This window comes from Actinomadura sp. ATCC 39365, assembly GCF_054392275.1.
The window spans coordinates 438584-492820 of sequence record NZ_CP184335.1 but is presented as its reverse complement, the minus strand read 5'-3'; the positions used below and the strand labels follow the sequence as shown (position 1 = coordinate 492820).

General features: G+C 69.9%; 63 protein-coding genes and 1 pseudogene (2 of these 64 only partly in view). 45 read left to right on the top strand and 19 right to left on the bottom strand.

The features are described from left to right. The 4 genes in view from ACNF49_RS02725 to ACNF49_RS02710 are tightly spaced (at most 5 nt apart) and all read right to left on the bottom strand, a layout consistent with a single transcriptional unit that may run on beyond the window. Positions 1–343: the 5' portion of a hypothetical protein gene (locus ACNF49_RS02725; RefSeq protein ID WP_482942694.1), read on the bottom strand. It extends 116 nt beyond the left edge of the window; 343 of the gene's 459 nt are visible here — the first part of the coding sequence; the start codon lies at positions 341–343; the stop codon falls past the left edge of the window. Positions 344–348: 5 nt separating this feature from the next. Then, on the bottom strand, positions 349–1059 hold the full coding sequence (locus ACNF49_RS02720) for an FtsK/SpoIIIE domain-containing protein (RefSeq protein ID WP_482942693.1): 711 nt from the start codon (positions 1057–1059) through the stop codon (positions 349–351). Between the two features lie 2 nt (positions 1060–1061). Next, positions 1062–1817, bottom strand: a complete 756-nt coding sequence (locus ACNF49_RS02715; protein ID WP_482942692.1) for a hypothetical protein — start codon at positions 1815–1817, stop codon at positions 1062–1064. Between the two features lie 5 nt (positions 1818–1822). Next, complete coding sequence (locus ACNF49_RS02710) at positions 1823–2281, bottom strand: hypothetical protein (protein ID WP_482942691.1); 459 nt, start codon at positions 2279–2281, stop codon at positions 1823–1825. Between the two features lie 255 nt (positions 2282–2536). Here ACNF49_RS02710 and ACNF49_RS02705 point away from each other — a divergent pair, with 255 nt between their 5' ends. Further along, positions 2537–2899 (top strand): STAS domain-containing protein, encoded by a 363-nt coding sequence (locus ACNF49_RS02705; protein WP_482942690.1) that lies wholly within the window; start codon positions 2537–2539, stop codon positions 2897–2899. A 676-nt stretch (positions 2900–3575) separates the two neighbouring features. Here ACNF49_RS02705 and ACNF49_RS02700 read toward each other — a convergent pair. The 3 genes from ACNF49_RS02700 to ACNF49_RS02690 all read right to left on the bottom strand — a co-directional run bounded on the left by ACNF49_RS02700 (position 3576) and on the right by ACNF49_RS02690 (position 5006). Continuing rightward, positions 3576–3872, bottom strand: coding sequence for a hypothetical protein (locus ACNF49_RS02700; protein WP_482942689.1), 297 nt, complete (start codon positions 3870–3872; stop codon positions 3576–3578). A 145-nt stretch (positions 3873–4017) separates the two neighbouring features. Beyond that, positions 4018–4515 (bottom strand): hypothetical protein, encoded by a 498-nt coding sequence (locus ACNF49_RS02695; protein WP_482942688.1) that lies wholly within the window; start codon positions 4513–4515, stop codon positions 4018–4020. Further along, positions 4512–5006: an ATP-binding protein gene (locus tag ACNF49_RS02690; RefSeq protein WP_498703782.1), complete on the bottom strand. Its 495-nt coding sequence runs from the start codon at positions 5004–5006 to the stop codon at positions 4512–4514. Before ACNF49_RS02690 ends, ACNF49_RS02695 begins: the two co-directional genes overlap by 4 nt. Before the next feature lie 289 nt (positions 5007–5295). On the opposite strand from ACNF49_RS02690, the gene ACNF49_RS02685 reads away from it, so the two are divergent. After that, entirely contained in the window at positions 5296–6132 is an 837-nt protein-coding gene (locus ACNF49_RS02685; RefSeq protein ID WP_498701919.1) for a helix-turn-helix domain-containing protein, read from the top strand. Next, positions 6114–6344, top strand: a complete 231-nt coding sequence (locus ACNF49_RS02680) for a DUF397 domain-containing protein (protein WP_482942686.1) — start codon at positions 6114–6116, stop codon at positions 6342–6344. The genes ACNF49_RS02685 and ACNF49_RS02680 overlap by 19 nt, the downstream gene beginning before the upstream one ends. 516 nt (positions 6345–6860) lie before the next feature. On the opposite strand, the pseudogene ACNF49_RS02675 reads toward ACNF49_RS02680, so the two are convergent. From ACNF49_RS02675 to ACNF49_RS02665, 3 genes and pseudogenes are all read right to left on the bottom strand, one after another. Further along, positions 6861–6986, bottom strand: a pseudogene (locus ACNF49_RS02675) (ABC transporter ATP-binding protein); the annotation flags it as partial. An 81-nt stretch (positions 6987–7067) separates the two neighbouring features. Then, positions 7068–7727: a response regulator gene (locus ACNF49_RS02670; RefSeq protein WP_482942685.1), complete on the bottom strand. Its 660-nt coding sequence runs from the start codon at positions 7725–7727 to the stop codon at positions 7068–7070. Next, complete coding sequence (locus ACNF49_RS02665; protein WP_498701913.1) at positions 7724–8854, bottom strand: sensor histidine kinase; 1131 nt, start codon at positions 8852–8854, stop codon at positions 7724–7726. The genes ACNF49_RS02670 and ACNF49_RS02665 overlap by 4 nt, the downstream gene beginning before the upstream one ends. A 124-nt stretch (positions 8855–8978) precedes the next feature. Here ACNF49_RS02665 and ACNF49_RS02660 point away from each other — a divergent pair, with 124 nt between their 5' ends. From ACNF49_RS02660 to ACNF49_RS02615, 10 genes are all read left to right on the top strand, one after another. Next, complete coding sequence (locus ACNF49_RS02660; protein WP_482942684.1) at positions 8979–10142, top strand: acetoin utilization protein AcuC; 1164 nt, start codon at positions 8979–8981, stop codon at positions 10140–10142. Positions 10143–10194: 52 nt separating this feature from the next. Beyond that, complete coding sequence (locus tag ACNF49_RS02655; RefSeq protein WP_357966272.1) at positions 10195–10977, top strand: phosphatase; 783 nt, start codon at positions 10195–10197, stop codon at positions 10975–10977. 312 nt (positions 10978–11289) lie between these two features. Then, complete coding sequence (locus ACNF49_RS02650) at positions 11290–11493, top strand: helix-turn-helix domain-containing protein (protein WP_026214222.1); 204 nt, start codon at positions 11290–11292, stop codon at positions 11491–11493. A 174-nt stretch (positions 11494–11667) separates the two neighbouring features. Beyond that, a complete protein-coding gene (locus tag ACNF49_RS02645) occupies positions 11668–11766 on the top strand; it encodes a 30S ribosomal protein bS22 (protein WP_018654693.1) in 99 nt (32 codons plus the stop codon). 22 nt (positions 11767–11788) lie between these two features. Next, complete coding sequence (locus tag ACNF49_RS02640; protein WP_482942683.1) at positions 11789–12784, top strand: NAD-dependent epimerase/dehydratase family protein; 996 nt, start codon at positions 11789–11791, stop codon at positions 12782–12784. Continuing rightward, on the top strand, positions 12781–13680 hold the full coding sequence (locus ACNF49_RS02635; protein ID WP_482942682.1) for a lysophospholipid acyltransferase family protein: 900 nt from the start codon (positions 12781–12783) through the stop codon (positions 13678–13680). The genes ACNF49_RS02640 and ACNF49_RS02635 overlap by 4 nt, the downstream gene beginning before the upstream one ends. A gap of 71 nt (positions 13681–13751) precedes the next feature. Beyond that, complete coding sequence (locus ACNF49_RS02630) at positions 13752–14012, top strand: SDR family NAD(P)-dependent oxidoreductase (RefSeq protein ID WP_482942681.1); 261 nt, start codon at positions 13752–13754, stop codon at positions 14010–14012. Further along, a complete protein-coding gene (locus tag ACNF49_RS02625) occupies positions 14009–14536 on the top strand; it encodes an SDR family NAD(P)-dependent oxidoreductase (RefSeq protein WP_482942680.1) in 528 nt (175 codons plus the stop codon). Before ACNF49_RS02630 ends, ACNF49_RS02625 begins: the two co-directional genes overlap by 4 nt. 58 nt (positions 14537–14594) lie before the next feature. Continuing rightward, a complete protein-coding gene (locus ACNF49_RS02620) occupies positions 14595–15176 on the top strand; it encodes an RNA polymerase sigma factor (protein WP_357966280.1) in 582 nt (193 codons plus the stop codon). A gap of 2 nt (positions 15177–15178) precedes the next feature. Continuing rightward, positions 15179–16192: an LCP family protein gene (locus tag ACNF49_RS02615; protein ID WP_482942679.1), complete on the top strand. Its 1014-nt coding sequence runs from the start codon at positions 15179–15181 to the stop codon at positions 16190–16192. Positions 16193–16275: 83 nt separating this feature from the next. Here the strand turns inward: ACNF49_RS02615 and ACNF49_RS02610 are convergent, their stop codons facing one another. Genes ACNF49_RS02610 through ACNF49_RS02600 form a run of 3 tightly spaced genes read right to left on the bottom strand, consistent with a single transcriptional unit; the run spans position 16276 to position 18442 of the window. Then, positions 16276–17145 (bottom strand): HAD family hydrolase, encoded by an 870-nt coding sequence (locus ACNF49_RS02610; protein WP_357966284.1) that lies wholly within the window; start codon positions 17143–17145, stop codon positions 16276–16278. Positions 17146–17167: 22 nt separating this feature from the next. After that, positions 17168–17818 carry a DUF5667 domain-containing protein gene (locus tag ACNF49_RS02605; protein WP_357966286.1) on the bottom strand — a complete coding sequence of 217 codons (651 nt, stop codon included), beginning with the start codon at positions 17816–17818 and terminating at the stop codon, positions 17168–17170. 60 nt (positions 17819–17878) lie between these two features. Beyond that, on the bottom strand, positions 17879–18442 hold the full coding sequence (locus tag ACNF49_RS02600) for a sigma-70 family RNA polymerase sigma factor (protein ID WP_357966288.1): 564 nt from the start codon (positions 18440–18442) through the stop codon (positions 17879–17881). 288 nt (positions 18443–18730) lie between these two features. On the opposite strand from ACNF49_RS02600, the gene ACNF49_RS02595 reads away from it, so the two are divergent. Further along, on the top strand, positions 18731–20131 hold the full coding sequence (locus ACNF49_RS02595) for a putative quinol monooxygenase (protein ID WP_357966291.1): 1401 nt from the start codon (positions 18731–18733) through the stop codon (positions 20129–20131). On the opposite strand, the gene ACNF49_RS02590 is transcribed toward ACNF49_RS02595, so the two are convergent. After that, positions 20128–20361, bottom strand: coding sequence for a glutaredoxin family protein (locus ACNF49_RS02590; RefSeq protein ID WP_352322537.1), 234 nt, complete (start codon positions 20359–20361; stop codon positions 20128–20130). The genes ACNF49_RS02595 and ACNF49_RS02590 overlap by 4 nt on opposite strands. Before the next feature lie 113 nt (positions 20362–20474). Between ACNF49_RS02590 and ACNF49_RS02585 the strand changes: the two genes are divergently transcribed. The 7 genes from ACNF49_RS02585 to hemL all read left to right on the top strand — a co-directional run bounded on the left by ACNF49_RS02585 (position 20475) and on the right by hemL (position 27924). Next, a complete protein-coding gene (locus tag ACNF49_RS02585) occupies positions 20475–21152 on the top strand; it encodes a redox-sensing transcriptional repressor Rex (protein ID WP_357966294.1) in 678 nt (225 codons plus the stop codon). Continuing rightward, the gene (locus ACNF49_RS02580) at positions 21149–22405 is read left to right on the top strand and encodes a glutamyl-tRNA reductase (RefSeq protein WP_357966297.1); all 1257 of its coding nucleotides are present in this window, start codon (positions 21149–21151) and stop codon (positions 22403–22405) included. The genes ACNF49_RS02585 and ACNF49_RS02580 overlap by 4 nt, the downstream gene beginning before the upstream one ends. Next, positions 22402–23307: a hydroxymethylbilane synthase gene (gene hemC / locus ACNF49_RS02575; RefSeq protein WP_498701900.1), complete on the top strand. Its 906-nt coding sequence runs from the start codon at positions 22402–22404 to the stop codon at positions 23305–23307. The genes ACNF49_RS02580 and hemC overlap by 4 nt, the downstream gene beginning before the upstream one ends. A 35-nt stretch (positions 23308–23342) precedes the next feature. Further along, on the top strand, positions 23343–24848 hold the full coding sequence (locus ACNF49_RS02570; protein ID WP_358007896.1) for a bifunctional uroporphyrinogen-III C-methyltransferase/uroporphyrinogen-III synthase: 1506 nt from the start codon (positions 23343–23345) through the stop codon (positions 24846–24848). Beyond that, positions 24845–25828, top strand: coding sequence for a porphobilinogen synthase (gene hemB / locus ACNF49_RS02565; RefSeq protein WP_482942678.1), 984 nt, complete (start codon positions 24845–24847; stop codon positions 25826–25828). Before ACNF49_RS02570 ends, hemB begins: the two co-directional genes overlap by 4 nt. A gap of 128 nt (positions 25829–25956) precedes the next feature. Continuing rightward, positions 25957–26586 carry a bifunctional DNA primase/polymerase gene (locus ACNF49_RS02560; protein ID WP_357966306.1) on the top strand — a complete coding sequence of 210 codons (630 nt, stop codon included), beginning with the start codon at positions 25957–25959 and terminating at the stop codon, positions 26584–26586. Between the two features lie 48 nt (positions 26587–26634). Continuing rightward, positions 26635–27924: a glutamate-1-semialdehyde 2,1-aminomutase gene (gene hemL, locus ACNF49_RS02555; RefSeq protein WP_482942677.1), complete on the top strand. Its 1290-nt coding sequence runs from the start codon at positions 26635–26637 to the stop codon at positions 27922–27924. On the opposite strand, the gene ACNF49_RS02550 is transcribed toward hemL, so the two are convergent. Then, positions 27866–28765 (bottom strand): EamA family transporter, encoded by a 900-nt coding sequence (locus ACNF49_RS02550; RefSeq protein ID WP_482942676.1) that lies wholly within the window; start codon positions 28763–28765, stop codon positions 27866–27868. The genes hemL and ACNF49_RS02550 overlap by 59 nt on opposite strands. Positions 28766–28948: 183 nt before the next feature. Here ACNF49_RS02550 and ACNF49_RS02545 point away from each other — a divergent pair, with 183 nt between their 5' ends. Next, positions 28949–29869, top strand: a complete 921-nt coding sequence (locus tag ACNF49_RS02545) for a LysR family transcriptional regulator (RefSeq protein ID WP_357966312.1) — start codon at positions 28949–28951, stop codon at positions 29867–29869. Here the strand turns inward: ACNF49_RS02545 and ACNF49_RS02540 are convergent. Beyond that, the gene (locus ACNF49_RS02540) at positions 29862–30722 is read right to left on the bottom strand and encodes an EamA family transporter (RefSeq protein ID WP_482942675.1); all 861 of its coding nucleotides are present in this window, start codon (positions 30720–30722) and stop codon (positions 29862–29864) included. The two genes, ACNF49_RS02545 and ACNF49_RS02540, sit on opposite strands and share 8 nt — an antisense overlap. A 241-nt stretch (positions 30723–30963) precedes the next feature. On the opposite strand from ACNF49_RS02540, the gene ACNF49_RS02535 reads away from it, so the two are divergent. The 5 genes from ACNF49_RS02535 (at position 30964) to ccsA (ending at position 35463) form a co-directional block, all read left to right on the top strand. Next, on the top strand, positions 30964–31602 hold the full coding sequence (locus ACNF49_RS02535) for a histidine phosphatase family protein (protein ID WP_357966317.1): 639 nt from the start codon (positions 30964–30966) through the stop codon (positions 31600–31602). A gap of 71 nt (positions 31603–31673) precedes the next feature. Continuing rightward, on the top strand, positions 31674–32237 hold the full coding sequence (locus ACNF49_RS02530; RefSeq protein ID WP_357966320.1) for a TlpA family protein disulfide reductase: 564 nt from the start codon (positions 31674–31676) through the stop codon (positions 32235–32237). Then, positions 32230–32952, top strand: coding sequence for a cytochrome c biogenesis CcdA family protein (locus tag ACNF49_RS02525; RefSeq protein ID WP_352322524.1), 723 nt, complete (start codon positions 32230–32232; stop codon positions 32950–32952). Before ACNF49_RS02530 ends, ACNF49_RS02525 begins: the two co-directional genes overlap by 8 nt. Beyond that, on the top strand, positions 32952–34514 hold the full coding sequence (gene resB / locus ACNF49_RS02520; RefSeq protein WP_357966323.1) for a cytochrome c biogenesis protein ResB: 1563 nt from the start codon (positions 32952–32954) through the stop codon (positions 34512–34514). Before ACNF49_RS02525 ends, resB begins: the two co-directional genes overlap by 1 nt. Then, entirely contained in the window at positions 34504–35463 is a 960-nt protein-coding gene (gene ccsA / locus ACNF49_RS02515; RefSeq protein WP_357966325.1) for a cytochrome c biogenesis protein CcsA, read from the top strand. The genes resB and ccsA overlap by 11 nt, the downstream gene beginning before the upstream one ends. Here the strand turns inward: ccsA and ACNF49_RS02510 are convergent. Continuing rightward, entirely contained in the window at positions 35460–35747 is a 288-nt protein-coding gene (locus ACNF49_RS02510) for a PLDc N-terminal domain-containing protein (RefSeq protein ID WP_357966328.1), read from the bottom strand. The two genes, ccsA and ACNF49_RS02510, sit on opposite strands and share 4 nt — an antisense overlap. A 123-nt stretch (positions 35748–35870) precedes the next feature. Here ACNF49_RS02510 and ACNF49_RS02505 point away from each other — a divergent pair, with 123 nt between their 5' ends. After that, positions 35871–36848, top strand: a complete 978-nt coding sequence (locus ACNF49_RS02505; protein WP_357966331.1) for a hypothetical protein — start codon at positions 35871–35873, stop codon at positions 36846–36848. A 10-nt stretch (positions 36849–36858) separates the two neighbouring features. Beyond that, complete coding sequence (locus ACNF49_RS02500; RefSeq protein ID WP_357966334.1) at positions 36859–37101, top strand: hypothetical protein; 243 nt, start codon at positions 36859–36861, stop codon at positions 37099–37101. 165 nt (positions 37102–37266) lie between these two features. Here the strand turns inward: ACNF49_RS02500 and ACNF49_RS02495 are convergent, their stop codons facing one another. Next, on the bottom strand, positions 37267–37488 hold the full coding sequence (locus ACNF49_RS02495; RefSeq protein WP_026214226.1) for a BldC family transcriptional regulator: 222 nt from the start codon (positions 37486–37488) through the stop codon (positions 37267–37269). Positions 37489–37745: 257 nt separating this feature from the next. Between ACNF49_RS02495 and ACNF49_RS02490 the strand changes: the two genes are divergently transcribed. Next, entirely contained in the window at positions 37746–37964 is a 219-nt protein-coding gene (locus tag ACNF49_RS02490; protein ID WP_352357263.1) for a DUF4229 domain-containing protein, read from the top strand. Here the strand turns inward: ACNF49_RS02490 and ACNF49_RS02485 are convergent. After that, complete coding sequence (locus ACNF49_RS02485; RefSeq protein WP_357966336.1) at positions 37961–39166, bottom strand: hypothetical protein; 1206 nt, start codon at positions 39164–39166, stop codon at positions 37961–37963. The two genes, ACNF49_RS02490 and ACNF49_RS02485, sit on opposite strands and share 4 nt — an antisense overlap. A 150-nt stretch (positions 39167–39316) precedes the next feature. Between ACNF49_RS02485 and ACNF49_RS02480 the strand changes: the two genes are divergently transcribed. The 15 genes from ACNF49_RS02480 to nuoL all read left to right on the top strand — a co-directional run. Next, a complete protein-coding gene (locus ACNF49_RS02480; protein WP_357966339.1) occupies positions 39317–40033 on the top strand; it encodes a demethylmenaquinone methyltransferase in 717 nt (238 codons plus the stop codon). Positions 40034–40561: 528 nt separating this feature from the next. Further along, positions 40562–40687 carry a DUF397 domain-containing protein gene (locus ACNF49_RS02475; RefSeq protein WP_357966342.1) on the top strand — a complete coding sequence of 42 codons (126 nt, stop codon included), beginning with the start codon at positions 40562–40564 and terminating at the stop codon, positions 40685–40687. A gap of 183 nt (positions 40688–40870) precedes the next feature. Continuing rightward, a complete protein-coding gene (locus ACNF49_RS02470) occupies positions 40871–42130 on the top strand; it encodes a geranylgeranyl reductase family protein (RefSeq protein ID WP_482942674.1) in 1260 nt (419 codons plus the stop codon). A gap of 64 nt (positions 42131–42194) precedes the next feature. Continuing rightward, on the top strand, positions 42195–42590 hold the full coding sequence (locus tag ACNF49_RS02465; RefSeq protein WP_125643844.1) for an NADH-quinone oxidoreductase subunit A: 396 nt from the start codon (positions 42195–42197) through the stop codon (positions 42588–42590). A gap of 2 nt (positions 42591–42592) precedes the next feature. Next, entirely contained in the window at positions 42593–43144 is a 552-nt protein-coding gene (locus ACNF49_RS02460; protein ID WP_352322512.1) for a NuoB/complex I 20 kDa subunit family protein, read from the top strand. Continuing rightward, positions 43141–43848: an NADH-quinone oxidoreductase subunit C gene (locus ACNF49_RS02455; protein WP_482942673.1), complete on the top strand. Its 708-nt coding sequence runs from the start codon at positions 43141–43143 to the stop codon at positions 43846–43848. The genes ACNF49_RS02460 and ACNF49_RS02455 overlap by 4 nt, the downstream gene beginning before the upstream one ends. Beyond that, entirely contained in the window at positions 43845–45170 is a 1326-nt protein-coding gene (locus tag ACNF49_RS02450; protein ID WP_357966348.1) for an NADH-quinone oxidoreductase subunit D, read from the top strand. The genes ACNF49_RS02455 and ACNF49_RS02450 overlap by 4 nt, the downstream gene beginning before the upstream one ends. Next, positions 45167–45823, top strand: coding sequence for an NADH-quinone oxidoreductase subunit NuoE (gene nuoE / locus ACNF49_RS02445; RefSeq protein WP_189646992.1), 657 nt, complete (start codon positions 45167–45169; stop codon positions 45821–45823). Before ACNF49_RS02450 ends, nuoE begins: the two co-directional genes overlap by 4 nt. Then, positions 45820–47112: an NADH-quinone oxidoreductase subunit NuoF gene (gene nuoF, locus ACNF49_RS02440; protein ID WP_352322509.1), complete on the top strand. Its 1293-nt coding sequence runs from the start codon at positions 45820–45822 to the stop codon at positions 47110–47112. The genes nuoE and nuoF overlap by 4 nt, the downstream gene beginning before the upstream one ends. Then, a complete protein-coding gene (locus ACNF49_RS02435; protein WP_482942672.1) occupies positions 47109–49496 on the top strand; it encodes an NADH-quinone oxidoreductase subunit G in 2388 nt (795 codons plus the stop codon). The genes nuoF and ACNF49_RS02435 overlap by 4 nt, the downstream gene beginning before the upstream one ends. Continuing rightward, entirely contained in the window at positions 49493–50797 is a 1305-nt protein-coding gene (gene nuoH, locus ACNF49_RS02430; protein ID WP_352322507.1) for an NADH-quinone oxidoreductase subunit NuoH, read from the top strand. The genes ACNF49_RS02435 and nuoH overlap by 4 nt, the downstream gene beginning before the upstream one ends. Further along, a complete protein-coding gene (gene nuoI / locus ACNF49_RS02425) occupies positions 50784–51299 on the top strand; it encodes an NADH-quinone oxidoreductase subunit NuoI (RefSeq protein WP_352357245.1) in 516 nt (171 codons plus the stop codon). Before nuoH ends, nuoI begins: the two co-directional genes overlap by 14 nt. After that, the gene (locus ACNF49_RS02420; RefSeq protein ID WP_357966355.1) at positions 51292–52074 is read left to right on the top strand and encodes an NADH-quinone oxidoreductase subunit J; all 783 of its coding nucleotides are present in this window, start codon (positions 51292–51294) and stop codon (positions 52072–52074) included. The genes nuoI and ACNF49_RS02420 overlap by 8 nt, the downstream gene beginning before the upstream one ends. Next, positions 52071–52367, top strand: coding sequence for an NADH-quinone oxidoreductase subunit NuoK (gene nuoK / locus ACNF49_RS02415; protein ID WP_352322504.1), 297 nt, complete (start codon positions 52071–52073; stop codon positions 52365–52367). The genes ACNF49_RS02420 and nuoK overlap by 4 nt, the downstream gene beginning before the upstream one ends. A gap of 73 nt (positions 52368–52440) precedes the next feature. Continuing rightward, a protein-coding gene (gene nuoL / locus ACNF49_RS02410; protein ID WP_482945714.1) for an NADH-quinone oxidoreductase subunit L crosses the window boundary here: on the top strand, positions 52441–54237 show its 5' portion. 54 nt of this gene lie beyond the right edge of the window; only the first 1797 of its 1851 coding nucleotides appear in the window; the start codon lies at positions 52441–52443; its stop codon lies beyond the right edge, outside the window.

The following is a 54237-nucleotide window of genomic DNA, read 5'->3' as shown; positions in this document are numbered from 1 at the left end:
CGCTTCCGAGCATGAGGATTTCCACCGTCAGCGCCGTGCGCCGGACCCAGCGGCGACCCGCGCTGAGCTTGGCCGCCAGCACTCCGATCAGGATGTAGAAGGCGAAGGTGACCCCGGCCCAGACGAGCACCGCGCCCGGGATCGGACCGTACGCGCCCGCCATCGGCAGGAGGAACGCCAGGGCCAGGATGCCGATGCAGCACTGCACCCCCATCCAGTTGGCCGCGAGCTGAACCGAGCGCGGCGGGCTCCCCGCAAGGCGCGGCGCGGTGCGCGTGGCAGTGCCGCGCGAGTCGGACGGGTGCGCGTTGGGGGTGTACGTGTCAGTGGTGTGAGTGGTCATCGGACTTACCTCCATGTGTGAGTTGTGGCCCGCAGCTCCGCCGCGTAGGCCGCCAGGTCTGACAGTTGTGTGTCGGTGATGTAGAAGCCCTTCAGCCGGACCGGCCCCGCCGCGTCCGACAGCAGGTAACCGACCCCGGCCGCTCCCAGGTCGATGGTCGAGGCGTCCACGCCCCGCGTCGCCCAGCCCGACCCCAGAACCGTGTCGGAGGCGTCCTTGGTCGTGCAGCGCAGCGCCCACCGGGTGTCGAACAGATCCCGGACGTAGGTCGGCACCACGTCACTGCCGGGCTTTTGGGTTGCGGCCAGCACCCGCACCGCCGCAGCGCGCCCCCGCGCGCCGAGGTCGTGCAGCGCCAGCAGGAACCGTTCTCGCTTCTTCTTATCCGGGTGCAGCGTGAACGCCGCCAGCTCATCGATCACCACGGCAAGCAGCCCGTAGCCCATCGACCGCGTGATCTTCCGCGCCCCGCACGCGCTCAGGAAGGTGTAGCGCTCATCCATGCGCTTGACCGCCCACTCCAGGCCCTCAGTGGCACTGTCGATGTCGGAGCGGATGCCGCCGCGCGCCACCTTCTCCCACGCGGCCAGCTCTACGCCGCCCTTGCCGTCGATCATCACCGCGTCGGTTTCCGGGTCGATCATCAGGCCAGCGATCAGCGCATGCAGCGCCACCGACTTGCCCGACTCAGGCGCGCCGCCCAGCAGCACATGCACGCTCACCGGCCCGGCCCGCCGATCTCAGCCGCAGCCCCCGCCCCGGCCCCGATCGTCTCCGGTGCGCCCTCGCTCAGCAGCGACACCACCACCAGATCTCCCGTCTCCGAGACGCCCACCGGCATCGGGTCCCACGCCGAGGCGACCCACCCCGCGTCGGGGGCGTCCACCCACGGCCAGGCCAGCACCCCGAACCCGTCCAGCGGATCACGCCGGATCACCTCCACCGATGCGTACCGAGCGTTGACCTCATCGCCGAGCACCAGCACGGCCGAGGCTTCCAGCGAGGAGGCCAGCCACGGCGTGCGCTCCTCCACGTCGCACACCGCGCTCCCCTTGGGCAGGCGCACCCGCAGCCGTTCACCGGCCGCCGTCCGCACCGCCTGCATGACGCGCGGAACCCGGTCGTTGTGCGTGGCCAGCCCGGCGAAGCGGGCAGCCCGGTCCCAGCGGCGGATCACTCGCGACCGCCACAGCAGGCCGGTGAGCCAGCCGCGAACCCCGGGCACCCCGCCGACCAGCGAGGCCAGGCACACCCACACGCCCAGCGCGCCCGGCCAGTCCCACGCCAGCCAGCCACCGCCGACCATGCCCCCCGCGCCCAGGCTCAGCCCGATCTCACGCCGGACCAGCCACGCCGGACGCAGCACGTAAACGGTCAGCCGGGACTCGGGAGTGCTCTGCGCCCGGATGGGCACGGCGGGCATCTCGATCGCGGGGGGCAGCCCGGAGGCCCGGCCCGGAACCTGCGGACCCATGACCATCACGCCACGCCCCCGGACTCAGCCGGGGTAGCACCGTGCCGGGACGCCACCGGGTTCCGCCCGCGCGAGGCTCCCGCCCCATCGCCATTACCCCCGGCCGTCGAAGTGGCCACCGATGCGGCCACCGAAGGCGCGGCCACGTGGTGAGCCGTGACCGGACCCGTGACCATCGGGACCACGGCGTCAGCCATCCACCACCGCACCTCGCCGTCCTTGGCCATCCCGTAGGCGAGCCCATCCACCCGGACCGGAAGGCCCGGCGTCAGGTGGTGCTGCTCCCCGGCGAGGTTGAACTTGACCTTGGTCGAGTCGGTCCCGTCCATCGCCAGCAGCGTCACCACCATGACCGGCCGACCATCGTCGGTCACCTTCGCCTTCTTGGTGGCGAAGTCGCGCGCGGGCATCGGGGGCGAGGTGACCGTGAACGCCAGTTGCGTCGTGTCGATCGGGAATCGCATCCCACTACCTCCCATCGGTGCGGATGTCCCTGTGACATCCACCATGGCAAGCAGTACTCGAACACGCGTTCGAACGGTTCGAACCCATGCATTCGCGGCATACCGGCGACCACCCAGCCGCAGCCGTGCTAGAACGCGCCCGCGCGACCCCCGCGCCGCGCGCCGTGGATCATTGGCATGGTCTAGGCAAGTTCGGGCATGATGGGTTACCCGCCGCTTGGCACGGCCCCTTTGGAGTGCTCAAATGAGGTTGCGATGACCCCGCTCACGCTGACCCATCAGCGCCTGCCCGGGGTCACTCTGATCGCAGCAACCGGCGAGCTGGACATCACCAATCGAACATACTTCGAGACGTACCTAGCCGAAGTCGGCAGTCAGCCCCCTGACGTCACGGTGCTTGACCTATCGCAACTAGCGTTCATGGACAGTTCCGGCCTAGGTGCGATCATCACTGCGGCACAGGCGCAGCGCGGACGCGGAGGCGATCTCTGGCTCGCCGCCGCCCGCCCCACTCCCCGACACTTGATTATCCGCACCGGCGTCGCGTCCTACCTGACGGTTCACGCCACGGTGGACGACGCCTTGACCGCCGCCCGGAGTCACCCCGCAGACTCCTGATACCCCGCCGCGCGCATCGGACTGTGTGATGAGTTTCCCTACTAGATCAAGCCCGCCCGGCCTACGGCCGGACGGCACCACTCCCGCGTAGATGATCTTGCTTGGCTCGCGGTCAAGGTTGAACCCCAGACCCTCACCGGTACCGCGCCCGGGTGCCACCGGGGCAACGGCACAGGCAGGCGAGTGCGGACATCGGGACTGCGCGCGGCGCTAGCGCGCCGTGCTCGCCCTCGCCACCCTCGCCGGCCTGGCCTCGCCCCGGCGTCACCGAACCGGACCCGCCCGGCCGTCGCCTGCCCTGACCCCGGCACCCGGCCCCGCACGCCAAGCCATGCGCCCGAGGAAGGACCCTTCCGGAAGGACAGCACCACCCCGCGTCGGACCCCGGGACGTGCTCAACACCAGACATGCCACAGCCCCCGAACATGCCGGAGTCCTTGGCCGCCCGGCACGGGGGCACCAACGCTGGCCAAGGACTCCGACCCCTCCCGAGCGCTCACATCGCGCGGGAGGACCGCCCAGTGAAGGCCCGCAACTCACTCGACGCGGGCTGGCTCCTCAGGCGACCGCACCCCAACACGCAGCCACCCCAGCCCACGGAGGATTTCCCCTCACTGAACGGGACTTGCACCCCTGACCGGCCAGGCGGCAACCAGCCCCACCGGCCAGGGGTTGTCTACAGTGCGCCGCCACCCTCCGGCGACGCCTCCACCGACTTCTCATCAGCCAGCCGGTAGCGCACCCGAGGATGCGGCCCCCGCGCGGGGACGCCCGAAGCAGGATCGGACGCGGGCGGTTCGACCCTCACCGCCACACCCTCGCGGGCCAGCGCGGACAGGCACTTGCGGAAGTAGTCCGGCGTGCGCACGTGATCGAAATGCTCAGCCAGCTCACCGGCACTCACCCCCGCCGGGAACTGCGCCAGACTCGCCAGGACCTCATCCCGCCACGACCCGTAAGACTCGCCGCCCACCTCACTCCTTCCTGACCGCTGTGTCTGCTATGCGAAGGACCGTCCCCGGAGGCTGCACCACGTGTGGCTGCCGACGCCGCTTCCACACCAGCGGGCCGCCTCACGCGATGCCAGGAATGACCTCCGGGGAAGGCCCCTCAAACCCCTACCCGCACCGTCCCTCCGAGGACTTTCCCCCGGGTAGGGGTGGCTCTTCATCAGGCGGCGGAGACACCGCGTCCTTGTCCGCCCCGTCCGCGTTCACGCGCTCCCACACCCCCCAGCCCCCGATGCTGTGCGTGACCCGCCACTCCCGCCCCTTGGCAGCCGGATTCCCCTTCCACATCTCAGCCGTCAGGCCCGAGAACACGTCCGCCCGCACCGCCTCCACGAACCGCGACCAGGTCTCTTCGGGGACCTCCAGCACCTTCGGCCGCCACCCCACCGGCCGATCACGCTTGCTGAACCCCTCGCCGATCTCCGCACGTACCCAGCCCGGCGCATCGGCCACCGGCTCCGGCGAATATCCGCCGTCCCTGACCGCGTCCAGGAAATCCAGCCATGCCCGCTCCCGCGTGACCAGCCGGACCTGCCCCCACCGAAGCCGCACGAACGGCCCGACCTCATCACGGCGAGCCTCCACGTAACCGGGGTCGTCGCTCATGACCGCCGCCCGTCTGACTGGCCGCCCAGCCGGGGCACCAGCGCCCACACCACGCGCTCACCGAGCAAGGTCGCGTTGGTGCCCCACGCCCCGGACGTCAGACCGTGCACCATGCGTAGGCCACGGCCCCACTCGTCCGTCTCCGCAGTGATCCGAGGATGCGGGACCAGACCGTTCCGACCCGGGTCCACCACGGTCAGCCGCCAGAACCCCGATTCCGGAATGAGGTGCACGCGTACCCACTCCGCGTTAGCGTGTATCAGCGCGTTGGTGACCAGTTCGGTGGCGATTGTTTGCAGATCGCCGAGCGCTTCGTGAGTCGATCCCATCCACTCCGCTAGCTCCCTGCGAACCAGCCCAGGCAGGAGCGAGGGGATCTCTATCTCACGGACGAGCCATACCTTGACCCCCGCGAAGGGGGGATCGGCTACAACCGCTGACGCAGTTACGACAGACGGAAGGGGGCACCCTCCGCGTCTTTCCTGGGGCATCTTGCTCCCACCCTCTCCGCTCACTTGATCATCAGCCTTCGTGCTAAGACCTACACCGAAGATCTTGGCTGTCATTTCGTCGCCACTAGATGTGGTCGAAATGTCGGTTTCGATCGTGCCCCAGAGGGATACAGGTTTGCGGGGCTCTCTCAGAGTGCCTAATCGACCAGGCATTTTGCACGCTAGATCGCGAGACAGTCTCGTGACAGAAGCACGCATGCCGTGTAGACATATGTAGTGGCCTGTGAATGCAAGTGAGCGTTATGCCAACGACGCCCGGGAGACCCACATGGCGAACGATCTGGACCCTCGCATCTCACCCGCTGAGCGTTTTGGGCGCGAGCTGGCACGATGCCGGAAGGAGCGGGGGCTATCCCAACGGCGACTAGCCGATCACGTAGGGTGCTCTCCGTCGCTTGTAGGGCACATCGAGACCGGTAGTCGTAACCCGCAACTCGACTTCGCACAAGCCTGTGATCAGCTTTTCGCCCTACCTGATAAGGATTACTTCGTTCGGCTGTGTCGCCGAATACACCAGTCACCTTCCGGGCCAGGATGGTTCCTGCGATGGCTGGAGGAGATAGAGCCCAGCGCAGCGACCTTGCGCACGTGGGACCCGCTCCTGATTCCCGGGTTACTCCAGACGGAGGACTACGCGCGTGCCATCTTCCGTGGGCACCGCGCGATCCTCGAAGCGGAGGTAGAGGAGCAGGTGGCCGCCCGGATGCAGAGGCAACTCATCCTCACCCGCAATAGTCCCCCCACCTTGTGGGTGCTTCTGGACGAGTGGGTTCTGCGCCGCTCTATCGGCGATCCCCGAGTGATGGCCGACCAGCTCACACACCTGGCAGCCGTCGCCACCAACCACAATGTGACGGTGCAGATCGTCCCCGCAGACAGCCCGTGTACGGACGGCCTGATGTCGGGTTTCGTCATCGCTGAACTTGCCGACGCTCCGACCACCGTGTCTGTAGAGTCCGCAGGTAGAGGGGAAGTTTCGGCTGAGCATGAACTGGTTTCCCTCATCTGGGGGCGGTATGACAGACTACGAGCAGAGGCGTACCGCCCAGGCGAATCGCTCGACAAGATCAAGGACGCAGCAGACCAATGGAGTCTAAGGACCTGACCGCTACGCAGCTCACCGGGGCTGTGTGGAGGAAGAGTTCCCGCAGCGGTAACGGCGGTGGGAACTGCGTTGAGGTCGCCACCAATCTTCCCGGGATCGTCGCAGTTCGTGACAGCAAGAACCCCACCGGCTCCGCTCTTGTCTTCACGCCAGCGGAATGGAAAGCATTCCTAGGCGGCGTGAGACTTGGGGAGTTTGACGACCTAAGCTGACCACTCACTCCGGCGATGAGGTCCCCGCCCCTAGCGGAGCATCGCCGTCTCGATACCGCTACAAGCGCCTGATGCCTCGGTAATCAGGCGCTTGTTGCTTATCTGGAGCGGCACTGATCCCGACAAGGGCAAATGCCTTTGGGGAACCCCCACGGGCCAGCGCCGCACTGCGTGCCTACGGCCCGCTGGACCCCCCGTAGGCCACTCGCCGGCTGATCTTGGTCCGCTACGGCGGGGGCTACCGAATCGTTTCGGAGCCAACCACACGGGGACCCCTCCAAGATCACAAAAGGGGGGCGGGGAGGGAATTACCGGAGGCAGGGGCGCTGCCCCTCCCCGATTGGCGAGCCATTGTAATGCCCCCCTTTTGAGATCTTGCCCCGTGAGGTTGGCACCACCGCAACGATTCGTCCACCCCCTCACGAGACGGAGACTTCGGGGCAACTCCGCAGCGCAACGCGCCAATCAGCCGCGCGGATCGTTACCAAATCGCAAGCGCCCCAGACCATTAGCAGGCTTGCCGGCGCCGTTGGGCCCTAGGAACCCGGTCACCTGGCCGGGCTCGACGTCGAACGACAGGTCCGCGACGGCATGGGTGGCGCCGTAGCGTTTGCTCAGGTTGGTTGCGCGAATCGCCGTCATGCCACCCAGCGTGCCGTCGGCGTCTCCCGTTCTCTTCGGCCGTGAGGACGTTCTTGCCGGGCGCGGCCTGGGAGCCTGGTCCTAGTCTCCAGGTTTGATCAGCGCCGCCTCGTACGCGACGATCACCGCCTGCGCCCGGTCCCTGACCCCGAGCTTGGCGAACAGGCTGGTCACGTGGTTCTTCACGGTCGAGGGGGAGACGGCCAGTTCCCCGGCGATCTCGGTGTTCGACCGGCCTCTGGCGATCAGCACGAGGATCTCCCGCTCGCGCTCGGTCAGCGCGTCCAGCACGGGCGGCGCGGGCGCGGCCGGCGGCCTCGACGAGCGGACGAACGTGCCGATCAGCCGGGTCAGCAGCCGCGGCGCGACCGCCGACTCGCCCCGGTGCACCACGCGCACGCCCTCGATCAGCTCCTCGGGGGAGACGTCCTTGGGCAGGAAACCGTCGGCGCCCGCCCGCAGCGCCGCGACCACGTTCTCGTCCAGGTCGAACGTGCTCAGCGCGAGCACCCGCACGCCCGGCAGCTCCGAGGTGATCAGCTCGGTCGCCCGCACGCCGTCGAGCCCCGGCATGTGCAGGTCCATCAGCACCACGTCCGGACGCAGCCGCCGGCTCAGCTCGACGGCCCGCTCGCCGTCGCCGGCCTCGCCCACCACGGACAGGTCGGGCTGCGCGTCGAGCATCAGCCGGAACCCCTTGCGGACCAGCTCGTGGTCGTCGACCAGCAGCACCGTGATCATGTTGCCTCCAAGGGGATGCGGGCGTGCACCCGGAATCCTCCCCCGGGACGCGGGCCGGTCGAAAGCCGGCCGCCGCACAGCGCGACCCGCTCGGCCATGCCGCCCAGCCCGAACCCCGGCGCGCCGCCCTGCTGCGGCACGCCGTCGTCGAGCACCTCGACCTCCACCGCCTCGGACTCGTAGGCCAGGCGCACGCTGGCCCTGGCGCCGGCCGCGTGCTTGCGGGTGTTGGTCAGGGCCTCCTGCACGATCCGGTAGACGGCGTGGTCCACGGCCGAGGGCAGCGCCACCGGCTCGCCCGTGACGGTCAGGCTGGCGGGCAGCCCGGCGCTCCTGGCCTCGCCGATGAGCGCGGGCAGCCGCTCGGCCCCCACGCCGGTCGCGGCGTCCGGGCCGTCGTTGCCGTCGGCCCGCAGCACGTGCAGCAGCCGGCGCATCTCCGACATCGCCTGGCGGGCCGTCTGCTGGGCGCTCTCCAGCGCCTCGCGGGTGACCTCCTGCTCGGGCGCGAGCGTGGCCCGCGCGCCGCCGACCAGGGCGTTGATCACCGTGATGTGGTGCGCGACGACGTCGTGCAGCTCCCTCGCGATGCGCCGCCGCTCGGCCTGTACGGCGGCGTCGGCGGCCTCCAGCCTGCTGCGTTCGTTCAGCTCGGCCCTGGCCTTGACCAGCGCGCCGATTCCCGCCGGGATCGCGACGACGAAGGCGCCGGCCAGGAACTGCCCGAGGCCCGGCCCCTTGATCTCCATCACCGTGCCGTAGGCGACCATCCCCGTGACCGTCATGATCAGCGACGGACGGCCGGAGGAGTGGCGCGCCAGGCTGTAGAAGGCGATCCCCTCGGGGATGGTGGCCGACGTCACCATTCCGGCCGCGATGCCGATCACGTCGAACGCCGTGACGGCCCCGGCCACCAGCACCGGCCTGCTCCGGCGGACGAGCAGCAGCACGCTGGTCAGCAGGAAGTGCACGGACCCCAGCGCCCCGTCGACCCCCGTCTGGAGGGACGAGATGAGCAGCCCGAGGCCCGGGAACAGGACGAGCACCACCACGATCGTGGTGTCGAAAACCCGGGGACGTCGGAAGAAATGAAAGATTCTGAGGAAAGGCCGCGCCCAGCGCACCATAAAACACTAAGTCACGAAATTTCTGATGCGACCGAGGCCGTCCCCGACGATCACCCGGGCTACAACGGGAACAGGGCGCTGCGGTAACGTCGGCGCAAGGTGAGGGACGCGCGGAGGGCGGGGCATGAGCCGAACGGCACGAGTCATCTGGGACGACGCTCTCACCTCCTACAACTTCGGCCCGAGTCACCCGCTGGCGCCCATCAGGGTCGAGCTGACGATCGCGCTCGCCCGCGCGCTCGGCGTCCTCGACAAGGTCGAGATGGCCGGCTGCGCGCCCGCCGGCGACGACGAGCTGGCCCTGGTGCACGACCGCGGCTACATCGAGGCGGTCAAGGGCGTCTCCGTGGCCGGCGTGCCCGACCTGCGGGCGGGGCTCGGCACCACCGACAATCCGGCCTTCAAGGGCGTGCACGAGGCGTCCGCGCTGATCGCGGGGGCGTCCCTGGCGGCGGCGCGCGCGGTCTGGGAGGGCGCGGCCGAGCACGCGGTCAACGTCGCGGGCGGGCTCCACCACGCCATGCCGGCCGCGGCCAGCGGCTTCTGCGTCTACAACGACCCGGCCCTGGCCATCGCCTGGCTGCTGGAGCAGGGGGCCACGCGGGTGGCGTACGTCGACGTCGACGTGCACCACGGCGACGGCGTGCAGGCCGTCTTCTACGACGACCCCAGGGTGCTCACGATCAGCCTGCACGAGAGCCCGCGCACGCTGTTCCCGGGCACCGGCTTCCCGCACGAGACCGGCGCGGAGGGCACGGCCGTCAACGTGGCGCTCCCGGCCGGCTGCGGCGACTCCGGCTGGCTGCGCGCCTTCCACGCGGTCGTGCCGCCGCTGCTGCGCGAGTTCGGCCCGGAGATCCTGGTCACCCAGCACGGCTGCGACAGCCACGCCCTCGACCCCCTCGCCAACCTCATGCTCAGCATCGACGGCCAGCGCGCGGCCTACGCCGCCCTGCACGAGCTGGCGCACGAGACGGCGGGCGGCCGGTGGATCGCGGTGGGCGGCGGCGGTTACGAGCTCGTCCAGGTCGTGCCGCGCATCTGGACGCACCTCATCGCCGAGGCCGCCGGCCATCCCGTCGACCCGGCCACGCCCACCCCCGACGCCTGGCGCCGGTACGTCAGGGAGCGCACCGGCGAGGCACCCCCGCTGACCATGACCGACGGACGCAATCCGGAATTTCACGACATCTCCGGCGGTTATGACCCAGCGGACCCCATCGACCGTGCGGTCATGGCGACCCGGCAGGCGGTGTTCCCTCTGCACGGCCTCGACCCGATGCCCTGACGACCGCCCTGACGACGCTCGACGTCCTCGCTGCCCCTGATGAGGAAGACCTGTGCTGAGCCGCGACGAACTCCGCCGACACCTGATCCACAGCCGCATCGCCGGTGACGTCGCGACGTCGCGCGAGAACAACCTCGACCACTACAGCTCGCTGGCCAACCGCGACCCGTACTACATGCTCGGCCTGACGTTCGAGCAGCCGTGGACCTTCCGGGACGTCCTCGACCTGATGGCCAAGTCGGCCGGCGTGGTCGCCGATCCCGGCCACCGCCGGGGCCAGGACACCATCGACCCCGACCTGACGATCGACGCGATCGACGCCATGGCGGCGCGTGTCGCGTCCGTGTTGTCGCGGCCGTCCCCGCGGGTGTTGTTCGCCACCGGCCACCCGACCGGGCTGCTCGCCGTCCACCTGCCGCTGGCCAGGTTCGCCGTCGAGCGCGGCGCGACCCTGCTCACCCCGGCCGAGGGCTGGACGTACACCGGCTCCGGCTTCGGACGCCCGCGCCGCATCCGCTACCTCCAGGACATCGCCATGCTCGACGACCGCGGCGGCTTCGTGCACACCCACGACTCGGCCCCGATGCGGCACATGCTCGACGAGCTCGAAGGCCGGCTGCCGGACCTGGTGATCGCCGACCACGGCTGGGCGGGGGCGGCGGGCGAGGCGGGCGTGCCGACGGTCGCCTTCGCCGACAGCAACGATCCCGGCCTGTTCCTCGGCGAGGCCGAGGGAAAGATCGACGTCGTCGTGCCACTCGACGACAATGTGCTACCCCGCTATTACGCTCCGCTGACCGAGCGATTGGTCACTCTGGTCTCACGAGCCCTTTGAGTCGAAAACGGCCCTCCCCATACCGTCTTTTCGCGCCTGCATTCCAAGAGGCTCGCTGTCCCTTTGCCAACTTTTGATGGGGCTTGGGCGACTCTTATGTGTGGCAACTTGGACAGTTCCAAGGTCCAGGCGAGGTGCTCGGCCTGGCTGCTAACCAGCGACTTTACTGGTCCGGCTGACAGGTGGCTCCGCGGACTGAGAAAATAGGGGGTTTGCGCACCCGGAGTCCCGACTTACGCTGACGGCAGTACACGTGCGTGAGCAATGGCACCAGTGGGGATAACCCGGAAACACGTGCGGAAGAGGCGTCCGATGGGTGCAGGCGAAAGACCTCTCAGCGAGGTGAAGTTCCTGACCGTGGCTGAAGTCGCGACGGTCATGAGGGTGTCCAAGATGACGGTGTACCGGCTCGTCCACTCAGGTGAGCTGCCGGCCATCCGAGTTGGCCGGTCGTTCAGAGTGCCCGAGCAGGCGGTCCACGACTATCTGCGGGAGGCCTACATCGAGGCAGGTTGAAGTAGCGGCGCGCCCGAACGCGCCGTGAATTCGGTCGCGGGAGAAGCCCGGCCTGCGCACCACGAGGCCGGGCTCTCACCCCCAAGGGGCGATCTACCTCGGATCGCCGGTAGTCTGTGACCCGGTGTGCGCTCGCACATCGATTCAGACTTGCTATCAGTACCTGGGGGTCCCGTGGGCTCTGTGATCAAGAAGCGCCGCAAGCGGATGGCCAAGAAGAAGCACCGCAAGCTGCTCAAGAAGACGCGCATCCAGCGGCGTAACAAGAAGTAACCGACGCAGCTGCGAGGCGCTGATGACCCACACCGTGCTTGTCACCGGGGTCTCGCGCCACATAGGCGCCCGGGTGGCGAGCGTCCTCGCGGCTGACCCGGAGATCCGCCGCGTCATCGGAGTGGACACCGTGCCGCCCCCCTCGCTGACGCGGGACGGCGGCATCACTCTGGGCCGGACGGAGTTCGTCCGGGTCGATCTGCGCAGCCCCGACATCGCTGAGGTGATCGCGGCCGCGGACATCGACACCGTTGTGCACATGAGCCTGGTCAGCGCCCCGTCCAAGGGCGATGGCAGGGCTGCCATGAAGGAGCACAACGTCATAGGCACCATGCAACTGCTCGGTGCCTGCCAGCGGTCGTCGACCGTGCGGCGCGTGGTGGTGCGCTCCACCACCGCCGTCTACGGCTCGTCCCCGCGCGATCCGGCGGTGTTCACCGAGGACCTGGAGCCGCACGTCGGTCCGGTCCACGGCTACGCCAAGGACGCGGCGGAGGTCGAGGGCTACGTGCGCGGTTTCGCGCGCCGCCGCCCCGACGTGACGGTGTCGCTGCTGCGCTTCGCCAACTTCATGGGTCCGGGCGTCGACTCGCCGCTCACCCGTTACTTCAGCCAGCCCTTCGTGCCGACGGTGTTCGGCTTCGACCCGCGGTTGCAGTTCGTCCACGAGGACGACGCGGTCGAGGTGTTGCGCAGGATGGCGAACGAAGACCACCCCGGCACGTTCAACGTGGCCGGGGCAGGCGTGTTGCTGCTGTCGCAGTGCGCGCGCCGGGCCGGGCGGGCGTCGCTGCCGCTGTTCGCGCCCGTCTTCCGCACGCTCGGCAACACCGTGCGCAGGCTCGGCCTCGTCGAGTACTCGCCCGAGCAGCTGCGGCTGATGAGCTACGGCCGGGCGGTCGACACCGCCAGGCTGGAGGCCGAGCTGGGCTGGCGGCCCAAGTACACCACCGCGGCGGCCTTCGACGACTTCGTGCGTTCACGGGGTATGCATCCGTTCGGAGGTGTGCGTCCGTGAGCGTGCCGCACGAGGAGGAGGGCCGGGTGATCCCGATCAGCGCCGCGCCGTCCTTCGAGGAGCCCGACCCGCTGGCCCGGCTGCTGGCGTTCGTCCGCCGGCGCATCACCGGCGAGTACGAGGTCGACGAGTTCGGCTACGACCCCGAGCTGACCGACAAGGTGCTCCTCGAACTGATCAGACCGCTCTACCACCGCTGGTTCAGGGTCGAGACGGCCGAGCTGAAGAACGTGCCCGCCGAGGGCGGTGCGCTGGTGGTGGCCAACCACTCCGGCACGCTGCCGATCGACGCCCTCATGATGCAGGTCGCCCTGCACGACGAGGCGGGCCGGGCCGTCCGCCTGCTCGGGGCCGACCTGGTCTACCAGCTCCCGCTGCTCGGTCACCTGTCCCGCAAGACCGGCCACACGCTGGCCTGCCCCGAGGACGCCGACCGGCTGCTGCGCAAGGGCGAGCTGGTCGGCGTGTTCCCCGAGGGCTTCAAGGGCGTCGGCAAGCCGTTCTCCGAGCGCTACAAGCTGCAGCGGTTCGGCCGGGGCGGGTTCGTGGCCTCGGCGATCCGCGCGGGCGTGCCGATCGTGCCCACGGCCATCGTGGGGGCCGAGGAGATCTATCCGAAGATCGGCGACCTGAAGTTCCTGGCCCGCATCCTCGGCGTCCCCTACCTGCCGATCACGCCGTTCTTCCCACTGCTCGGGCCGCTCGGGCTGGTGCCGCTGCCGTCCAAGTGGATGATCGAGTTCGGCGAGCCTATCCGCACCGACGAGTACGAGCCCGCCGCGGCCGACGACCCGATGCTGGTGTTCAACCTGACCGACCACGTGCGCGAGGTCATCCAGCAGATGCTCAACGAGTTGCGGCTGCGCAGGGGGCCCGCCTTCCCGCCGTTCCTGTGAAGGGTGCAACCGGTCGCGCCCGGCCGGTGTTCTGCGGGTGTAGTCACTGACACCCGAGAGGAACCTCTTCGATGGATCTCCAGCTTTCCGGCCGTGTGGCCGTCGTCACCGGCGCGTCCAAGGGCATCGGCCTGGCCGTCGCGCGCACCCTGGCGGAGGAGGGCGCGCACGTCGTGGCCGCCTCGCGGACCGCGCCCGACGCCAAGGTGACGCACGTCGCGGTGGACCTGATGGACCCGCAGGCGCCCGCCCAGGTGATCGCCCGAGCCGTCGAGGAGTTCGGCGGGGTGGACATCCTGGTCAACAACGCCGGCGGGCCGCCCCCGGCGTGACGCTGCCCCGGATCGGGTTCATGGCGCCGGGCGACGACGACTGGCAGGCCATGTTCGAGTTCAACCTGTTCGCGGCCGTACGCATGATCCGCGCGGCCGTGCCCCTCATGGTGGAGCGCGGCGGCGGCTCGATCGTGAACATCTCCTCCGGCTCGGCCCGCCAGCCCGGGGCCATGAACGTGGACTACGGCGCGGCCAAGGCCGCCATGAACCACGTGAGCAAGGCCGTCTCGGAGGAGTACGGCCCGCAGGGCGTCCGGGTGAACACGATCTCGCCTGGCCCGGTGCTCACCGACTGGTGGACCAAGGACGGCGGCGCCGCCGACGTCATCGCCGGGATGGCCGGGGCGTCGAAGGAGGACGTCATCGCCCAGGTCGCCCCCGGCATGATGAAGCTGGCCACCGGACGTCTGGTGAGCCCGCAGGAGATCGCCGACATGGTCGCCCTGCTGGTCTCGCCGCGCTCGGGCAGCACGACCGGCGCCGACATCGCCGTGGACGGCGGGTTCCTCAAGGAGATCTGAACCCTCCTGGCGGGTTGTGGCAAGACATCCGTGACCGATTCTCCACAGAAAGGCGGAGATGATCACGCAACCCGCCACCAGGGGGGCGGACTCGGAGCTCGTGAGCGCCTCCCTGACCGAGCCGGAGGCGTTCGCCGAGCTGTTCGACCGCTACTCCGCCATGCTCTACCGGTACGTCTCCAAACGCCTCGGCCCTGAGCCCGCCGAGGACCTCGTCGGTGAGACGTTCCTCGTCGCGTTCTCCCGCCGCAAGAGCTACGACCTGTCCTACCCCGACGCCAGGCCGTGGCTCTTCGGCATCCTCACCAAGCTCATCTCCCGCCACCACCGCAAGGAGGGGGCGCGGTACCGGGCGTTCCTGCGGTCCCCCCTCGACCAGGACGTGGAGTCGCCCGCCGACCGCGTCGCCGCGGGGGTAACGGCGCAGGCCGCCCGTCCCCGCCTGGCGGGGGCGCTGGCCGCGCTGCCCGCCAAGGACCGAGACGTCCTGCTGCTGATCGCCTGGGGTGACCTCACCTACGAAGAGGTCGCACAGGCGCTCGGCATCCCGATCGGAACCGTTCGCTCCCGCCTCAACAGGGGCAGGCGGAAGGTGCGGGCCGCGCTCGGCGACACCAACCCCATGCTGGAGGAGGAGTGACCATGGACGACCTGCGGATGCTCCGCGACCTCGGCGGGGAACTGGAGCACGAGCCGCCCCCGACGCTCGTCCGCCAGCGCGACCGCCTGCTGCGGGAGCGCCCGCGGCGCAGGTGGAACGCCTACTGGACGGCCGGCCTGGTCGCCGTGGGCACGGCCGCGGCCGTCGCGGTGCCGACCATGCTGGTCAACGGCAACACCGTGGCCGCCCCGCCGGCGGGCGCGCGGCCGGTCGACATGACCGGCGCCCGCAACATCCTGGTGATCGGCTCCGACACGCGCGGCGGGCCGGGCAACGCCAAGTACGGGCCCCAACTGGCCAGGACGCCCGACAAGGGCGGCAGGCGCTCCGACACCATCCTGCTCGTGCACGTGCCCGCCGACCGCGGCCAGGCCGTCGGGGTCAGCGTGCCGCGCGACTCGATCGTGCAGATCCCGTCGTGCGGGTCCGACCCGGCGCGGAAGGACATGATCAACTCGGCGTACAACACCGGGGGAGCGGGCTGCCTGAGCAAGACGCTGGAGAAGCTGACCGGCGTCCGGGTGGACCACACGGTCGAGGTCGACTTCACCGGCTTCAAGGGCATGGTGGACGCGCTCGGCGGCGTGCAGATCACGCTCAGGTCGCCCGTGGACGACAAGGCGTCGAAGCTGAAACTGCCCGCCGGCAAGGTCACGCTCGACGGCGAGAGCGCCCTCGGCTACGCCCGCCTGCGCCGCTACGGCGACGGCTCGGACGTCCAGCGGATCAAGCGGCAGCAGATCCTGCTGCTGGCGATGCTGAAGAAGGCGAGGAGCGCGGCCGCCGACCCGGCCCGGCTGAGCGGCTTCCTCGGCGAAGTGCGCAAGTCGATCAGGACGGACCTGAGCCTGGAGGCCATGGTCGAGCTGGCCAGAGCCACGTCCGCGACGCGGGTGTCGTTCGTCACCGTGCCGTGGAAACCGGCCCAGAACGACCCCAACCGGATCGAGTGGCGGCAGCCGGAGGCCCGGAAGTTGTTCGAGCGCCTGCGATGACCGGCGCCGGCGTGCGCCCGGCCGTGGACGTCAAGGAGCCGTCCACGTCGCCGGGCCACGCCGTCGTCCTCGTCCGCGGGCGGCTACTGGGAGCGGTAGTGCTTGCGCAGGGCGATGCCCGCCGCGACGCCGCCCGCGATCGCGCCGACCCCGGCCGCGATCGGCAGCGCGGTCATGGTGGCCTTGCGGCCGGTACGGAAGTCTTTGACCGGCCAGTCGTGCTTCCTGGCGTGTTCGCGCAGCTCGCTGTCGGGGTTGATCGCCACCGCGCTGCCGACCAGCGACAACATCGGCAGGTCGTTGGCCGAGTCGCTGTAGGCCGTGCAGCGGGTCAGGTCGAGCCCTTCGCGGCGGGCCAGCGCGCGCACCGCCTCCGCCTTGGCCGGGCCGTGCAGCAGGTCGCCCACCAGATGGCCGGTGTAGACGCCGCCGGCGGTCTCGGCGACCGTGCCGAGCGCGCCGGTGAGGCCGAGCCGCTGGGCGATGACCCGGGCCAGCTCGACGGGCGTGGCCGTGACGAGCCAGACCCGCTGGCCGGCGTCGAGGTGGCTCTGCGCGAGCGCGCGGGTGCCGCCCCAGATGCGGTCGGCCATGACCTCGTCGTAGATCTCCTCGCCGAGCCGGACGACGTCGTCGACCTTGGCGCCCGCGACGAAGGCGAGCGCGGTCTCCCGGGCGACCGCGATGTGCTCGGGGTTCTCGTTGCCGCGCAGCCGGAACACGGCCTGGCCGACGGCGAACTTCAGCAGATCGGATGTGGTGAACATGCCGCGCGTGGCCAGCCCGCGGGCGAAGTGGTAGATGGACGCGCCGCGCATCATGGTGTTGTCGACGTCGAAGAAGGCCGCCGCCTCCAGGTCGGGCTCGACCGGCTCGGCCGGCGCGACGGTGACCGCCGCCCGCGCCGCGGCCTCGCCGGCGGCCTCGGCCCCAACCTCGTGTCGTCGTCGCATTAGCCGCCACATGCGGTTCAGCTTACCTAGCCGGTGCCACGAGCCCTTCGATGTAGTCGAGGTAGCCGGCGGCCTGTCCCTTCTGTGCCTCGGTGAGGTGGTCAAGCATCGGTTCGACCGTTTCCCGCTGCTTCTGGGCGAATTTCTTGATCTTGGACGAACGGGGCTGCGTACGCGTCAGCCGACTGATCCCGGAGCGGGTGGAGTCCTCCATGTCCTTGAGCGTCTGGCCGACCAGGGGGCTGTCGGTGGACGAGCCGAGCAGGCTGGCGACCTCCTTGGCGCGGGTCTCGGCCGAGGCCAGCTCGCGCTCGCCGCGTTGGGCGTCGTCGGTGCTCAGGTGCACCAGGGTGCTCTCCGCGGCCCTCTTGAGCGGGTAGAGCGTGTCGCCAGGGACCGCCTGGTACGTGGCGAAGGACGCCACCATCATGGCCCCCGCCAGACCCAACGTGGCGACCTGGGACAGCAGCGGACGGCGACGGCGGCGTACGGGCGGGACGGCCGGGGCCGGCGCGAGCTCCTCGTCGGGGGCCGACAGCAGCAGGCGGCCGGAGACCAGGTCCGCGCGCAGCCGCTCGCGGAAGGCCGGCTCGGGCCCGCCGCCCAGAGACGGGCCGTGCAGCTCCGTGAGACGCTCGATGACGAGCTCCCGCCGCCTGCGCGCCCTACTCATGACAGCTCCCTGAGGGATCCAGCCGTGACAACTGGCCTAACGAGGTGCGGGTGGGAGAGGTTACGCCAGGTCGTGCTTGAGTGCCCTGGCGAGCGTTCGAATGGCCCGAAACTGCAGCGCTTTGATCGCTCCACTCTTCTTCCCCATGATCAACGCGGTTTCCGCGAGCGAGAGGCCGTGCAGGAAGCGCAGCACCACGCATTCCTGCTGGTCGGGATTGAGATCGCGGACGGCGCGCAGCACCCGGTCGTTCATGATGGCCGTGACCACCGCGTTCTCCGGGATGTGCGCGCCTTCGAGCGGCACGTCGATCAGCTCTCCCGTCGGGATCTCCAGTCGGTAACGGCCGGACTTGAAGTGGTCGGCCACCAGGTTCCTGGCGATGGTGACGAGCCAGGCGCCGAAGTCCCGGCCCTGCCAGGTGAAGTCGCCGATCCTGCGCAGCGCGCGCAGGAAGGTCTCGCTGGTCAGGTCCTCGGCGAGCTGGTGGGAGCCGACCCGGAAGTAGATGTAGCGGTAGACGAGGTCCACGTAGCGGTCGTAGAGCGTGCCAAAGGAGTCCGTGCATCCGTTCTTGGCGTGCAGCACCAGCGTACGGATGTCGTCGGGCACTTCTTCGCGCACGCCAAGCTCGCCCGTCCGGGCAGGTCCAGCGACCGCTGGAGCAAGCAGCCCGGCGAACGGCCACGAATCAGGCATCCGGTATCCCTAGGGGTAAGGGGTGCGGCGTGCTCGAATACTCTAGAAATCAACTGGAAATTCCACAATCCGCGCCTGCTGGGCTGGCTACGAGTAATCGCCCTATACCGTATAGGCGCATACCCCACAGCCTGCGGCGAAGCCCCTCATGGAGCGCCTGTTTCCTCTTCGGCTACCGGCCGGGAGGCATCGTCCGGCAGCATTGGAGTCACCATGGAGATCCTCGTTGCTGTCATAGCCCTTGCCGGTGCGCTCCTCGCCGCCGTCGCGACAGGCGCCCTGATCAGGCGGCTGCGTGACGAGCCCGAGGGGTGGTTGATCGCCTGGACCGTTGCAGCCGGCGCCCTGTGCCTTTCGCTGGCCGCGATCGGCGTCGGTCACGTCCTGGGGTTCGGATCGGTCACCTTCCGCCTCTACCAGGTGACCGGGTCGCTGCTGGCGCCGCTCTGGCTGGCCGTGGGCCTGATCCAGCTGCTGTCCGACAAGGTGCCACCGAGGTTCCTGGCCTGGCTGTTCGGCATCGCGCTCACCGTCGTCTCCGTCGCGATCCTGACCTTCGACCCGCTCAGGTCCACCGACCTGGGCAAGGCGCTGCCGACCGGCGCGGCCACGTGGGGGCTCATCCCCGACTACCTGCTCGCCGGCGTGCACACGATCGACGTGCTCGTCCTGCTGGCGTGCGTGGTGGTGGCCGCGCTCAAGTGGCGCGGCGGCGACGAGTACGACACCGACAACCTCCACGCGGTCCTGGTCATCGCGCCGTCGAGCATCGCCCTGGTGGGCGCCATGCGGTTCGCGGTGCCGCCGCTGTTCACCACCGCGCTGCTCGCGGTGGGCGCGGCGGCGATCTGGTACACCGTGCTGCGCCCGCTGGCGCCGTACGAGGACGACGAGGACGACCTGGAGGCGCCGCACGACGAGGTGGAGCGCCGGCCGGGCCGCAGGGTCGCGCCCGAGCCCGTGCCCATGCCCGTTCCCGTGCCGGCCGCCGAGCCGCCTCCCGTGGCGCCCCCGCGCCGCTCGCCCGGCCTTGGCGACCTGGTGGCCGAGTACCGGGCGGGCGACCAGCAGGTCGACTACGCCGCCCGGATGGGGGCCGCGCCCGAGTCGGGCCCCGCGACCGGCTACATCATGAACGGCTCCCCGCCCCCGCGCATGGACACCTCCCCGCGCATGGACGCCCAGCCCTCCCGGCCCGACTACTCGATGCCCGGCACCGGCGTGGCCTACCCGGGCGCCGAGCTGTTCACCCCGTCACAGCCCCAGCAGGCGGGTGGCAGGCCCTCGCCCAGCATCTACGGCCTGCTCACCGTCTTCACGATCATGGACGGCGCCGGCGACGCGTTCGACCGCCTGGCCGAGGCCACCGTCGAGGCCGTGCGCCGCGGCGAGCCCGACACGCTCGTCTACGCCTGCCACGCCGTCAAGTCGGCCCCCCTGCAGCGCATCGTCTACGAGCTCTACCGCGACGAGGTCGCCTACCGCGACCACCAGCGCCAGCCGCACGTCGAGCGTTTCCTCAACGAGCGTCAGGCGATGGTCCTGGCCACCAACGTCATCGAGCTCAACGTCAACGCCGCGAAGGTGGTGCCGCTGCCCACCGTCATGTTCTAGGCCAGGGCGGCGCGCAGGCGGGCCTCGTCGACCCGCCAGAAGTCGTGCTGCACGCCGTCGATCAGCGTCACCGGGATCATCTCCCAGTACTTCTCCCTGAGCTCCTCGGAGGAGTCGATGCTGACCTCCTCCCACGGCACGCCCAGCTCGCCGGCCACCCTGGCGATGACCGCGCGGGCGTCGTCACAGAGGTGGCAGCCGGGTTTGCCGAGCAAGGTGATGCGATGCATGTCCCCAACCGTAGCGCCCCTACTTTGTGCATCGGTTCACAAAGGGATTAACCTGAAAGACGGTTCTAATCCGTTCAGCGGTCCCCACCGCCCGTTCCCTGGAGCTCCGGCACGTGAAGAGCCCGTCCCAGTCCCGTGACCGCGGCATCCCCGAGGCGACGGTCGCCAGGCTTCCGTTGTACCTCCGGGCGCTGCACGGGATGGCGGAGCGCGGCATCGCGACCGTGAGCTCGGAGGACCTGGCCGTGGCCGCGGGCGTGAACTCGGCCAAGCTCCGCAAGGACCTCTCGCACCTCGGCTCGTACGGCACCCGCGGCGTAGGCTACGAGGTGGAGTACCTCGTCTACCAGATCTCCCGCGAACTCGGCCTCACCCAGGACTGGGCGGTCGCGATCGTCGGGGTCGGCAACCTCGGCCGCGCCCTGGCGAACTACGGCGGCTTCGTCTCCAGAGGCTTCCGCGTGGCCGCGCTCTTCGACGCCGACCCCGAAGTCGTGGGCGACACCATCGCGGGGTTGAATGTGGAGCACATCGACGAACTGGAAGCCGTCATCAAGCGGCGTGGAGTCTCGATCGTGGTACTGGCGACACCGGCGGCAGCGGCGCAGGAAGTGTGCGATCGTGTTGTCGCCGTGGGCGTGACCAGCATCCTGAACTTCGCCCCAGTCGTTCTCACCGTTCCGGACACCGTCGACGTCCGGAAGGTCGACCTATCAATCGAACTGCAGATTCTCGCGTTCCACGAGCAACGCAAGGCTGGGGGGCCACTCATGGCGGTGGACGGTCAATGAGTGTTCTGGCGATCGGACTCAGCCATCGGACCGCTCCGGTGGCTCTTCTGGAACGCGTCTCGGTGACCGGCGACGCGCTGGTCAAGCTGCTGCACGACGTGCAGCAGGACACCAGCGTCGCGGAGGCCATGGTGATCTCGACCTGCAACAGGGTCGAGATCTACGTCACGGTCGACCGCTTCCACGCCGCGGTCACCTCGATCAGCGGGCTGCTGGCCGTTCACTCCGGGGTGCCGGCCGACGAGCTGACCCCGCATCTCTACGTGCACTACGAGGAGCGGGCCGTCGAGCACCTGTTCTCGATGGTGTGCGGCCTCGACTCCATGGCCGTCGGCGAGGGCCAGATCCTGGGCCAGGTCCGCCAGGCGCTCAAGCTCGCCCAGAAGCACGGCACGGTCGGCGCGACCCTCAACGAGCTGACGCAGCAGGCGCTGCGCGTCGGCAAGCGCGCCCACACCGACACCGGCATCGACCAGGCGGGCCCCTCGCTGGTCTCGGCGGGCCTCGCGCTCGCCGGCGACCTGGCCGGGCGGCGGGCGCTGGTGGTGGGCGCGGGCTCGATGAGCTCGCTGGCCGCCGTCACGCTGCAGCGCGCCGGGGTCACCGACATCGTCGTGGCCAACCGCACGTACGAGCGGGGCGCGCGGCTGGCCGAGTCGGTCGGCGGCCGGGCCGTCGCGTTCGCGGCCGTGCGCGAGGAGCTGGCGGGCGCCGACGTCGTCATCACCTGCACCGGCGCCGGGCGGCACGTCATCACCCCCGACATGCTGACCAGGGGCGTGTTCCTGCTCGACCTGGCGCTGCCGCACGACATCGACCCGGCCGTGCGCGAGGTGCCCGGCGTCACGCTGGTCGACCTGGAGACGATCCAGGAGTCCGGCATCGGCTCGCGCGGCGGCGACGCCGTCGAGTCCGTGCGCGCGCTCGTGGCCGAGGAGCTGAACGCCTACCTCGACGCCGCCCGCGCCGCCCGCGTCACCCCGACCGTGGTGGCGCTGCGCAGCAAGGCGGCGGGCGTGGTGGAGTCCGAGCTGGGCCGCCTGATGATGCGCATGCCCGATCTCGACGACAAGGCCAGGGACGAAGTCGCCATGACCGTGCAGAGGGTCGTTGACAAACTGCTTCACGAGCCGACTGTGCGTGTCAAGCAGCTCGCCGCCGGTCCAGGGGGCGATCATTATGCGGAAGCCCTGCGTGAATTGTTCAATCTCGATCCGAAGATGCCCGCGGCCGTGAGGGAGGTGGAGCTGTGAACCTGCGGTTGGGGACCCGCCGCAGCATGCTGGCGACCACGCAGTCCCAGATGGTGGCCGACGCCCTCACCGGGCGCACCGGGCACCGGGTCGAGCTGGTGGGCGTGACGACCTTCGGCGACGTGACCAAGGCGCACCTGGCGCAGCTCGGCGGCACCGGCGTGTTCGTCAGCGCGTTGCGCGACAAGCTGGTCGAGGGCGAGATCGACTTCGCCGTCCACTCGCTGAAGGACCTGCCGACCAAGCAGGACCCGCGCTTCACGCTGGCCGCGCTCCCCGAGCGCCACGACCACCGCGACGCGCTGGTCGGCTCGCACAAGTTCGCCGACCTGCCCGCCGGGGCCAGGGTCGGCACAGGCTCGCCGCGCCGCGTCGCCATGCTGAGCGCGCTCCGTCCCGACCTGGAGTACGTCCCGATCCGCGGCAACGCCGACACGCGCATCGGCAAGATCGCCGCGGGCGAGCTCGACGCCGTCGTGCTGGCCAGCGCCGGGCTCACCAGGCTCGGCCGCGGCGGCGAGATCGCGCAGATCTTCGAGGTCGAGGAGCTGCTGCCCGCGCCCGGTCAGGGCGCGCTCGCCGTGGAGTGCCTGGCCGCGCGCACCGACCTGATCGAGACCCTGTCCGTGCTCGACGACCCGCGCACGCGCAGCGCGGTGACCGCCGAACGCGCCGTGCTGTCCGCCCTGGAAGCAGGCTGCGCCGCCCCCGTGGGTGCTTTCGCGGCCGATGACGGGCACACTCTGAACCTGACCGCCGTGGTCGTCTCCATCGACGGCCGCGAAGCGGTCCGCAAGTCCGCCGCCGGCTCTCCTTCGGAGGCTGCACAGCTGGGCCGCCTCCTGGCGGCCGAGATGATCGCCGAAGGGGCCGACAGATTGATGGGGGAGCAATCCCATTGAGCTCCGATAGTCCAACCTCCGGTTTCGTCGCCTTCGTGGGGGCGGGTCCCGGTGACCCCAACCTGCTGACGCTCCGCGCCGCCGAACTTCTCGGCAAGGCGGACGCCGTCGTGCTCGACGACGAGCAGTTCGGCCCGCTGCTCAAGCACTGCCGCGAGGGCGTCGAGGTCGCCGAGGGCGACTACGTCCAGCGGGCCAAGGCCGGGCAGCTCGTGGTGCGCCTGTGCGCGGGCGACCCCATGTTGTTCTCCTCGATCGACGACGAGGTCGCGGCCTGCGTGGCGGCGGAGGTGGACTTCGAGATCGTGCCCGGCGTGCCGCCCGCGACCGCGGTGCTCACCTACGCCGGCATCCCGGCGGCCACGGCCGTGCCCGAGTTCCGCGTCGTCGACGCCGCTCAGGAGCAGGACTGGTCGTCCCACGCCGCCACCCGCGGCACGCTGGTGATCTACAACGGCATCACCGAGGCCGTCGCCATCGGCAAGGCGCTGATCGCCGGCGGCAAGCCCGACACCACGCCGGTCGCCGTCAGCAGCGGCGGCACCACCACCGAGCAGTACACCGTCGTGTCCTCGCTCGGCCGGCTGCAGGCCGACCTCAAGCACGCCGGCTTCACCGAGCCCGCGCTGATCGTGGTCGGCGAGGCCGTCGGGCAGCGCGAGCGGCTGTCGTGGTTCGAGACCAAGCCGCTGTTCGGGTGGCGGGTGCTGGTGCCGCGTACGAAGGAGCAGTCCCGCAGCCTGTCCGAGCAGCTCGTGGCCTACGGCGCGGTGCCCGAGGAGGTGCCGACCATCTCGGTCGAGCCGCCGCGCACGCCGCAGCAGATGGACCGCGCGATCAAGGGCCTGGTCACCGGCCGCTACGAGTGGGTGGCCTTCACCAGCGCCAACGCCGTCAAGGCGGTGCGCGAGAAGTTCGAGGAGTACGGGCTCGACGCGCGGGCCTTCGCCGGGCTCAAGGTGGCCGCCGTGGGCGAGGCCACCTCGCGGGCCCTGGTCGAGTTCGGCGTCAAGCCCGACCTGCTGCCCTCGGGTGAGCAGTCCTCCGAAGGGCTGGTGGCCGAGTGGCCGCCCTACGACTCGATGCTCGACCCGATCAACCGGGTGCTGCTGCCCCGGGCCGACATCTCGACCGACACGCTGGTGGCCGGGCTCACCGAGCTGGGCTGGGAGTGCGACGACGTGACGGCGTACCGGACGGTGCGCGCCGCGCCGCCGCCCGCGCCCATCCGCGAGGCGATCAAGGGCGGCGGCTTCGACGCCGTGCTGTTCACCTCGTCCTCCACCGTGCGCAACCTGGTCGGCATCGCGGGCAAGCCGCACAACGTCACCGTGATCGCGGTGATCGGGCCGCAGACGGCCAAGACGGCCGAGGAGTTCGGGCTCCGGGTCGACGTCATGTCCGACAAGCCATCCGCATCAGCCCTGGCCGCAGCGCTGGCCGAGTTCGGTGCCAAGCAGCGCCAGGCGGCCGTGGCCGCGGGTGACAGCCCCCGCAGGCCCTCCCAGAACCGCCGTGGCGCCAGGAGGAGAGCCAAGTGAGCGCCCAGTTCCCCGTCGCACGTCCCCGGCGTCTGCGCCGCAGCCAGGCGCTGCGCCGGATGGTGTCGGGCACGCGGCTGCACGCCGCGGACCTGATCCTGCCGATGTTCGTCAAGGAGGGCATCGACGCGCCGCAGCCGGTGTCGTCCATGCCGGGCGTGTTCCAGCACACCCGCGACTCGCTGCGCAAGGCCGCGCACGACGCGGCCGAGGCGGGCGTGGGCGGCCTGATCCTGTTCGGCATCCCCGCGGTCAAGGACGCGACCGGGTCGGCGGCCGACGACCCCGACGGCATCCTCCAGGTCGCGCTGCGCGAGGTGACCGCCGAGGTCGGCGACGCCCTCGTGGTCATGGCCGACACCTGCCTCGACGAGTTCACCGACCACGGCCACTGCGGGATCCTGACCCCGTCCGGCGAGGTGGACAACGACGCCACGCTCGAGCGTTACGCCTCCATCGCGCTGGCCCAGGCCGCCGCCGGCTCCCAGATGATCGCGCCGAGCGGCATGATGGACGGCCAGGTCGGCGCCATCCGCGCCGCGCTCGACGGGGCCGGCCACGCCGACGTCCCGATCCTGTCCTACTCCGTCAAGTACGCCTCCGCCTTCTTCGGCCCGTTCCGTGAGGCCGCCGAGTGCGCGCCGCAGTTCGGCGACCGCAGCACCCACCAGCAGGACCCGGCCGGTCCGCTGGAGGAGGCGCTGCGCGAGGTCAGGCTCGACCTGGCGGAGGGCGCCGACGCCGTCATGGTCAAGCCGGCGCTGGCCTACCTCGATGTCATCACCCGGGTGCGCGACGCGGTCGACGTGCCGGTGGCGGCCTATCAGGTGAGCGGCGAGTACGCGATGGTCGAGGCGGCCGCGGCCAACGGCTGGATCGACCGCGACCGGACGATCATGGAGTCGCTGGTCGCCATCAAGCGCGCCGGCGCCGACATGATCCTCACGTACTGGGCGACGGAAGTGGCGCGACGGCTCTAACCAAGGGGTTTCCCGTCAACTCCTGAGGCGTGTGCGTTAGAGTGCGATGACAAGTGCTGGTGTGTCCCGCGGTGTGCGAACGGCCCGGAGCCGGGACCTCCTCAGGCGCTGACTCGACGGGAGACACCATGGTGGGGGTACCACTGGCTCGGCGTACCAGAAAGCGGTCGCGGCCGACACGCATCGATTCCGTGCTGGAGTACGCGTCCCTGGGCTGGCCCGTCGTGCCGGGTGCCTTTCCGCTGCGGCACGGTCCGCGCGCGTGTTCGTGCGACCGCGTCGGCTGTCCCGATCCCGGCGCCCATCCGCTCTCGCCCGCCTGGCACATGCAGGCCACGACGGACACGACGCTGCTGACCCGCTGGTGGGAGAGCGAGCCGGAGGCCAACGTGATCCTGCCCACAGGGCGCGTGTTCGACGTGTTCGACGTACCGCTCGCCTCCGGCCTGTCGGCCCTCACCAGGATCGACGCCGCCGGAGCCCACCCAGGCCCGGTCGCCGCTCAAGGCGACCGGGTCTTGTTTTATGTGGCCACCCGCGGCAACCCCGAGGACGAGGACGAGTGGTGGTCCTGCCAGCTCGACTGCGACCCGGCCACCATCGACGACACGCCGGGCCTGCGCTGGCACTGCCGCGACAGCTACGTGGTCGCGCCGCCCTCCACGCTGCCCTCGGGCCAGCCGGTCTCCTGGCTCCGGCCCCCGGACGGCCGTCCGCTGCCCGACCCGCTGCGCATCCTGGAATGGCTCGCCGACTGAGCACGCCCCGCGGCGGGGGCACGGGCCTGCGGGACTAACCTGGGTCGGGTGAGCCGTACACAGAACTCCGAAGATCTTTTCACCCGCGCCAGGGAAGTGGTGCCCGGCGGCGTCAACTCGCCCGTGCGCGCGTTCGGCGCGGTGGGCGGCACGCCGCGTTTCATGGCCTCGGGCCAGGGCCCGTACATCACCGACGTCGACGGCAACCGCTACGTCGACCTGGTCTGCTCCTGGGGCCCGATGATCCTCGGCCACCGGCATCCCGCGGTCGTCGAGGCCGTCTCCGGCGCGATCGCCCACGGCTTCTCCTACGGCACCGCCACGCCGGGCGAGGTCGAGCTGGCCGAGGAGATCGTCTCCAGGATGGCGCCGGTCGAGAAGGTGCGCCTGGTCAGCTCCGGCACCGAGGCGACGATGAGCGCGGTGCGCCTGGCGCGCGGCTTCACCGGGCGGTCCAAGGTGATCAAGTTCGCCGGCTGCTACCACGGGCACGTCGACGCCCTGCTGGCCTCGGCCGGGTCGGGGGTGGTGACGTTCGGGCTGCCGGACACGCCCGGGGTGACCGGGGCGTCGGCGGCCGACACGATCGTGCTGCCGTACAACGACGTCCAGGCGGTGGAGGAGGCGTTCGCGGCCGCCGAGGTGGCCTGCGTGATCACCGAGGCGTGCCCGGCGAACATGGGCGTCGTCCCGCCGCGCGACGGGTTCAACGCCCGGCTGCGCGAGCTGTGCACGGCCAACGGCGCGCTGCTCATCGTCGACGAGGTGCTGACCGGCTTCCGCGTCTCGTCCGCCGGCTGGTACGGCCTCGACCCGGTCAACGCCGACCTGATGACGTTCGGCAAGGTCATGGGCGGCGGCCTGCCCGCGGCGGCGTTCGGCGGCCGGGCCGACGTGATGGCCTTCCTGGCTCCGGAGGGCCCGGTCTACCAGGCGGGCACGCTGTCCGGCAATCCGCTGGCGTGCGCCGCCGGCCTGGCGACCCTGCGCGCCCTCGACGCCGACGCCTACGCGCGCATCGACGCCGCCGCGCTCGCGGTGGGCGACGCGGCGGCCGAGGCGCTGGCGAAGGCGGGCGTGCCCCACCGGTTGCAGCGTGCCGGCAGCCTGTTCTCGATCTTCTTCGCCGAGGGCGAGGTGAGCAACTTCGACCAGGCCAGGGCCCAGAACACGGCGGCCTTCACCGCGTTCTTCCACGTGATGCTCGACCAGGGCGTCTACCTGCCGCCGTCGGCGTACGAGGCGTGGTTCCTGTCGGCCTCGCACGATGACGAGGCGCTCAACCGGATCGCCGAGGCCCTGCCGGCAGCGGCGAAGGCGGCCGCGGCGGTTCTGTGACCCGGCGCGGCCTGGTGCCGGCGTACAGCACGCCGGCGACGATGAGGGCCGCGGCCAGGAGTTCGGTCCAGGAGAGTGGCTCGCCGGCCACCAGCGCGGCCGACGACATGCCGAACACCGGCACCAGCAGCGTGTACGGCGCCACGGTCGAGGCGTCGTACCGGCGCAGCAGCCAGCCCCACACGCCGAACCCGCCGAGCGTCGAGACGAAGGCCACGTAGGCCAGCGACAACCAGCCCTCGGCGGGGGCGGTCAGCACGGGCGGCCCCTCGACCAGCAGCGACAGCAGCAGGAGGGGCGGCGCCGAGAAGGCGCTCACCCAGACCATGAACCGCAGCGAGTCCGGCGGCGCGGCCCTGCGCTGCACCACGTTGCCGAGCCCCCAGGCCGCGGCGGCGGCCACGCACAGGGCGAAGGCACCCAGCGGGCCGGACACCCCGAAGTCGAACGCGACCAGGGCCAGGCCGCCGAAGGCGACCGCCAGGCCGAGGACGCGGCGGGCGGTGAGCCGCTCGCCGAGCAGCGTCACCGCGAACAGCACGGTGAACAACGCCTGCATCTGCAGGACGAGAGAGGTCAGCCCGGCCGGCATGCCCGCTCGCATGCCCACCAGCAACAGGCCGAACTGACCCACTCCGAGAGTGGCCGCCACCCCGGCGACCCAGCGCCACGGGACTCCCGGCCGCCCCGCGAGCAGCAGGGCGGGGAACGCCGCCAGGGTGAACCTGATCCCCGCGTACAGCAGGGGAGGGAAGTGCTTCAGGCCGATCTGCATGACGACGAAGTTGAAGCCCCACACGGCCGCGAGGCCGACGGCGAGGGCGAGGTGGCGGGGGCTCACGCAGAGCGGGTCTTCTGGTACCTGTTGCGCTGCTCGCGAGCCTGCTCGGCGAGGACCTTCAGGTACGAGGTGGAACGGGTCTCGGGCTTCCTGCTCTTAATGATTCGCATGCATATATTTTCATCTGCTTCAGATACAAGGACAAGCGAGACTTTCTACGCTAAACCCTTTAGTCTGGCTTACATGTTGGACCTGAACCGGCTCAAGGCACTTCACGCCGTGCACGTGTACGGGTCGGTCGGCGCGGCGGCCGACGCGCTCATGGTCACGCCGTCGGCCGTCAGCCAGCAGATCGCCAAGCTGGAGCGGGAGACGGGCGCCCGGCTCATGGAGCGCAGCGGCCGGGGCGTGCGGCTGACCGACGCCGCCGGCCTGCTCGCCGAGCACGCCGAGCGCATCCTGGCCCTGGTCGAGACCGCGGAGGCGGACTTCGAGGCGCTGCGCGGCGAGGTCGTCGGCCGGCTCGGCATCGCCGCCTTCGCCACCGCGACCCGCGGCCTGATGCCGGGCGCGCTCGTGCAGCTCAAGAGGCACCACCCCGACCTGCACGTGCAGCTCTACGAGCGTGAGCCCGAGCGGGTGCTGCGCGAGGTGGCCAGGGGCGAGCTGGACCTGGGCGTGATGCAGGACTGGCTCAACCGGCCCATCGCCATGCCCGAGGGCCTGTCCAGGGCCACGCTGCTCGACGACGTGGCCGACGTCGCGATCCCCGCCGACCATCCGCTGGCCGAGCGCAGGGAGGTGGGGCTGGCCGAGCTGCACGGCGAGCGGTGGATCAGCTCCTCGCCCGGCACCGTCTGCCACGACTGGCTGGTCTTCACGCTGCGCAACGCCTCGCTGGAGCCGGAGATCGCGTGCATGGCCGACGAGTACCCCACCCAGCTCGCGCTGGTCGCCGCCGGGCTCGGCTGCGCGATCGTGCCGCGCCTGGGCCGCGACTGCGTGCCCGACGGCGTGCGGCTGGTCCCGATCATGCCGCGGCAGACGCGCCGCATCTACGCGGTGTGGCGCACCGACGCGGCCCGCCGGCCCGCGATCAGGGCCACGGTCGAGGCCCTGATCAGCGTCAGCCGCGAGCAGGAGAACGCCTGGGCGGTCAGCTGAGCGCGATCGCCACCACGCCGCCGAGGATCACGCTGGCCGCCAGCAGCCGCCGCCGCAGGTCGCCCTCGGCCAGCAGCCGCCCGCCGAGCAGCACCGCGATCAGCACGCTCACCTCTCGTGCCGGCGCCACCACGCTCACCGGCGCCATCGTGAACGCGATCAGGACCAGCAGGTACGACAGGAAGATCAGGAACGCCGCCCCCACGATCCGCGACCGGTGCTCCCGCCACACCGGCCCGACCATCCGCCGCCTGCCCCCGGCGACGAACGGCGTCAGCGCCAGCGCCCGCCCGACCTCCCCGAGGTAGTTGAGCATGATCGGCGCCACCGCGAACGCGCTGACCACCTGCGAGTCCCACACCGTGTACCCGGCGATGAACAGCCCCACGACCAGCCCCGACACCAGCCCCCGCAGGTCGCCCCGCCCGGCCGCGCCGCCGCTCATCATGAACACCCCGACCCCGACGAGCACGATCCCGGCCACGCCGGCCGGCGCCGGGTGCTCGTCCAGGAACAACACGGCGACCAGGCTGGCCAGCATCGGCCCCGTCCCGCGGGCGACGGGGTAGACCAGCGACAGGTCGCCCGCGCCGTAGCCGCGCTGGAGCAGCACGAAGTACCCCAGGTGCAGGGCCGTGCTGCCGCAGATCACCGCCAGGTCGCCCCACGACAGCCGGGCGCCCGTGACCAGCAGGAACCCGGCGAACAGCGGGCTCCACACCACCGTGGCCACGACCCCGACCAGCCAGAGGAAGACGATGCCGTCGGCCTGGGACGCCTTCTTGCTCAGCAGGTTCCAGGTGGCGTGCGCGACGGCGGCGACGAGAATGAGGACCAGCGCCCAAGGGCTCATCCGGGCGACTCCTTCCAGGGGTGACGGAGAGGAGCCTCCAGGCTTTTGTCCCGTCAGCTGTACGGCCCGGCGGGCCGCGGCGCCGCTCGGACCTGTCTTCCGGCCCTGGTTGTGTGACGGGGGAGGCGGACCGGACGCGGAACCCTAGGCGCAGTCGTCCCGACCATACCCCCGCGCGAAATGCCGGACCAGGCAGCCCCTGACTATGACCGGCATCGAAACGGATAGGCTGTGGCACACCATGGCTGAAACCACCGTCGTCCACCTTTTGCGCCACGGTGAGGTGCACAATCCCGGCGGCATCCTGTACGGCCGGCTGCCCGGCTACCACCTGTCCGACACCGGCAGGCTCATGGCCGAGACGGTCGCCAAGGCCGTCGGCGGCCGCGACATCGTCGCCGTCCACAGCTCGCCGCTCGAACGCGCGCTGGAGACCGCGGCCCCGCTCGCCGACAAGCTCGGCCTCGACGTGACCAAGGACGACCGCCTGCTCGAAGCGGCGAACATGCTGCAGGGCCGTCCGGTCGGCCAGGGGCTGGCCATCCTTCGCAACCCGCGCAACTACCGCTATTTCTGGAACCCGCTGCGCCCGTCGTGGGGCGAGGCGTACCCGGCGATCGTGGCGCGCATGAAGTCGGCCGTCGACGACGCCAGGGCGGCCGCCCGCGGGCACGAGGCCGTGCTGGTCAGCCACCAGCTCCCGATCTGGACGATCAGGATGGCCGCCGAGGGCCGCCGGCTCTGGCACGACCCGCGCCGCCGGCAGTGCGCGCTGGCCAGCCTCACCACGTTCACCTTCGAGGGCGACCGCCTGGTCAGCGTCGGCTACAGCGAGCCGGCCGGGTCGCTCAGTTCGGGGCCGTCGATACCAGGGGCCTGATGTCGGGGCCATGTCTGCCCGCCGGTAGAGTTGCAAGCTCTACCGGTTGTAGTACAAGGAGATCATCCTCCGTGCGCGCGACGTCCATCTCCCTCGTTCTCCTGGCCGCGCTGGCCGCGGGCTGCGCGGCAAACCAGAGCGGGCAGCCCCAGGTGGGCGACACCCGGTTCGTCGCGGGCGACGGCAAGATGCAGGTCTTCGACGCCGCCGACCGCAAGGCGGCCCCGCCGGTCGAGGGCCCCACGCTCGACGGCGGCACTGCCTCGCTGGCCGCCCACAAGGGCAAGGTCGTGGTGATCAACTTCTGGGCCTCGTGGTGCGGCCCGTGCCGGGCCGAGGCGCCGGTGCTCAAGGAGGTCGCCGCCAAGACCAAGGGCGACGTGCAGTTCATCGGCATCGACTTCAAGGACCGCCAGGCCGACGCCCTCGCCTTCGAGCGCACCGAGCAGACCGGCTACTCCCACATCTTCGACCAGCCCGGCAAGGTTGCGCTGTCCTTCCAGGGCACCGTGCCGCCCGCGGCGATCCCGTCCACTCTGGTCATCGACAAGCAGGGCCGCATCGCGGCCAGGGCGCTCGGGGCGGTCAAGTACACCGACCTGATGAACACGGTGACCAAGGTGCGCGATGAGTGACGTCGTCGCCTCGGGCTCGCTGCTGCTCGCGGTGCCGATCGCGCTGCTGGCCGGGGTGGTGTCGTTCCTGTCGCCGTGCGTGCTGCCGCTGGTGCCGGGCTATCTGTCGTACGTGACGGGCATGAGCGCCGATCCCAAGCGGGGGCGGCTGGTGCTCGGCACGGTGCTGTTCGTGGCCGGGTTCGCGTTGGTGTTCGTGCTCAGCGGCGCGCTGTTCGGCGGGCTCGGCTCGATCATGCTGGGCAACGCCCAGGTCATCACACGGGTGCTGGGCGTCCTGACGATCCTGCTCGGGCTGGCCTTCCTCGGCGTGCTGCCCGGCCTGATGCGCGATGTGCGCATCCACAAGCTGCCGGCCGCGGGCCTGGCCGGCGCGCCGCTGCTCGGCGTGGTGTTCGGCCTCGGCTGGACGCCGTGCATCGGCCCCACGCTGGCCGTCGTGCTCACGCTCGGGCTCAACGAGGGCAGCGCCTCGCGCGGCGCGCTGCTGGCCGTGGCCTACGCGCTGGGCCTCGGGCTGCCGTTCGTGGCCGCCGCCCTGGCCTACAGCAAGGCCCTGCGCACGTTCCAGGCCGTGCGCAGGCACACCCGGCTGATCACCAGGATCGGCGGGGGCATGATGGTGGCCGTCGGGCTGCTGCTCGTCACCGGACTGTGGGGTGCGATGATCGCGGCCATGCAGGGGCTCATCGGCGCGTTCGAGCCGGTGATCTGATGAGCGTCGACGAGCTGGTGCGCGAGGAGCGCGAGCCGCGACAGGCCAGGCTGGGGCCGGTCGGCTGGCTCCGGTGGGGCTGGCGCACCCTCACCTCGATGAAGACCGCGCTGATCCTGCTCTTCCTGCTGGCGCTCGGCTCGATCCCGGGCTCGCTGGTGCCCCAGCGCAGCGTCGAACCCGACAAGGTGGCCCAGCTCTACCAGCAGAACCCCACCCTGGCCGAGTGGTACGACCGGTTCCAGCTCTTCGAGGTGTTCACCTCGGTCTGGTTCGCCGCCGTCTACCTGCTGCTGTTCACCTCGCTCGTCGGCTGCATCATCCCGCGCACCGCCACCTACCTGCGCGAGCTGCGCCGCAAGCCGCCCGCCGCGCCCAAGAACCTGTCCCGGCTGCCGCACGCCGACTCCTTCGAGGGCGACCTGACCGTGGAGGAGGCCGCCAGGCGGCTGCGCAGGCTGCGCTTCCGCGTCGTCACCGGCGACGGCTGGGTGGCCGCCGAGAAGGGCTACCTGCGCGAGACCGGCAACCTGTTCTTCCACGTCGCGCTGATCGGCATCCTGCTCGCGATCGGCTTCGGCTCCCTGTACGGCTACCGCGGCAACGTCCTGGTCGTCGAGGGCGACGGCTTCGCCAACACCGTGGCCGCCTACGACAGGTTCATCCCCGGCAGCCGGGTCTCGGCCGAGTCGCTCCAGCCGTTCTCGTTCGAGCTGACCGACTTCAAGGCCACCTACCAGGTCGAGGGCGACAAGAAGGGCCAGGAGCTCGACTACTCCGCCTACCTGAAGGTGCACGACGAGCCCGGCGCGCCCGCCCGCGACTACGAGCTCAAGGTCAACGACCCGCTCGAGGTCGACGGGACGCAGACGTACCTGATCGGCCACGGCTACGCGCCCGTCTTCAAGGTCACCGACGGCAAGGGCCAGGTCGCCTACGAAGGGCCCGTGGCCTGCCTGATCGACCAGAAGGCCACGCTGACCTCGTCGTGCGTCGTCAAGGCGCCCGACGCGCAGCCGTCCCAGCTCGGGTTCCTGCTGCGCTTCCTGCCCACCAGCGTGCCGCTGACCGACGGCAACTACGCCTCGGCCTTCCCCGGCGAGCTCCAGCCGCAGGTGCAGCTCCTCGGCGGTTACGTGGGCGACCTCGGCATGCGGTCGGGCAAGCCCCAGTCGGTCTACAAGATCCTGCCGGACGAGCTCGACGGCAAGGTCGTCCCCGTGGTGCGTGGGTCGTTCGCGACCAAGCCGCTGTCGGTGGGGGAGTCGGCGGAGCTGCCCGGCGGGGCGGGGAAGCTGGAGTTCACCGGCGTCAAGGAGTGGATCACGCTCCAGACCGCCTACGACCCCGGGCGCGTGCCCGCGCTGATCGCCGCGGCCGTCGCGGTCGTGGCCATCGCGCTGTCGTTGATGATCCGCCGCCGGCGCGTCTGGGTGCGGGTCAGGGAAGGGCGGGTCGACGTGGGCGGCCTGACCCGTACCGAGGGCTCCGCGGCGGGCTTCGCCGAGGAGTTCGCCGAGATCGTCAAGGCTCTATCAGCAGGAGAACAGCATGTCCGCTGAGCAATTGGCCGGGCTGAGCGACAATTTCGTCGTCGGCGCCGTCCTGCTCTACATCATCGCCATGGTGGGCTTCGCGATGGAGCTGGCCTTCGGGAGATCCGTCCTGGGCAAGGCCGCCGTGAAGCGGGCCGCCCGGCAGCCCGTCACGGTCGGCGCCCCCTCGGAAGGCGACGCCGCGCCCGAGGCCGAGGCGGCCGTCGCCGACCCCGCGCCCGTCATGGCGGGCGGGGCCAGGGCCGGGCGGGTCGCGCTCGTGCTGGCCTGGATCGGCTGGGCCGCCAACCTCGGCGCCATCATCACCCGCGGCCTGGCGGTCGACCGGTGGCCGTGGGGCAACATGTACGAGTTCGTGGTGGCCATCTGCTTCGCCGCCGTGACCGCGTTCCTGTTCACCCAGGTCCGCCAGAACGTGCGCTTCCTGGGCGCGTTCGTCATGATCGCCGCCACGCTCGGGCTCGGGTTCGCGGTCAAGGTGCTCTACACGGCGGCCGGGCCCGTGGTGCCGGCGCTGAACTCGTACTGGATCGCGATCCACGTCAGCGCGGCGATCCTGGCCAGCGGGCTGTTCACGCTGGCCGGTGTGTCGGGGGTGCTGTTCCTGGTGCGCGGGGAGGGGCTGTCGCGCCTGCCCAGCCGCGACGACCTGGAGCGGGTGGCCCACCGCGCGATCGTGCTGGCCTTCCCGGTGTGGACGTTCGCCGTCATCGCCGGCGCGCTCTGGGCCGACCGCGCCTGGGGCCGCTACTGGGGCTGGGACCCCAAGGAGGTCTGGTCGTTCATCACCTGGGTGGCGTACGCGGCCTACCTGCACGCCAGGGTGACCGCCGGCTGGCGGGGCAGGGCCGCCATGATCGTGCAGCTGCTGGCGTTCGGATGCCTGCTGTTCAACCTGGTCGGCGTCAACATCTTCATCTCCGGCCTGCACAGCTACGCCGACGTCAGCGGTTAGTCCTCGCCGCGCATCCGCCGGTCGAGGTCTCTCAGGAAGTCGGGGTCGTCGTCCGGGCCCTTCGGTGCGCCCGGGCCCGGCGGCACCGGCCACGGGTCGCGCTCGGCCTTCGGCCGCCCGCGCAGCATCCAGATCACACCGCCGAGCAACGGGACCAGCACGACGATGAGGACCCACAGCGCCTTTGGTACGTTCCTGACCTCTTCCTCGGGTGCGGTGATGACGTCGAAGAGCGAGAAGAGCCAGAAGGCCAGCAACGCCAGGCCGATCAGAACACCTGCCATGCCCGAACTGTAAGCCATCCGCGACGTGATCGTGTCGGACGATGTCCCGTTTCGGATGACTCGGGAAGATCGGCGTCGTACCGTGGAACCCGGTTCGCCATGGACGCGGCGTGAAGGGGTGCGATGGCCTTTTCTCACGACAAGGGCCGACATCGGCGCGGCCGTTGGTGGCGCCGCGGGTCGTACCTGTTCTCGCGGCGTGACGAGGCTCCTCCGGACGCGGACCGTTCCTTCTGGTCCCGGCGGAGGGACAACCGCCCCGAGGCCCCGAGAGAGCAGCTCAAGGGCGCGGAGCGGCGCAGGGAGCAGCAGCCGGACCGGTTCGCCCGTCCCGGCGGCCCCCAGCGGCGCGAGGTGACCTGGGACGGCCTCTCGCTGCGCGAGCGCGGTGAACGCCTGCCCGCCGCCGTCGCCGAACGCCCCCGCTACACCTGGTACGACTTCGAGCTCGACGACACGCCGCCGAGGGCCCAGCCCAACAGGCCGGAGGCCCCCTCCATCGGCGACGGCCTGCGCCACTGCGGCAAGCTGGAGAAGATCCTCCACCGCCAGTGGGACGCCCGGCACGGCCCGCCCTCCAAGGACGCCGTACGCGCCGTGGAGAGCCTGGCCCGGCTGCCCGACCGGCTGAAGGAGCTGCTGGCCGCCGGTCTCGAAGGCATCTACGTCGGCCCCGGCGGCGTCCCCGACCTCGACGACATGGGGTACTTACGCGGTGCGCCGCTCCCGTCCGGCCGGGCCACCTGGGACATCTGCGCCGGCGCGTACGGCGACCGCAAGATCGTGGTGGGCGACCGCCCCTCACCCACGCCGGACGTGATGATGCACGAGGTCGGCCACGCCATCGACGACCTGGACTCGTTCCACGGCGAATGGGTGTCCGACTCGCCGGAGTTCCTCCGGCTCTACGAGAACGCCTTCCCCAAGCTGGCCTCGACCTTCCACCGCCAGGGCAACGGCCTGGGCCGCAAGGAGTTCTTCGCCGACGCCTTCGCCGCCATCGCCGCCCGCCAGCGCCCGGCCCTGGTCGACATGCTCGGCGGCGACACACGGATGGCGCTCGACGTCATGCTCTTCTTCAACCGGCGCTACGGAATCTAGGTGATCAGCCATGTACGTCATCCGGCTCGCTGACGGGACCCTGCGCGTGCCGCAGAGCCTGACCAGCGAAGACGGGCGTCTGATCGGCAACGCGTACGTGGACGTGCAGCCCGGGGATCCCGACTACGACAAGTGGCTGCCCGAGTCGCTGACCGAGGAGGAGGCGGCCGAACGCCGGAGTCGCTGGGAAGAGGAGAACGACGACCTCGAACGCGAGTTCCTGGCCTTCAAGGCCAGCCAGGAGGACGCCTGAGAAGGACAGGCGCCAGCCACGGTCGGCGGTTGGCGCCGCCCCGTGCCTGCCCTCGGGAAGTGTGGCCCGCAGGCACGCTCGTTCACGGCCTCACGACGTGAGGCGGATTGAGGTCCCGCCAGCGGTGATCCTGGCGGATCTCAGGATCACCGACTAGACGGAACGTCAGACGCGCGGGGACTCACCTGCTGGCCTGTCGGCCGTGAGAACGTCCTCGCCTCGAAGAAGGGCGTGCACTTCCGACTCGCGGAAGCGCCGGTGCCCTCCGGGGGTGCGGATACTGCTGATGCGGCCTGCCGCAGCCCAGCGCGTAACCGTCTTTGGGTCTACCCGGAAGAGGGCGGCAACCTCTCCTGGGGTCAGCAGACGCTCGCTGCTACTCTCCACCAATCTCTCCCCCTCGCATCCCGCTTCCTGCCAGCGGGCGGACAGGTAACCAGTGTGTCGAGCGAAGCCTGATTTATCCGTGGTTTTCGACAAAGATCACGGGTTGTTATCAGCTGACTGCCCGATTGTTATATGATAGAGCCTCTTTGGGGCTCTCGTGGGTGTTTCTTTACGAAACACCCTTACTGGGAACAGTAGCAGCGCTCGCGTCCGATGCGAAGAGCGACCGCTACGCAGGGACGAGTAACCTCGAACCTGTGCATCCCGTTCTCGTTTACACCGCGTCGCGGATCGGCCTGTTTGTCGTGACCCTGGGTGTTCTGTACCTCGTCGGCCTGCAAAACCCGCTGTTCCTGCTCGCAGCCGCTTTCGTGATCAGCGGCATAGCCAGCTACGTGCTGCTGTCGAGGCAGCGTGACGCCGTCAGCGCACGCCTCAGCGGCCGGATCGACCGGCCCGAGCCGCAGGACGACTAGGGCAGGGGGAACATGCCAATCCGGGCATGGTACTCCCGTCCGAGTCGCGTTGTGTCACTACCGACTAGTAGGCCGGTCTTGTGCGCCAGAAATGCCTTCACGCCGATGCCCCGCTCCCGGCCGGGATTCCAGGCGAGCGCCTTTCCCGTACGCGGATGAATGGCGCCGATGCCCTCGCGGGGCACCGCTCCCGGGCCGGCGGAGTCGCGGCCCTGCGGGTTGTCCAGCCAGCGCTGGTGGCCGCCGACATAGACGGCTGAGCCGGTCACCGCCACCGCGTAGAGCGAGTCGCCGCCGGTGGCGTTCGTCCAGGTCGGCCTGACGTCCGGGCCTGCGGCGTACGTCTCGAACCGGGCGGCCGTGTCGCACATGCGGCCCTTCGGGCCCCCGGTCGTGACGACCACGAAGGAGCGGCCGTCCGGGGCGAAGTCCAGGCCGCGCACGTAGGACGGGAACGCCTCCGCGCAGCGCTGCGCGTAGACCTCGGTGCGCCAGTCGGCGACCCTGGCCACGGGCCCGCTGACGTCGATCAGCCCGAGCTGCGGCCGGGATCGCCCGCCGAGCGTGGTGAACGAGCCGTCCACCGCCAGCCGGCCGCCCGACAGGGCGAGGGCCTGGACCTTCACCCTGGGCGTCAGCGGCTCGCCCGGCGTGACGGCGAAGCCGGGGTCGGCCACGCCCGTCGCGGCGTCGAGCCCGGCCAGGGCCACGCGCGGCCGGACGAAGTCGCCGCCCACGTAGAGCCTGGAGCCGTTCCTGACCAGGGTCGTGACCATGCCCCCCTCGATCCGGGGCATGAAGCCGTCGACGAGCTGCCCGTCGGCGACGCTGATCCGGGCGAGCGCGCGGGCGCCGATGTTGTTGACGCCGGGGAAGGCGCCGCCCACGTAGACCGTGCCGTGGTCGCCGGCGGCCAGCCCGTAGACCGGCCCGGCGACGGACGGCGCGAAGCCGCGCAGGATGCGGCCGGTCGCCAGGTCGTAGGCGAACAGATTGGCCCGGCGCAGCGTGTACGTGCGCCCGGCGTCGCTGACCTCGCTGAACGAGCCGCCGACGACGACGGTGCCACCGACCAGCGCGATGGCGTTGACGATGCCGTCGAGGACGTGGGGGGTGTTGTCGACCGGGTCGGCCGAGACCACGCGGGGGTGCGCGACGGGGGCCGAGGCGATGATCGCCGCAAGGGCGACACGGGCAAGCATTCACCAACATCTAGCAGACGTTCGGTAGCGGTGCCGTTACTTTGCGTCAATTGCCGCAAGAGCCTGGCTCGCCGCCGGCCCGGTGGTGGCTGGTCAAAGGCCGTAACGCCCGGCGAATACCGCGCGGGCCGCGTGAGTACTCTTGTCCGCATGACGCGCGCTCAGTTGGACAAGCAGCCGGACGAGGTCGCCGCGATGTTCGATCGCACCGCCCGGCGCTACGACCTGGTCAACGACGTGGCCTCGCTGTGGCAGGTCAGGCTCTGGCGCAAGGCCGTGGCCGCCGCCGTCGACGCGGGGCCCGGCGAGGTCGTGCTCGACCTGGGAGCGGGCACCGGCACCTCCACCGACAGCTTCACCAGCCTGGGCGCCCGCGCGGTGGCCTCCGACTTCTCCCTCGGCATGTTGCGCACGGGCGTGCAGCGGCACGGCGGCAACTCGCTGAGCGGGCCCGGCATCCCCTTCGTGGCCGGTGACGCGATGCGGCTGCCGTTCGCGGACGACGCCTTCGACGCGGTGACGATCTCGGTGGCGCTGCGCAACGTGCACGACACCTCGCAGGCGCTGCGCGAGATGCTCCGCGTGACCAGGCCGGGCGGCCGGCTGGTGATCCTGGAGTTCTCGCACGTCACGTTCGGGCCGTTCGACCTGGTCTACCGCGAATACCTGATGAGGGCCCTGCCCAAGGTGGCCAAGGTGTTCGGCTCCAACGACGACTCCTACGACTACCTGGCCGAGTCCATCAGAGACTGGCCCGACCAGCGGGAGCTGGCCCGGACGATCAGCGACGCCGGCTGGGAGCGGGTCGCCTGGCGCAACCTGACGATGGGCATCGTCGCCGTTCACCGGGGTTTCAAGCCCGCCTGAGCCGCGGGCGGGCGGTCCGCGAAAGTTTCTGGAATCATCTTCCGCCTTTCCGTCCGATTTCGGCTCTGCGGGCTGCTCTGAGGATGTGTCGGAGGGAATTCCCGCTGGGATGACGGCAGGGCTCTTTCCGCGACGAAAGCAGGTCTTCCCGGCGGATTGCCATCGCACTTTGTGGGCGTATCTCCTCGATTCGCGGTAGGAGCCCCGGGTGATCGGAGAAATCAATCCGGCACTCCGCCGCCGGAAGCACGCCGCCGAGCCGCACCGGGCCGCCGGGCAAGGTCGAACGCAGGATGCGCGACCGGCTCCAGCACCTGGTCGAGCTGAGCGATCTGCCCGACCTCACCCTCAGGGTGCTCCGGCCCGCCCGACCGCCATGGATGAGGAGGAATAGCGCGAATTCCTCGCGTCGTTGGGAGATCAATCGTAACGACATGGTTATCGCGGCGTGTCTTGCAGGCTCGGCCGATCTTCTGTTGGCTACCGTCATTGGTCCAGACCAATGAGACTCGGGAGGTAGTCCGTCCGATGAGCGGCCCCACTGTCTCGCCGGACGGATGGCGCAAGAGCAGTCTCAGCGCGGCCGCCGGCGAGTGCGTCGAGTTCGCCCGGAGCACGACCGCCGGAGTGCGCAACGCCGAGTTCGAAGTCTGACGTTCCCGTGCCCGGCCCTTCGTTGACGACGGAGGGTCTTCTTGTGTCCGGGATCCGTACCCCGACTGCCACTATGTACAGGAAAAGCAGTAGACTGCGGGCCGACAAGTTTGTGAAGGGGTTCACAAAGGAACGAAGGCGCAAGACCCCGAGGCCTTCGAGCGTGTAGGACAGGACAGTCCAGTGACCGTGCCACCAGCCATACAGGCTGACGCCGACGCCGACGTCATCGTCGTCGGCGCCGGTCCCGCCGGTTCCGCAACCGCCTTTTACCTCGCTCAGGCCGGTCTCGACGTGCTCCTCCTGGAGAAGACCAGGTTCCCCCGCGAGAAGGTCTGCGGCGACGGTCTGACGCCACGTGCCGTCAAGCAGTTGCTCAACATGGGCGTCGACATCGACGCGCCCGGCTGGATCAGGAACAAGGGCCTGCGCGTCGTCGGCGGCGGCCACCGCTTCGAACTCGACTGGCCGCAGTTGGAGCGCTTCCCCGACTTCGGGCTCGTTCGCACCCGCAAGGACTTCGACCAGATCGTCGCGGCCAACGCGGTCAAGAACGGCGTGCGCCTCATGGAGGGCGTCACCGTGACCGGGCCGGTGCTCGACGACCGCAGCGGGCACATCGTCGGCGTGCGCACCAAGGACGGCGCGACGTACCGCAGCCGGGTGGTCGTGGCGGCCGACGGCAACAGCACCCGCCTGGCGATCGGCATGGGCCTGCACAAGCGGGAGGACCGCCCCATGGGCGTGGCCGTCCGCACCTACTTCGAGAGCCCCCGCCACGACGACGACTACCTGGAGACCTGGCTGGAGCTGTGGGACGGCGACACCCTGCTGCCCGGCTACGGCTGGGTGTTCGGGGTCGGCGACGGCACCGCCAACGTCGGGCTCGGGCTGCTCAACACCAGCGCCCAGTTCGGCAACATCGACTACCGCGACCTGTTGAAGCGCTGGTGCAAGGCCATGCCGGCCGACTGGGGCTTCACCGAGGAGAACATGACGGCCCCCATCCGCGGCGCCGCTCTCCCGATGGCCTTCAACAGGCAGCCCCACTACACGCGGGGTCTTATCCTCGTGGGTGACTCCGGCGGGTCCATCAACCCGTTCAACGGCGAGGGCATCGCCTACGCCATGGAGACCGGCGAGATCGCCGCCGAGATCATCGCGAAGGCCCTCAAGGACACCACTCCCGCACAGCGCGAGCGGATCCTGAGGACCTACCCCCAGGTGATGAAGGACGCCTACGGCGGCTACTTCACGCTAGGGAGGTTGTTCGTCGAGGCGATTGGGAAGCCGGGTGTGATGAGCTTCGGGACCAGGCACGGCCTGCCACACCCGAGGCTGATGCGCTTCGCGCTCAAGCTCCTTGGTAATCTCACCGACCGGCGAGGCGATGCGTCCGACATGATCATCAACGCACTCTCGAAGGTCGCCCCACCAGCATGATTCCCACGACAGACACATCAAGCTGCGCGCCCGCGCGCGTGGCGACTCCAGAGGAGGCGTAGCGATGGACCTTTACGTGCCCATCCTGGTGCTCGCCGTTCTCGCGGGGGGCTTCGCGATCTTCTCGGTCGCCATCGCTCCCTTCACCGGTCCCAAGCGCTGGAACCGCGCGAAGCTTGACGCCTATGAATGCGGCATCGAGCCGACGCCCCAGCCGGTCGGTGGCGGACGGTTCCCGCTCAAATACATGATCACCGCGATGCTCTTCATCGTGTTCGACATCGAGATCATCTTCCTCTACCCGTGGGCGGTCTCCTTCGCGCCGCTGAAGAACGACGCGGGCGACACCATCGCGTCCGGCCTCGGGCTGTTCGCGCTGGTCGAGATGCTGCTGTTCATCGTCACCGTGCTCGTCGCCTACGCGTACGTGTGGCGCCGCAAGGGTCTGGACTGGGACTGAAAATGGGACTTGAAGAGAAACTCCCCAGCGGGTTCATCCTCAGCACGGTCGAAGCCGCCGCAGGATGGGCTCGGAAGAGCTCGGTATGGCCGGCCACGTTCGGCCTCGCATGTTGCGCCATCGAGCTGATGGCCACCGGTGGCCCCCACTACGACCTGGCGCGCTTCGGCATGGAGCGCGCTTCGGCGTCTCCCCGCCAGGCCGACCTCATGATCGTCGCCGGGCGCGTGTCGCAGAAGATGGCGCCCGTCCTGCGGCAGATCTACGACCAGATGGCCGAGCCCAAGTGGGTCATCGCCATGGGCGTGTGCGCCTCCAGCGGCGGCATGTTCAACAACTACGCCATCGTGCAGGGCGTCGACCACGTCGTGCCGGTCGACATCTACCTGCCCGGCTGCCCGCCGCGGCCGGAGATGCTGATCGACGCGATCGTGAAGCTGCACGACAAGATCCAGAACATGAAGTTCGGCGCCCACCGCGCCAAGCAGATCGAGGACCTCGAACTGCGGGCGCTGCGCACGCTGCCGCTGATCGACCAGGGGGCCGGAAAGTGACCTCGCCCGACCACCTTCCCGGAAGCCCGGAGGGCGGGGAGGCCCCCGAGGCCGCCTCGGTCCCGGCCGTCCCCGAGGCGCCCGTCGCCCGGCACGGCATGTTCGGCGCGCACGACTCCGGCGACACCTCCGGCTACGGCGGTCTCGTCGTGCGCCGGGCGCCGCAGATCTCCACGCCCCGCCCGTACGGCGGCTACTTCGACGAGCTGGTCGACGCCCTCGCCCTCGACGACGCCATCGAGCGCGTCGTGGTCGACCGCGGCGAGCTGACCCTGCACGTCCGCCGCGAGCGCCTGGTGGAGGTCTGCCAGAAGCTGCGCGACGACCCGACCCTGCGTTTCGAGCTGTCGCTCGGCGTCTCCGGGGTGCACTACCCGCACCTGAAGGGCGAGGAGCTGCACGCCGTCTACCACCTGTGCTCGATCACCCACAACAGGCGCGTGCGCCTGGAGGTGAGCGCACCGGACGCCGACCCGCACATCCCATCGACCGTGGGCGTTTACCCTGGTCATGACTGGCATGAGCGGGAGACGTACGACTTCTTCGGAATCGTCTTCGACGGCCACCCGTCACTCACCCGGATCATGATGCCGGATGACTGGGACGGTCACCCGCAGCGCAAGGACTACCCGCTCGGCGGCATCCCGGTCGAGTACCGGGGCGCCACCATCCCCTCGCCGGACCAGAGGAGGTCTTACTCATGAGCACCGCTTATGACGAGGCGACAGAGGGCAAGGTCTACTCGGTCACCGGCGGAGACTGGGACGAGGTCGTCGGCGGAGCGCGCGACACCGAGGAAGAGCGCCTGGTCGTCAACATGGGCCCGCAGCACCCGTCCACGCACGGAGTGCTCCGCCTGGTCCTGACGCTCGACGGTGAGACGGTCACCGAGGCGCGCAGCGTCATCGGCTACCTGCACACCGGCATCGAGAAGAACATGGAGTACCGGACGTGGACCCAGGGGACCACGTTCGTGACCCGCATGGACTACCTCTCGCCGATCTTCAACGAGACCGCGTACTGCCTGGGCGTGGAGAAGCTGCTCGGCATCACCGACCGCGTGCCCGAGCGGGCCCAGGCCATCCGCGTGATGATGATGGAGCTCAACCGCATCGCCTCGCACCTGGTCGCGATGGGCACGTTCGGCATGGAGCTGGGCGCGACCACGCCGTTCCTCTTCGGCTACCGCGACCGTGAAATGATCATGGACCTGTTCGAGTACATCACGGGTCTGCGCATGAACCACGCCTACGTCAGGCCGGGCGGCGTCAGCGTCGACCTGCCCGCGGGCGCGGTCGACAAGGTGGGCGAGTTCCTCAAGGAGATGCCCAAGCGGATCAAGGACATCCGCAAGCTCCTCGACGAGAACCCCGTCTACGTGCGCCGCACCAAGGACGTGGGCTACCTCGACCTGACCGGCTGCATGGCCCTCGGCATCACCGGCCCGATCCTGCGCGCCGCCGGGCTGCCCTGGGACCTGCGCAAGTCGCAGCCCTACTCCGGCTACGAGACGTACGAGTTCGAGGTCGCCACCGAGCGCGGCTGCGACGTCTACTCGCGCTACCTCGTGCGCATGCGGGAGATGGAGGAGTCGCTCAAGATCGTCGAGCAGGCTCTCGACCGCATCGCCGGCCCGCTCAAGGGCGACCCGGTGATGATCGAGGACAAGAAGATCGGCTGGCCCGCGCAGCTCGCGCTCGGCCCCGACGGCTTCGGCAACTCGCCCGACCACATCGCGCACATCATGGGCAGCTCGATGGAGGCCCTGATCCACCACTTCAAGCTGGTGACCGAGGGCTTCCGGGTCCCGGCCGGCCAGGCGTACGCGAGCATCGAGTCGCCCAAGGGCGAGCTCGGGGCGCACGTCGTCAGCGACGGCGGCACCCGCCCGTACCGCGTGCACTTCCGCGAGCCTTCCTTCTGCAACCTGCAGGGCTTCCCCGCCATGGCGGAGGGCGGCCAGGTCGCCGACGTGATCGCCGCGGTGGCTTCTATCGACCCCGTCATGGGAGGTGTGGACCGGTGACTTACTCACCGGAAGTCCGCGAGCGTCTCGAACAGGACGCCAAGGAGATCATCGGCCGCTACCCCAAGACGCGGTCCGCCCTGCTGCCGCTGCTCCACCTCGTGCAGTCGGCCGACGGCTACGTCTCCGACGACGGCAAGGAGTTCTGCGCCGAGATGCTGGGCCTGAGCAAGGCCGAGGTCACCGGCGTGGCCACCTTCTACACGATGTACAAGCGCAAGCCGGCCGGCGACTACCACGTCGGCGTCTGCATCAACGCGCTGTGCGCCGTCATGGGCGGCGACGAGATCTGGGACGAGCTGTCCGAGCACGTCGGCGTCGGCCACGAGGAGACCACCGGCGACGGCAAGATCTCGCTGGAGCGCCTGGAGTGCAACGCGGCCTGCGACTTCGCGCCGGTCATGATGGTCAACTGGGAGTTCTTCGACAACCAGACCCCCGCCTCGGCCAAGCAGCTCGTCGACGACCTGCGTGACGGCAAGGACGTGCGGCCGACCCGCGGACCGAAGAAGCTCTGCACCTTCAAGGAGGCCTCGCGCGTGCTCGCGGGCCTGCCCGACGACCAGGCGGGCGACGGCCCGTCGGCCGCCGGCCCCTCGCTGGAGGGCCTGAAGGTGGCCAAGGCCAACGGATGGAAGGCCCCCGAGGCATGAGCACCACACTGACCCCGGTCCTGACCGCCAACTGGGACCAGGCCGACTCCTTCACCCTCGACGGCTACGGCGGTGACTACAAGGCGGCCAAGAAGGCGCTGGGCATGGACCCCGACGCCGTCATCCAGGCGGTCAAGGACTCCGGCCTGCGCGGCCGCGGCGGCGCGGGCTTCCCCACCGGCATGAAGTGGGGATTCATCCCGCAGGGCGACGGCAAGCCCCACTACCTCGTCGTCAACGCTGACGAGTCGGAGCCGGGCACCTGCAAGGACATCCCGCTGATGATGGCCAACCCGCACTCGCTGGTCGAGGGCGTCATCATCACCGCGTTCGCGATCAGGGCCAACTACGCCTTCATCTACGTGCGCGGCGAGGTGCTGCACGTCATCCGCCGGCTGCACGCGGCCGTGCGCGAGGCGTACGAGAAGGGCTTCCTGGGCGAGGACATCTTCGGCTCCGGGTACAACCTGGAACTCGTCGTGCACAGCGGCGCGGGCGCGTACATCTGTGGCGAGGAGACGGCGCTGCTCGACTCGCTGGAGGGCTTCAGAGGTCAACCGCGACTCAAGCCCCCGTTCCCGGCCGTGGCGGGCCTGTACGCCTCGCCGACTGTGGTGAACAACGTCGAGTCGATCGCCAGTGTTCCCTCGATCATCAGCAACGGCGCCGACTGGTTCGCCTCGATGGGCACCGAGAAGTCCAAGGGCTTCGGCATCTTCTCCCTCAGCGGCCACGTCACCAGGCCCGGCCAGTACGAGGCCCCGCTCGGCATCACGCTGCGCGAGCTGCTCGACATGGCCGGCGGCATCCGCGAGGGGCACCAGATCAAGTTCTGGACCCCGGGCGGCTCGTCCACGCCGATCTTCACCGACGAGCACCTCGACGTGCCGCTCGACTTCGAGGCCGTCGGCGCCAAGGGCTCGATGCTCGGCACCCGCGCGCTGCAGATCTTCGACGAGACCACCTGCGTGGTCCGCACGGTGCTGCGCTGGACCGAGTTCTACGCCCACGAGTCCTGCGGCAAGTGCACGCCGTGCCGCGAGGGCACGTACTGGCTCAAGCAGGTGCTCAAGCGCCTGGAGAAGGGCCAGGGCACCGAGGAGGACCTGTCCACGATCACCGACATCGCGGACAACATCCTCGGCCGCTCGTTCTGCGCCCTCGGCGACGGCGCGACCAGCCCGATCCACTCCTCGGTGAAGTACTTCCGCGAGGAGTACCTCAAGCACTTCGAGATCGGCGGCTGCCCGTTCGACCCGAAGAAGTCCACTCTCTGGGGTGAGCAGTGACCGTCGTAGAAACAGAAATCACCCTGGTGACCCTCACCATCGACGGGTTCCAGGTCAGTGTCCCCAAGGGCACCCTGATCATCAGGGCCGCCGAGCTGCTGGGCATCCAGATCCCCCGGTTCTGCGACCACCCGCTGCTCGACCCGGCGGCCAACTGCCGCCAGTGCCTCGTGGACATCCCCGACGCGGGCAACGGCCGCGGCTTCCCCAAGCCGCAGCCGTCCTGCGCGATCGAGGTCGCCGAGGGCATGGTCGTGCAGACCCAGCTCACCTCGCCGGTCGCCGAGAAGGCGCAGCGCGGGGCCATGGAGCTGCTGCTGATGAACCACCCGCTCGACTGCCCGGTCTGCGACAAGGGCGGCGAGTGCCCCCTGCAGAACCAGGCCATGTCGAACGGCCAGGGCGAGTCGCGGTTCCAGGAGCAGAAGCGCACGTTCCCCAAGCCGCTGCCGCTGTCCACGCAGGTGCTGCTCGACCGTGAGCGCTGCGTCCAGTGCGCCCGCTGCATCCGCTTCTCCGACCAGATCGCCGGCGACCCGCTCATCGAGTTCTTCGAGCGCGGCGCCAAGGAGCAGGTCCGGGTCGCCGACGGCAAGCCGTTCAACTCCTACTTCTCCGGCAACACGGTGCAGATCTGCCCGGTCGGCGCGCTCACCGGCGCGGCCTACCGGTTCCGGGCGCGTCCGTTCGACCTGGTGTCCACGCCGAGCGCGTGCGAGCACTGCGCGTCGGGCTGCTCCCTGCGCACCGACCACCGGCGCGGCCGGGTGACCCGCCGCCTGGCGGGCAACGACCCGCAGGTGAACGAGGAGTGGAACTGCGACAAGGGCCGCTGGGCCTTCTCCTACGCCACCCAGCCCGACCGGCTCAAGACGCCTCTGGTGCGCAACGAGGAAGGCGTGCTCGTGCCCGCCTCGTGGCCGGAGGCGCTGGCGGTCGCCGCCGAGGGTCTGGCCGCCGCCCGCGGCAGGGCCGGCGTGCTGGTCGGCGGCCGGGTCACGGTCGAGGACGCCTACGCCTACAGCAAGTTCGCCAGGGTCGCGCTGGGCAGCAACGACATCGACTTCCGCGCCCGCCCGCACTCCGACGAGGAGGCGCAGTTCCTGGCGCACGCGGTCGCCGGCAAGGGCATCGAGATCAGCTACACCGACCTCGAGAAGGCTCCGGCCGTGCTGCTCGTCGGGTTCGAGCCCGAGGAGGAGTCGCCGATCGTCTTCCTGCGCCTGCGCAAGGCGTGGCAGAAGAAGGGCCTGAAGGTCACCGCGATCGCGCCGTTCGCCTCCGCCGGGCTGGCCAAGATGGGCGGCACGCTCATCGCCACCGCCCCGGGCGCCGAGGCCGACGCGATCGGCGACCTGGTCGGCACGCTGGCCGAGGGCACGATCGTGCTGGCCGGCGAGCGGCTGGCCAGTGTGCCGGGCGCGCTGTCGGCCCTCGTCCGCCTGGGCGCCGGCTCCGGCGTCCGGCTGGCCTGGGTGCCGCGCAGGGCCGGTGAGCGCGGCGCGCTCGAAGTCGGCGCGCTGCCCAACCTGCTGCCGATCGGCCGTCCCGTGGACGACGAGGCCGCCAGGGCCGAGGTCGCCAGGGTCTGGAACGTGGGCTCGCTGCCCGCCGTGCCCGGCCGCGGCACCGACGGCATCATCGCCGCCGCCCGCGCCGGTGAGATCGACGCGCTGGTCGTGGCCGGCGTCGACCCGCACGACCTGGCCGACCCGGCCGCCGCGCTGGAGGCGCTGGAGAACACGCCGTTCATCGTCAGCCTGGAGATCCGCGCCAGCGCCGTCACCGACCGCGCCGACGTGGTGCTGCCGGTCGCGGCGGTGCAGGAGAAGAGCGGCACGTTCGTCAACTGGGAGGGCAGGGGCCGCTCGTTCGAGGCGCCGCTGCGCGTGCCCGGCATCCAGAGCGACCTGGCCGTCATCGGCAACATCGCCGACCGCATGGACGTGCACCTCGGCCTGCCGGACGCCAAGGCCGTCCGGCGCGAGCTGTCCAGCCTCGGCGCCTGGCGCGGGACCCGCGTCGCCGCGCCGAGCACCGCCACCCGCGCCCAGGCCGCCCCGGCGGCCGGCGAGGCGCTGCTGGCGACCTGGCACCTGCTGCTCGACGAGGGCAGGCTCCAGGACGGCGAGCCGTACCTGGCCGGCACCGCCCGCGCCACCGAGGCGCTGGTGTCGGCGGCCACGGCGGCCGAGATCGGCGTCATCGACGGCGACAAGCTCGTCGTCGGCGGCCCCGGCCCCAACGCGGTCACGCTGCCGGTCCGCGTCGCCGACCTGCCCGACCGGGTGGTCTGGGTGCCGGCGAACTCCGGCGGCTGCTCGGTCACGCGCGACCTGCGCGCGCTGGCCGGCGACATCGTCACGATCGGGAGCGCATCATGACCCACGTTCTCGCGGCCGATCCCACCCTCGCCGACTTCGGCAAGGACCCGCTGTGGATCACCATCATCAAGGCCGTGATGCTGTTCGCCTTCCTGATGCTGGGCATCCTGTTCGGCGTCTGGTACGAGCGCAAGCTGATCTCGCGGATGCAGCACCGCTACGGCCCCAACCGGGCCGGCAAGTTCGGTCTGCTCCAGTCGGTGGCCGACGGCATCAAGATGGGCCTGAAGGAGGACATCTTCCCGCGGACCGTGGACAAGGTGCTCTACCTGCTGGCCCCCGTGATCATGGTCGTGCCGGCGTTCCTGGCCTTCTCGATCGTGCCGTTCGCGCCGATGGTCAACCTGTTCGGCGTCCAGACGCCGCTGCAGCTCGTCGACCTGCCGGTGGCGGTGCTGTTCATGCTGGCCATGGGCGCCATCTCGGTCTACGGCGTGGTGCTGGCCGGCTGGTCGTCGCGCTCGCCGTACGCGCTGCTGGGCGGTCTGCGGTCGGCGGCGCAGGTGGTCTCGTACGAGATCGCGATGGGCCTGTCGTTCGTGGCGATCTTCCTGTTCGCCGGGACGCTGTCCACCTCCGAGATCGTCAAGGCGCAGGGCGAGCAGGGCTGGTTCGTCTTCCTGCTGATCCCGTCGTTCGTGATCTACGTGATCTGCATGTTCGGCGAGGCCGCCCGAATCCCGTTCGACCTGCCTGAGGGCGAGGGCGAGCTGGTCGGCGGCTTCCAGACCGAGTACTCCTCGTCCCTGAAGTTCGCCCTCATCATGATGGGCGAGTACCTGCACACCTTCACCGCCTCGGGCATCGCGGTCACCCTGTTCCTGGGCGGCTGGCGGGCCCCGTGGCCGATCTCCCTGTGGGACGGCGCCAACACGGGCTGGTGGCCGGTGCTGTGGTTCTTCATCAAGTTCGTGCTGACCTTCAGCTTCATCGTGTGGGTGCGTGCCTCGCTGCCGCGCGTGCGCTACGACCAGCTCATGTCCCTGGGCTGGAAGGTGCTGATCCCGGTGAACCTGGCCTGGATCCTGCTCGTCGCCGCGGCTCGCAACGTGGTCGTCAACGAGGGCAACAAGACGGTCGGCATCGTGATCGGCGCGGTCATCGTGGTCGGCGCGCTGGCCATCTGGATGCGGTTCGACACCGTCAACCAGCGGCGCAAGGAGGCGCGCAAGGCCGAGGTGGAGGCCGAGTTCGAGCAACTGTCCGACGAGCCGACGGCCGGCGGCTTCCCTGTGCCGCCGCTCGATCTGCCGCACTACCACGGGGTGCAGCACAAGGAGATTCCCAGTGGGACTAACTGATTGGCTGAACCCCGTCAAGGGCTTCGGGGTCACCTTCCACACGATGTTCAAGAAGCCCGTCACGACCAACTACCCGGAGGTCAAGAAGCCGACGGCTCCTCGCTTCCACGGTCGTCACCAGCTCAACCGCTGGCCGGACGGGCTGGAGAAGTGCGTCGGGTGCGAGCTGTGCGCGTGGGCGTGTCCGGCGGACGCGATCTACGTCGAGGGCGCGGACAACACCGACGAGGAGCGCTTCTCGCCGGGTGAGCGTTACGGGCGCACATACCAGATCAACTATCTGCGGTGCATCCTGTGCGGCCTGTGCATCGAGGCCTGCCCGACCCGCGCGCTCACCATGACCAACGAGTACGAGCTCGCCGACAGCAGCCGCGAGAGCCTCATCTACACCAAGGAGATGCTCCTCGCGGACCTGACGCCGGGCATGGAGCAGCCGCCCCACCCGATGCGGCTCGGCGAGACCGAAGAGGACTACTACCGGCTGGGACGAACCAATGGGTGAGACCATCACATTCTGGGTTCTCGCCGTCGTATCCGTCGGCGCGGCGCTCGGCATGGTCTTCAACAGGAAGGCCGTCTACTCAGCGCTGATGCTCGGCACCGTGATGCTCTGCCTCGCGGTGCTCTACGCCGTCCAGGACGCGCCCTTCCTCGCCGCGGTGCAGATCATCGTCTACACCGGCGCCATCATGATGCTGTTCCTGTTCGTGCTCATGCTGGTGGGCGTGGACTCCTCCGACTCCTTCGTGGAGACGCTGAGGGGCCAGCGCTTCTGGGGCGCCCTCGCGGCCCTCGGCTTCGCCGTCCTGATCATCCTGGCGGTCGGCAACGCGATCTTCTCCGGTGAGGCGGGCCTGGCGCAGGCCACGGCGCAGGGCGGCTACGTGCGCTCGATCGCGCTGCTGCTGTTCACCAAGTACGTCTTCGCGTTCGAGGTCACCTCGGCCCTGCTGATCACCGCCGCCCTGGGCGCGATGGTCCTGGCGCACCGGGAGAAGTTCACCGAGAAGGCCACGCAGAAGGACCTCTCGCGCGCCCGGTTCCTCGGCGAGCGTCCCTCGCCGCTGCCCGGCCCCGGCACCTACGCCACCAACAACGCCATCGACATGCCGGCACTGCTGCCCGACGGCTCGGTCGCGGAGTCGTCGGTCAACCGCTACATCGCCCGCTACGACGTCGAGCACGGCCACCTCCCCGAGGACCCGAAGCTCGCCGAGGCCATCAAGCACACGGCCGAGGATGACGCCGAGGAGACGACCAACGAGGTGACCAAGTGACGACCCACTACCTGATCCTGTCGGGTGTGCTGTTCGCGATCGGCGCGCTCGGCGTGCTGATCAGGCGCAACGCGATCGTGGTGTTCATGTGCGTCGAGCTCATGCTCAACGCCTGCAACCTCGCGTTCGTCACCTTCGCCAGGCAGAACGGCAACCTGGAGGGCCAGATCATCGCGTTCTTCGTGATGGTGGTGGCCGCGGCCGAGGTCGTCGTCGGCCTGGCCATCATCGTGACGATCTTCCGAACCCGCAGGTCCGCGTCCGTCGACGACGCCAACCTGCTGAAGTACTAAGAGGTGACTGGTGGAATCTCCTGCTGAGATCGTCCAGCACACCGCCGGTGGCGCGATCGGGGTCTCCTGGTTGATGATCGCTCTCCCCTTGTTGGGGGCGTTCATCCTCCTGGTGTTCAACCGGTTCACCAACCGGTGGGGCCACCTGCTGGGCGTGGCCATGTCCCTCGCCTCGTTCGTCGTGGCTGTGCTGGCGTTCTTCGAAATCCTCGGACTCGGGGACGATCAGCGTCGCCAGGCCGTGCATCTGTACGAGTTCATTCCCGGCATGGTCGACATGGGGCTGCTCATCGACCCGCTGTCGATCAGCTTCGCCCTTCTGATCACTGGTGTCGGATCGCTGATCCACATCTACTCGATCGGCTACATGTCGCACGACGAGCACCGGCGCAGGTTCTTCGCGTACCTGAACCTGTTCGTCGCCGCGATGCTCCTGCTGGTGCTGTCCGACAACTACGTCGGGTTGTTCATCGGCTGGGAGGGCGTCGGTCTCGCGTCCTACCTCCTGATCGGGTTCTGGCAGTTCAAGCCCTCGGCGGCGGTCGCGGCGAAGAAGGCGTTCGTCGTCAACCGCGTCGGTGACTTCGGCCTGCTGGTCGGCATGTTCATCATCTGGACCACGTTCGGCACGCTGAGCTTCGGCAAGCTGACGCACGCGGTCGTCTCCGGCCAGGGCGACGGCACGCTCACGGCGATCGGACTGCTGCTGCTCCTCGGCGCGTGCGGCAAGTCGGCGCAGCTCCCGCTGCAGTCCTGGCTTCTGGACGCCATGGAGGGCCCGACCCCGGTCTCGGCCCTGATCCACGCGGCGACCATGGTCACCGCCGGCGTCTACTTGGTCGTCCGGTCCGGCGCGTTCTTCGAGGCGTCCGACGTCGCCTCGCTGGTCGTGACGATCGTCGGTGTGGCCACGCTGCTCGCCGGTGCGATCATCGGTTGCGCGAAGGACGACATCAAGAAGGGCCTGGCCGGCTCGACGATGTCGCAGATCGGCTACATGATGCTCGGCGCGGGCCTCGGCCCGGCGGGTTACGCCTTCGCCATCGCGCACCTCATCGCCCACGGCTTCTTCAAGGCCGACATGTTCCTCGGCGCCGGATCGGTCATGCACGGCATGAACGACGAGGTGAACATGAGGAAGTACGGCGGCTTGCGCAAGTTCATGCCGATCACGTTCGTCACGTTCATGGTGGGCTACCTCGCCATCATCGGCTTCCCGTTCCTGTCCGGCTTCTACACCAAGGACGGGATCATCGAGACGGCCATGGAGCACGGCGCCTGGATGGGCTGGCTGGCCGTCCTGGGCGCGGGCATCACCGGCTTCTACATGTCGCGCATGATCTTCATGACGTTCTTCGGCGAGAAGCGTTGGGACAAGGAAGCACATCCGCACGAGTCGCCTGCGGTGATGACCCTGCCGCTGATCCTGCTGTCGGTCGGCTCGGTCGTCCTCGGCTACTTCCTCATCAACGACAACCGCCTGATGAAGTTCCTCTCGCCGGCCGTCGGCCTGCCCGAGGAGCTGCCGACGTTCCACGTGTTCAGCACCACGACGGTGGGTCTGGCGACGCTCGTGCTCGTGGCCGTCGGCGCGGCCTACGCGTGGATGCGCTACGGCCGCGCGCAGGTGCCGGTGGTGCAGCCGCGCGGCTCCTTCCTCACCACGTTCGCCCGCCGTGACCTGTACGGCGACGCCCTCAACGAGTCCCTGTTCATGCGTCCCGGCCAGTGGCTGACCCGCATCGCGGTGTTCTTCGACAACCGCGGCGTCGACGGGCTGGTCAACGGTCTGGCGGCAGGCATCGGCGGGAGCTCGGGTCGCCTGCGCAGGCTCCAGACGGGCTTCGCGCGAACGTACGCGCTGTCCATC

Bases quoted from the DNA above. Each gene is read 5' to 3' on its own strand.
- ACNF49_RS02715 (WP_482942692.1), bottom strand. From the start codon at position 1,817: ATGGGTCCGCAGGTTCCGGGCCGGGCCTCCGGGCTGCCCCCCGCGATC.
- ACNF49_RS02710 (WP_482942691.1), bottom strand. From the start codon at position 2,281: ATGCGATTCCCGATCGACACGACGCAACTGGCGTTCACGGTCACCTCG.
- ACNF49_RS02705 (WP_482942690.1), top strand. From the start codon at position 2,537: ATGACCCCGCTCACGCTGACCCATCAGCGCCTGCCCGGGGTCACTCTG.
- ACNF49_RS02695 (WP_482942688.1), bottom strand. From the start codon at position 4,515: ATGAGCGACGACCCCGGTTACGTGGAGGCTCGCCGTGATGAGGTCGGG.
- ACNF49_RS02690 (WP_498703782.1), bottom strand. From the start codon at position 5,006: ATGCCCCAGGAAAGACGCGGAGGGTGCCCCCTTCCGTCTGTCGTAACT.
- ACNF49_RS02685 (WP_498701919.1), top strand. From the start codon at position 5,296: ATGGCGAACGATCTGGACCCTCGCATCTCACCCGCTGAGCGTTTTGGG.
- ACNF49_RS02680 (WP_482942686.1), top strand. From the start codon at position 6,114: ATGGAGTCTAAGGACCTGACCGCTACGCAGCTCACCGGGGCTGTGTGG.
- ACNF49_RS02670 (WP_482942685.1), bottom strand. From the start codon at position 7,727: ATGATCACGGTGCTGCTGGTCGACGACCACGAGCTGGTCCGCAAGGGG.
- ACNF49_RS02665 (WP_498701913.1), bottom strand. From the start codon at position 8,854: ATGGTGCGCTGGGCGCGGCCTTTCCTCAGAATCTTTCATTTCTTCCGA.
- ACNF49_RS02660 (WP_482942684.1), top strand. From the start codon at position 8,979: ATGAGCCGAACGGCACGAGTCATCTGGGACGACGCTCTCACCTCCTAC.
- ACNF49_RS02650 (WP_026214222.1), top strand. From the start codon at position 11,290: ATGGGTGCAGGCGAAAGACCTCTCAGCGAGGTGAAGTTCCTGACCGTG.
- ACNF49_RS02640 (WP_482942683.1), top strand. From the start codon at position 11,789: ATGACCCACACCGTGCTTGTCACCGGGGTCTCGCGCCACATAGGCGCC.
- ACNF49_RS02630 (WP_482942681.1), top strand. From the start codon at position 13,752: ATGGATCTCCAGCTTTCCGGCCGTGTGGCCGTCGTCACCGGCGCGTCC.
- ACNF49_RS02620 (WP_357966280.1), top strand. From the start codon at position 14,595: ATGATCACGCAACCCGCCACCAGGGGGGCGGACTCGGAGCTCGTGAGC.
- ACNF49_RS02615 (WP_482942679.1), top strand. From the start codon at position 15,179: ATGGACGACCTGCGGATGCTCCGCGACCTCGGCGGGGAACTGGAGCAC.
- ACNF49_RS02610 (WP_357966284.1), bottom strand. From the start codon at position 17,145: ATGCGACGACGACACGAGGTTGGGGCCGAGGCCGCCGGCGAGGCCGCG.
- ACNF49_RS02605 (WP_357966286.1), bottom strand. From the start codon at position 17,818: ATGAGTAGGGCGCGCAGGCGGCGGGAGCTCGTCATCGAGCGTCTCACG.
- ACNF49_RS02595 (WP_357966291.1), top strand. From the start codon at position 18,731: ATGGAGATCCTCGTTGCTGTCATAGCCCTTGCCGGTGCGCTCCTCGCC.
- ACNF49_RS02590 (WP_352322537.1), bottom strand. From the start codon at position 20,361: ATGCATCGCATCACCTTGCTCGGCAAACCCGGCTGCCACCTCTGTGAC.
- ACNF49_RS02580 (WP_357966297.1), top strand. From the start codon at position 21,149: ATGAGTGTTCTGGCGATCGGACTCAGCCATCGGACCGCTCCGGTGGCT.
- ACNF49_RS02560 (WP_357966306.1), top strand. From the start codon at position 25,957: ATGGTGGGGGTACCACTGGCTCGGCGTACCAGAAAGCGGTCGCGGCCG.
- ACNF49_RS02545 (WP_357966312.1), top strand. From the start codon at position 28,949: ATGTTGGACCTGAACCGGCTCAAGGCACTTCACGCCGTGCACGTGTAC.
- ACNF49_RS02540 (WP_482942675.1), bottom strand. From the start codon at position 30,722: ATGAGCCCTTGGGCGCTGGTCCTCATTCTCGTCGCCGCCGTCGCGCAC.
- ACNF49_RS02535 (WP_357966317.1), top strand. From the start codon at position 30,964: ATGGCTGAAACCACCGTCGTCCACCTTTTGCGCCACGGTGAGGTGCAC.
- ACNF49_RS02525 (WP_352322524.1), top strand. From the start codon at position 32,230: ATGAGTGACGTCGTCGCCTCGGGCTCGCTGCTGCTCGCGGTGCCGATC.
- resB (WP_357966323.1), top strand. From the start codon at position 32,952: ATGAGCGTCGACGAGCTGGTGCGCGAGGAGCGCGAGCCGCGACAGGCC.
- ccsA (WP_357966325.1), top strand. From the start codon at position 34,504: ATGTCCGCTGAGCAATTGGCCGGGCTGAGCGACAATTTCGTCGTCGGC.
- ACNF49_RS02510 (WP_357966328.1), bottom strand. From the start codon at position 35,747: ATGGCAGGTGTTCTGATCGGCCTGGCGTTGCTGGCCTTCTGGCTCTTC.
- ACNF49_RS02505 (WP_357966331.1), top strand. From the start codon at position 35,871: ATGGCCTTTTCTCACGACAAGGGCCGACATCGGCGCGGCCGTTGGTGG.
- ACNF49_RS02500 (WP_357966334.1), top strand. From the start codon at position 36,859: ATGTACGTCATCCGGCTCGCTGACGGGACCCTGCGCGTGCCGCAGAGC.
- ACNF49_RS02485 (WP_357966336.1), bottom strand. From the start codon at position 39,166: ATGCTTGCCCGTGTCGCCCTTGCGGCGATCATCGCCTCGGCCCCCGTC.
- ACNF49_RS02480 (WP_357966339.1), top strand. From the start codon at position 39,317: ATGACGCGCGCTCAGTTGGACAAGCAGCCGGACGAGGTCGCCGCGATG.
- ACNF49_RS02475 (WP_357966342.1), top strand. From the start codon at position 40,562: ATGAGCGGCCCCACTGTCTCGCCGGACGGATGGCGCAAGAGCAGTCTC.
- ACNF49_RS02465 (WP_125643844.1), top strand. From the start codon at position 42,195: ATGGACCTTTACGTGCCCATCCTGGTGCTCGCCGTTCTCGCGGGGGGC.
- ACNF49_RS02460 (WP_352322512.1), top strand. From the start codon at position 42,593: ATGGGACTTGAAGAGAAACTCCCCAGCGGGTTCATCCTCAGCACGGTC.
- ACNF49_RS02450 (WP_357966348.1), top strand. From the start codon at position 43,845: ATGAGCACCGCTTATGACGAGGCGACAGAGGGCAAGGTCTACTCGGTC.
- nuoF (WP_352322509.1), top strand. From the start codon at position 45,820: ATGAGCACCACACTGACCCCGGTCCTGACCGCCAACTGGGACCAGGCC.
- nuoH (WP_352322507.1), top strand. From the start codon at position 49,493: ATGACCCACGTTCTCGCGGCCGATCCCACCCTCGCCGACTTCGGCAAG.
- ACNF49_RS02420 (WP_357966355.1), top strand. From the start codon at position 51,292: ATGGGTGAGACCATCACATTCTGGGTTCTCGCCGTCGTATCCGTCGGC.